General features: G+C 50.2%; 45 protein-coding genes and 1 tRNA gene. 27 read left to right on the top strand and 19 right to left on the bottom strand.

Translation table 11 applies throughout. From position 1 onward, the window contains the following. Positions 1 to 228: 228 nt before the first annotated feature. Complete coding sequence (locus ACUVQO_RS08295; protein ID WP_445925417.1) at positions 229 to 528, bottom strand: ferredoxin; 300 nt, start codon at positions 526 to 528, stop codon at positions 229 to 231. A 340-nt stretch (positions 529 to 868) separates the two neighbouring features. On the opposite strand from ACUVQO_RS08295, the gene ACUVQO_RS08290 reads away from it, so the two are divergent. Next, the gene (locus ACUVQO_RS08290; RefSeq protein ID WP_445925416.1) at positions 869 to 1,867 is read left to right on the top strand and encodes a Gfo/Idh/MocA family protein; all 999 of its coding nucleotides are present in this window, start codon (positions 869 to 871) and stop codon (positions 1,865 to 1,867) included. Positions 1,868 to 1,949: 82 nt separating this feature from the next. Here the strand turns inward: ACUVQO_RS08290 and ACUVQO_RS08285 are convergent, their stop codons facing one another. The 3 genes from ACUVQO_RS08285 to ACUVQO_RS08275 form a co-directional block, all read right to left on the bottom strand. Then, positions 1,950 to 3,041: an N-acetylmuramoyl-L-alanine amidase gene (locus ACUVQO_RS08285; protein ID WP_445925415.1), complete on the bottom strand. Its 1,092-nt coding sequence runs from the start codon at positions 3,039 to 3,041 to the stop codon at positions 1,950 to 1,952. Between the two features lie 215 nt (positions 3,042 to 3,256). Beyond that, complete coding sequence (locus ACUVQO_RS08280; protein ID WP_445925414.1) at positions 3,257 to 3,700, bottom strand: hypothetical protein; 444 nt, start codon at positions 3,698 to 3,700, stop codon at positions 3,257 to 3,259. 90 nt (positions 3,701 to 3,790) lie between these two features. Beyond that, positions 3,791 to 5,266 carry a site-2 protease family protein gene (locus ACUVQO_RS08275; RefSeq protein ID WP_445925413.1) on the bottom strand — a complete coding sequence of 492 codons (1,476 nt, stop codon included), beginning with the start codon at positions 5,264 to 5,266 and terminating at the stop codon, positions 3,791 to 3,793. 355 nt (positions 5,267 to 5,621) lie between these two features. On the opposite strand from ACUVQO_RS08275, the gene ACUVQO_RS08270 reads away from it, so the two are divergent. Beyond that, positions 5,622 to 6,335, top strand: coding sequence for an MBL fold metallo-hydrolase (locus tag ACUVQO_RS08270; protein ID WP_445925412.1), 714 nt, complete (start codon positions 5,622 to 5,624; stop codon positions 6,333 to 6,335). A 15-nt stretch (positions 6,336 to 6,350) separates the two neighbouring features. Here ACUVQO_RS08270 and ACUVQO_RS08265 read toward each other — a convergent pair whose 3' ends face one another. Further along, positions 6,351 to 7,406, bottom strand: coding sequence for a Fe(3+) ABC transporter substrate-binding protein (locus tag ACUVQO_RS08265; protein ID WP_445925411.1), 1,056 nt, complete (start codon positions 7,404 to 7,406; stop codon positions 6,351 to 6,353). Positions 7,407 to 8,000: 594 nt separating this feature from the next. Here ACUVQO_RS08265 and rfbF point away from each other — a divergent pair. The 8 genes from rfbF to ACUVQO_RS08225 all read left to right on the top strand — a co-directional run bounded on the left by rfbF (position 8,001) and on the right by ACUVQO_RS08225 (position 13,839). Next, positions 8,001 to 8,774, top strand: coding sequence for a glucose-1-phosphate cytidylyltransferase (gene rfbF / locus ACUVQO_RS08260; RefSeq protein WP_445925410.1), 774 nt, complete (start codon positions 8,001 to 8,003; stop codon positions 8,772 to 8,774). 194 nt (positions 8,775 to 8,968) lie between these two features. Beyond that, positions 8,969 to 9,598, top strand: coding sequence for an FAD-dependent oxidoreductase (locus ACUVQO_RS08255; RefSeq protein ID WP_445925409.1), 630 nt, complete (start codon positions 8,969 to 8,971; stop codon positions 9,596 to 9,598). Continuing rightward, complete coding sequence (locus ACUVQO_RS08250) at positions 9,595 to 10,038, top strand: hypothetical protein (protein WP_445925408.1); 444 nt, start codon at positions 9,595 to 9,597, stop codon at positions 10,036 to 10,038. The genes ACUVQO_RS08255 and ACUVQO_RS08250 overlap by 4 nt, the downstream gene beginning before the upstream one ends. Positions 10,039 to 10,045: 7 nt before the next feature. After that, positions 10,046 to 11,077, top strand: coding sequence for an NAD-dependent epimerase/dehydratase family protein (locus ACUVQO_RS08245; protein WP_445925407.1), 1,032 nt, complete (start codon positions 10,046 to 10,048; stop codon positions 11,075 to 11,077). A gap of 76 nt (positions 11,078 to 11,153) precedes the next feature. Then, positions 11,154 to 11,693, top strand: coding sequence for a dTDP-4-dehydrorhamnose 3,5-epimerase (rfbC, locus tag ACUVQO_RS08240; protein WP_445925406.1), 540 nt, complete (start codon positions 11,154 to 11,156; stop codon positions 11,691 to 11,693). A gap of 23 nt (positions 11,694 to 11,716) precedes the next feature. Beyond that, positions 11,717 to 12,556 (top strand): glycosyltransferase family 2 protein, encoded by an 840-nt coding sequence (locus ACUVQO_RS08235; RefSeq protein ID WP_445925405.1) that lies wholly within the window; start codon positions 11,717 to 11,719, stop codon positions 12,554 to 12,556. Positions 12,557 to 12,708: 152 nt separating this feature from the next. Then, positions 12,709 to 13,668, top strand: a complete 960-nt coding sequence (locus tag ACUVQO_RS08230) for a glycosyltransferase family 2 protein (protein WP_445925404.1) — start codon at positions 12,709 to 12,711, stop codon at positions 13,666 to 13,668. A 39-nt stretch (positions 13,669 to 13,707) separates the two neighbouring features. Further along, a complete protein-coding gene (locus ACUVQO_RS08225) occupies positions 13,708 to 13,839 on the top strand; it encodes a class II glutamine amidotransferase (protein WP_445925403.1) in 132 nt (43 codons plus the stop codon). Positions 13,840 to 13,887: 48 nt separating this feature from the next. Here ACUVQO_RS08225 and ACUVQO_RS08220 read toward each other — a convergent pair whose 3' ends face one another. After that, entirely contained in the window at positions 13,888 to 14,337 is a 450-nt protein-coding gene (locus ACUVQO_RS08220) for a hypothetical protein (RefSeq protein WP_445925402.1), read from the bottom strand. A 207-nt stretch (positions 14,338 to 14,544) separates the two neighbouring features. On the opposite strand from ACUVQO_RS08220, the gene ACUVQO_RS08215 reads away from it, so the two are divergent. The 3 genes from ACUVQO_RS08215 to ACUVQO_RS08205 all read left to right on the top strand — a co-directional run bounded on the left by ACUVQO_RS08215 (position 14,545) and on the right by ACUVQO_RS08205 (position 18,511). Next, positions 14,545 to 15,855: a M16 family metallopeptidase gene (locus ACUVQO_RS08215; protein ID WP_445925401.1), complete on the top strand. Its 1,311-nt coding sequence runs from the start codon at positions 14,545 to 14,547 to the stop codon at positions 15,853 to 15,855. Between the two features lie 55 nt (positions 15,856 to 15,910). Beyond that, positions 15,911 to 17,218 (top strand): M16 family metallopeptidase, encoded by a 1,308-nt coding sequence (locus ACUVQO_RS08210; protein ID WP_445925400.1) that lies wholly within the window; start codon positions 15,911 to 15,913, stop codon positions 17,216 to 17,218. A 162-nt stretch (positions 17,219 to 17,380) separates the two neighbouring features. Next, entirely contained in the window at positions 17,381 to 18,511 is a 1,131-nt protein-coding gene (locus ACUVQO_RS08205; protein ID WP_445925399.1) for a tetratricopeptide repeat protein, read from the top strand. Here the strand turns inward: ACUVQO_RS08205 and ACUVQO_RS08200 are convergent. From ACUVQO_RS08200 to ACUVQO_RS08190, 3 genes are read right to left on the bottom strand one after another with little or no spacing between them, the layout of a single operon-like run. Then, positions 18,508 to 19,212 carry a lysostaphin resistance A-like protein gene (locus ACUVQO_RS08200; protein WP_445925398.1) on the bottom strand — a complete coding sequence of 235 codons (705 nt, stop codon included), beginning with the start codon at positions 19,210 to 19,212 and terminating at the stop codon, positions 18,508 to 18,510. The genes ACUVQO_RS08205 and ACUVQO_RS08200 overlap by 4 nt on opposite strands. A 19-nt stretch (positions 19,213 to 19,231) precedes the next feature. After that, positions 19,232 to 20,047 (bottom strand): CHAT domain-containing protein, encoded by an 816-nt coding sequence (locus ACUVQO_RS08195; protein ID WP_445925397.1) that lies wholly within the window; start codon positions 20,045 to 20,047, stop codon positions 19,232 to 19,234. Continuing rightward, positions 19,983 to 20,504 carry a hypothetical protein gene (locus tag ACUVQO_RS08190; protein WP_445925396.1) on the bottom strand — a complete coding sequence of 174 codons (522 nt, stop codon included), beginning with the start codon at positions 20,502 to 20,504 and terminating at the stop codon, positions 19,983 to 19,985. The genes ACUVQO_RS08195 and ACUVQO_RS08190 overlap by 65 nt, the downstream gene beginning before the upstream one ends. A gap of 59 nt (positions 20,505 to 20,563) precedes the next feature. Between ACUVQO_RS08190 and ACUVQO_RS08185 the strand changes: the two genes are divergently transcribed. From ACUVQO_RS08185 to ACUVQO_RS08160, 6 genes are all read left to right on the top strand, one after another. Next, on the top strand, positions 20,564 to 22,084 hold the full coding sequence (locus ACUVQO_RS08185; RefSeq protein ID WP_445925395.1) for a beta strand repeat-containing protein: 1,521 nt from the start codon (positions 20,564 to 20,566) through the stop codon (positions 22,082 to 22,084). Then, positions 22,068 to 23,111: a hypothetical protein gene (locus ACUVQO_RS08180; protein WP_445925394.1), complete on the top strand. Its 1,044-nt coding sequence runs from the start codon at positions 22,068 to 22,070 to the stop codon at positions 23,109 to 23,111. The genes ACUVQO_RS08185 and ACUVQO_RS08180 overlap by 17 nt, the downstream gene beginning before the upstream one ends. 118 nt (positions 23,112 to 23,229) lie before the next feature. Beyond that, complete coding sequence (locus ACUVQO_RS08175) at positions 23,230 to 23,778, top strand: SAM-dependent methyltransferase (protein ID WP_445925393.1); 549 nt, start codon at positions 23,230 to 23,232, stop codon at positions 23,776 to 23,778. Between the two features lie 27 nt (positions 23,779 to 23,805). Then, a complete protein-coding gene (locus ACUVQO_RS08170; RefSeq protein WP_445925392.1) occupies positions 23,806 to 24,096 on the top strand; it encodes a YkvA family protein in 291 nt (96 codons plus the stop codon). A gap of 81 nt (positions 24,097 to 24,177) precedes the next feature. Further along, positions 24,178 to 24,828, top strand: a complete 651-nt coding sequence (locus ACUVQO_RS08165; protein ID WP_445925391.1) for a 2OG-Fe(II) oxygenase — start codon at positions 24,178 to 24,180, stop codon at positions 24,826 to 24,828. Positions 24,829 to 24,868: 40 nt separating this feature from the next. Further along, positions 24,869 to 25,717 (top strand): lysophospholipid acyltransferase family protein, encoded by an 849-nt coding sequence (locus ACUVQO_RS08160; protein WP_445925390.1) that lies wholly within the window; start codon positions 24,869 to 24,871, stop codon positions 25,715 to 25,717. Here the strand turns inward: ACUVQO_RS08160 and ACUVQO_RS08155 are convergent. From ACUVQO_RS08155 to ACUVQO_RS08140, 4 genes are all read right to left on the bottom strand, one after another. Next, entirely contained in the window at positions 25,714 to 26,970 is a 1,257-nt protein-coding gene (locus tag ACUVQO_RS08155; RefSeq protein ID WP_445925389.1) for a metallophosphoesterase family protein, read from the bottom strand. The genes ACUVQO_RS08160 and ACUVQO_RS08155 overlap by 4 nt on opposite strands. 59 nt (positions 26,971 to 27,029) lie before the next feature. Next, on the bottom strand, positions 27,030 to 28,580 hold the full coding sequence (locus tag ACUVQO_RS08150; protein ID WP_445925388.1) for an ABC transporter ATP-binding protein: 1,551 nt from the start codon (positions 28,578 to 28,580) through the stop codon (positions 27,030 to 27,032). Positions 28,581 to 28,632: 52 nt separating this feature from the next. After that, a complete protein-coding gene (locus tag ACUVQO_RS08145) occupies positions 28,633 to 29,829 on the bottom strand; it encodes a GNAT family N-acetyltransferase (RefSeq protein WP_445925387.1) in 1,197 nt (398 codons plus the stop codon). Positions 29,830 to 29,996: 167 nt separating this feature from the next. Continuing rightward, positions 29,997 to 30,689, bottom strand: coding sequence for a RibD family protein (locus ACUVQO_RS08140; RefSeq protein WP_445925386.1), 693 nt, complete (start codon positions 30,687 to 30,689; stop codon positions 29,997 to 29,999). Between the two features lie 208 nt (positions 30,690 to 30,897). On the opposite strand from ACUVQO_RS08140, the gene ACUVQO_RS08135 reads away from it, so the two are divergent. Continuing rightward, the gene (locus ACUVQO_RS08135; RefSeq protein ID WP_445925385.1) at positions 30,898 to 32,829 is read left to right on the top strand and encodes an ATP-binding protein; all 1,932 of its coding nucleotides are present in this window, start codon (positions 30,898 to 30,900) and stop codon (positions 32,827 to 32,829) included. Here ACUVQO_RS08135 and ACUVQO_RS08130 read toward each other — a convergent pair. After that, positions 32,810 to 33,769 carry a LysR substrate-binding domain-containing protein gene (locus ACUVQO_RS08130; protein ID WP_445925384.1) on the bottom strand — a complete coding sequence of 320 codons (960 nt, stop codon included), beginning with the start codon at positions 33,767 to 33,769 and terminating at the stop codon, positions 32,810 to 32,812. The genes ACUVQO_RS08135 and ACUVQO_RS08130 overlap by 20 nt on opposite strands. 1,317 nt (positions 33,770 to 35,086) lie before the next feature. Here ACUVQO_RS08130 and ACUVQO_RS08125 point away from each other — a divergent pair. After that, positions 35,087 to 35,160: transfer RNA gene (locus tag ACUVQO_RS08125), tRNA-Arg, on the top strand. A 59-nt stretch (positions 35,161 to 35,219) separates the two neighbouring features. After that, positions 35,220 to 35,789, top strand: a complete 570-nt coding sequence (locus ACUVQO_RS08120; RefSeq protein ID WP_445925383.1) for a methylmalonic aciduria and homocystinuria type D protein — start codon at positions 35,220 to 35,222, stop codon at positions 35,787 to 35,789. A 295-nt stretch (positions 35,790 to 36,084) separates the two neighbouring features. On the opposite strand, the gene ACUVQO_RS08115 is transcribed toward ACUVQO_RS08120, so the two are convergent. Next, positions 36,085 to 37,824: a peptidoglycan D,D-transpeptidase FtsI family protein gene (locus ACUVQO_RS08115; protein WP_445925382.1), complete on the bottom strand. Its 1,740-nt coding sequence runs from the start codon at positions 37,822 to 37,824 to the stop codon at positions 36,085 to 36,087. Positions 37,825 to 37,908: 84 nt separating this feature from the next. After that, the gene (locus tag ACUVQO_RS08110) at positions 37,909 to 38,472 is read right to left on the bottom strand and encodes a hypothetical protein (RefSeq protein WP_445925381.1); all 564 of its coding nucleotides are present in this window, start codon (positions 38,470 to 38,472) and stop codon (positions 37,909 to 37,911) included. Positions 38,473 to 38,768: 296 nt separating this feature from the next. Here ACUVQO_RS08110 and ACUVQO_RS08105 point away from each other — a divergent pair, with 296 nt between their 5' ends. The 3 genes from ACUVQO_RS08105 (at position 38,769) to ACUVQO_RS08095 (ending at position 40,126) form a co-directional block, all read left to right on the top strand. Next, positions 38,769 to 39,062, top strand: a complete 294-nt coding sequence (locus ACUVQO_RS08105) for a DUF3288 family protein (protein WP_445925380.1) — start codon at positions 38,769 to 38,771, stop codon at positions 39,060 to 39,062. Between the two features lie 224 nt (positions 39,063 to 39,286). Continuing rightward, the gene (locus ACUVQO_RS08100) at positions 39,287 to 39,679 is read left to right on the top strand and encodes a hypothetical protein (RefSeq protein WP_445925379.1); all 393 of its coding nucleotides are present in this window, start codon (positions 39,287 to 39,289) and stop codon (positions 39,677 to 39,679) included. A 60-nt stretch (positions 39,680 to 39,739) separates the two neighbouring features. Next, complete coding sequence (locus tag ACUVQO_RS08095; RefSeq protein WP_445925378.1) at positions 39,740 to 40,126, top strand: hypothetical protein; 387 nt, start codon at positions 39,740 to 39,742, stop codon at positions 40,124 to 40,126. Here ACUVQO_RS08095 and ACUVQO_RS08090 read toward each other — a convergent pair. From ACUVQO_RS08090 to ACUVQO_RS08080, 3 genes are all read right to left on the bottom strand, one after another. After that, positions 40,093 to 40,329: a GTP-binding protein gene (locus ACUVQO_RS08090; protein WP_445925419.1), complete on the bottom strand. Its 237-nt coding sequence runs from the start codon at positions 40,327 to 40,329 to the stop codon at positions 40,093 to 40,095. The two genes, ACUVQO_RS08095 and ACUVQO_RS08090, sit on opposite strands and share 34 nt — an antisense overlap. A gap of 9 nt (positions 40,330 to 40,338) precedes the next feature. Beyond that, positions 40,339 to 41,169 (bottom strand): cobalamin biosynthesis protein CobW, encoded by an 831-nt coding sequence (gene cobW, locus ACUVQO_RS08085; protein WP_445925418.1) that lies wholly within the window; start codon positions 41,167 to 41,169, stop codon positions 40,339 to 40,341. A 336-nt stretch (positions 41,170 to 41,505) separates the two neighbouring features. After that, positions 41,506 to 43,284 carry an Rqc2 family fibronectin-binding protein gene (locus ACUVQO_RS08080; protein WP_445925377.1) on the bottom strand — a complete coding sequence of 593 codons (1,779 nt, stop codon included), beginning with the start codon at positions 43,282 to 43,284 and terminating at the stop codon, positions 41,506 to 41,508. A gap of 241 nt (positions 43,285 to 43,525) precedes the next feature. Here ACUVQO_RS08080 and remA point away from each other — a divergent pair, with 241 nt between their 5' ends. Together remA and gmk are read left to right on the top strand one after the other, a co-directional pair. Next, complete coding sequence (remA, locus tag ACUVQO_RS08075; RefSeq protein ID WP_445925376.1) at positions 43,526 to 43,789, top strand: extracellular matrix/biofilm regulator RemA; 264 nt, start codon at positions 43,526 to 43,528, stop codon at positions 43,787 to 43,789. 87 nt (positions 43,790 to 43,876) lie between these two features. After that, the coding region (gene gmk / locus ACUVQO_RS08070) for a guanylate kinase (RefSeq protein ID WP_445925375.1) at positions 43,877 to 44,375 on the top strand (499 nt) is incomplete at its 3' end.

Below are 44,375 nucleotides of genomic sequence, written 5' to 3'. Positions count from 1 at the left end.
CGAAGCGTTAGCGGGATGAGCGTCAATAAATACCGCCTTCCAGAAACGACGCGCCACGCCCACAAACTGGCTTCTTGCCCTGCGTCTTCTTGCCATCTGCCTTCTTGACACAAAAATACACTTCAGACTGGGGGAGCCGTGAAGTGTACTTTGTTAGTTGAATGGTTTGGCAGAACGATTGCGGAGGGCGATCGTGCCAAAACTTGAAGACTTGCTTTCTGGGTTGCCTTAGTACAAGGCTTCTTCTTGGTGGGTTTGAATGGTGCAATCAGAAGTTGGATAGGCCACACAGGTCAGCACATATCCAGCTTGAATTTGATCATCATCCAGGAAGGATTGGTCAGACTGGTCGACGGTGCCAGAAATCAGTTTACCTGCACAGGTTGAACAAGCACCTGCACGGCAGGAAAAGGGCAAATCAATCCCTTGCTCTTCAGCAGCATCCAGGATGTACTCATCATCGGGAACTTCGATGGTGGTGTTTAATCCTTGCTCTTCGTTAATTAGAGTGACCTTATAAGTTGCCATTGAGTGATCCTCTCAATAATGGATACAGCACATTAAGCCTCTGATAGTTGATTCAGCAGTCTATAGTTTGTTAAGACTACTTAACACTCAACTTCATCACTTTCGATACTACGGGATAAAGCCACCTTTAAAGCTGTTGTACTCCCCCTAGGATGAACGGGATTCGTAATGGAAATGAGCAATTTAATCTGCTTATCTTATAGGACGATAGAAAACGACTGGATTCGGTAGCTCAAAAAACCCCTAAAGCTTGGAGGGTACTGTCTGCCCCCCGATTTCATTGATTTTCAGGCCACTAAAAAATGTTTAATATTAACCTTTAAGTCTATGATTTTTTCTTATGAATCAATCACACTCCGTTAATTTGGGAATTGGTTTGGCAGGAACAGGCTATGCAGCGAAATTAAGAGCTGAAGCCTTGATGACAGAAGCACGTGCCAAACTAGTTGCAATCGCTGGCCATGATTTTGAGCGAACTCAACTTTTCAGTCAGACCTATCAGGCGATCGCCTACCCCTCCTGGCAAGACTTATTAAATAGACCTGATATTGATCTGGTCATCATTGCCACGATCAACCAGGATCACGGCAAGATTGCCAGAGCCGCCTTGCAAGCCGGCAAGCACGTTGTTATAGAGTATCCGCTGGCGCTGGATCTAGCCGAAGCGCAGGAGACGATCGCTCTGGCCAAGGCACAAAACAAACTCCTGCATGTCGAACACATTGAGTTATTGGGGGGCGTACATCAAGCTCTCAAAGCATCCCTACCCCTCGTTGGTAAAGTCTTCTACGCCCGCTACGCCACGATCAAACCCGAACGCCCTGCCCCCCAGCGTTGGAGCTATCACTACGACCAGTTTGGTTTTCCCCTGGTTGGTGCCCTTTCCCGTCTGCATCGCCTGATCGACCTGTTCGGTGCCGTTACCCACGTCACCTGCCAAGCCCAATTCTGGACCCCCGATTCCCGATCCCCGATTTCCTACTACACATCCTGTCTCTGTACTGCCCACCTCCACTTCCAAACGGGCCTCCTGGCTGAAGTCACCTACGGTAAAGGAGCCGCTCTCTGGGAAGCCGAACGCAAATTTGCCATGCATGGCGATCAGGGAGCACTTGTGATGGATGCTGATCAGGGCAGGCTGATAACCGCTGCTGGTAGCCAAGCGATCGCGGTCGGCGGAAGACGGGGCTTATTTGCCAGAGACACCGCAATGGTGATCGATCACCTGCTGGCCGGCACTCCGCTATACATTACCCCGGAAGCTAGCCTGTACACTTTGAAAGTGGCTGATGCCACCCGTCGGGCTGCCGAGACAAGGCAGACGATCGCGATTGAATAACGCGATTGTGGATTGAGTCCGGAACTATCAAGGGCCAAAAATTCCCAAGTCTTAATTTCTAATTCAAAATTTTTAATTCACCCTACTCCCCTTGTCCCAGATATCGCAAAATCCCCCGTGCGATCGCGGCGGCCATCCGGCTGCGGTAAGTTGGAGTTCTGAGTTGGGCGGCATCCTCTACCCCTGTGACAAAACCCACTTCTAATAAGACGGCTGGCATGGATGTGCGTCGGATGACATAGAAGCGGGCCTGCCGAACGCGGCGATCGCGGGCACCCGTATCTTCCAAAATGGTCTGGTGGATTACTTGAGCCAGTTGCTTGCCAGTATTGTAATAGTAGGTTTCAACGCCGTTGATGTCTGAGCGATTGGCAGGCATAGCGTTGGCATGAATACTGACAAAAATGGTCGCATTCGCCCGTTCTGCCATTTGCACACGCGGTTCTAACCCCAGGTCGTATTCCCCATTGCGGGTCAGGACAACCGTGATGTCCTGCTGTTCCAATAAACTTGTAACCTGCTGGCTGATATCCAACACAATATCCGTCTCTCGCAATCCACCAATGCCCACTGCCCCTGGATCTGGCCCACCATGTCCGGGATCAATCACCACCACTCTGCGACCATTCGGCACCGTAGACAAAGAGCGGGGCAATCTCAGCCCTTGGTTTACCGGAGTAGGCTGAACTTCGGTAGCCGATACTGGAGGACTAACAGCTACCGGAGCCTGGGGAACTTCAATATCCTGACTAGGGAGAATTTCAGAGGTGGCAAGCAGAGGAGAAAATTTGGCTGGTGGAAGTTCTACAATCCATTGCCGGGCAGAGTTATAGCGCACCCGAATTTGCTTCGGATCGAGGGTATAGCCCCGATCGAGTTCCAGGACAATGCGGGTAGTTTCCCGATCGAACTGGGCCACTCGTAAGGTAGCAAACTTACCGCTGACTGCCTCCGTTTGCTTGGGACGACCCAGTTTCGTTCCGGGCAAGTCAATCACCAGTCGGGTGGGGTTATACAGCAATCGAGCACGGGGCTGTACCCCTTCATCGGTGCTCAGTTCCAGTTGGTTTTGTCGGGAGTCAAAGCGCCAGGATTGGAGAGTTGTGGCACTCGCGATCGACGTGAGTAGCAACCAGGCTCCCACCAATCCAGGAAACAACCAGCGTAATTTCACAGTCCCGTACCTCGTACAATCTTTCGCAGTGTGAGTGTGGCAATGTGCCCACTGTAGCGCTTTGACGGCGTTGTCAGCTCATCATGTTCCCGTATGGATTGAAGGAGATTCAGCAGGCGGTTGCACGTCATTTGTCGTCGGTCATTGGCCATCAGCATTGGCAAAGAAGCAATGACCAGTGACAGTCTCCGCTAAAGTTTATTGCTGCAAACTGCTTATTCGGGGAGGCGGTCTTTGGCCAGGGTGGCGATCGCGTCCCCTAAAGCCGTGGTCAGATTTTTGCGGGTTTGGGCATGGTCGGCCTGCTCCGTTTGTAAGGCTTGAGTCAGGCGATCACATTCCTGGAGGGCTTGAACGAGGCGAGATCGCAGTTCTGCTTCTGTAGTTAAGCTATCGACCAGAGCCTGGGCTGGAGACTCGACAGTTTCTCCAGAGGTGCTGGAAAACCGCCCCTTTAACTGGTTGATTTCCTGCTGCAAGGCCGCGATCGTTTGACGGGCGGTTCTGGCTTCACTTCGTCGTTGCTGAGCTTCTGTTTCATACAGCCGCTGCCAGCTAATCGCACTGGCGTAGGCGGCTTCCCGTTCTTGTTGAGCCTCTGCCAACCGCTGCTTGAGGGCTTTAATCTCATCCAACCATTGCGTTACATCCTGGGTCATGGGTCTGGCTCCTTCGTCTGGCGGCTGAACGCCTCCCGTTACCAAAAATCTGTTGTAAGGAAGTCTAATGGAGTTTCTCTGCTAATGTCATTACATATTTAAGAGACTGCTGACGAAAGCCGGAACAGGCAAAATAATCAGCAGCAACAGGGCCAGGGAGAGAATGCCCAGAAGATCTCGGCGATTGTCCAACTCTGTAACATCGTTGAGGGCAGGTTCGTCGTTGGTGGGAATGAGAAACAGGACGATCGCCCACAACATGAGATACCGCTGGGCAAAGGAGAGGAGGAGCAACAGCAAGCGGGCAAACTGGCCAATCATGGCTCCTGTTCGTTGTCCAAACATGGCATGAACAATGTGGCCTCCATCCAGTTGACCAACGGGCATCAGGTTAAAGGCTGTGACGACCAGACCCAAACTACTGGCAACGGCAACAGGATGCATTTTGACCGCCATTCCACTGGCGAGCGTCCCTCCCAACATCAGCTTAGCCACCAGCGCAAAGAGCAATGAAAATCGGGGATCAAACGCCTGTACGTTAAACAGATTCGGTTGTTGGGGCAGAGACACAACTTCTGAGTGGGCTAATCCCCACATCAGGAGTGGCAGAGCCAGGATAAAGCCCATAATAGGGCCAGAAAATCCCACGTCAAATAAAGCTTTACGGTTGGGAGTTGGCGATCGAATTTGAATGAAAGCGCCAAAGGTACCAAAGGGAAACCAGGGCAGGGGCAACACCGGAATGAAGTAGGGCAGGGTGGCCCGAATGCGATGACGACGAGCCGTGAGGTAATGGGCTAACTCATGAACCCCCAGAATCAGTAGCAGTACCAGTGCATAAGGCAGTCCTTGAGCCAGCACATCGGGAGAGATCTGAATGGATTTACCTCCATCCAACCGGCCAGAAATCTGCAACCAGGCCAGACAGGTTGTGCAAAAAGTAGCCAGTAACAATCCTCCTGCTAGCACAGGACGGGTGAGTACCTCTAGTTCGCCCCGATCGCCATACTGTTTAGAACGAGGATTAGTAACCAGGGCGAAGAAGGGTTTGCCGTTTGGTCCCTCCTGCAAAACAACAAGGAAGCGATCGCCAAATTGACGTTCCACATTCTCCCGAATGGTGCGATAGGCCACCTCTGGATGACTTCTCAAGTGTCCTTTGCAAATTACTGCCTGGGGCCGGTATTCCACATTCTGCAGATAATAAATTGACCAGGGGAAACAGGTCTGCAGGTGCTGTTCCTCCACTTTATCAATAGGACGGACGGCGACAGGTTCCATTTGTGATTCCACAGGGTTGCCGGGTGCGATCGCAGGTTCCTCGGCATTGGTTGGCTCAGACTGCTGCGGCGTAATCCGGCCCCATTGAATCAAAAACCAGTACAAGACCAGACAGGCCAGCAGCGGCACCAGTACAAGATAGGAAGGAGGTGGTCTGCGATTGTTCGCCAAAGCCCAACCACTCCAAATGAAGGCAGGCATCATGGCAACTAGCCACAATAACCAGATCGGCGTTCGGGTCACGGTGGAAACCCGCTGCACGATAAAGTAAGTGATTAGTCCCAATAGAAGTAGTAGAAATAAGGGGTGCATGTGCCTTTTCTAAACTCTGTTAAGAAAGGTTTCCTGAGACGACTTGCGATCGCACAGTCACAGGGAGATATTATCCAGGGAATTGGGTTTTAAACCTTGTCCAAGCCCAGAACCGGAGTTCCTCTTGATCGGAAAACGACCGCTCTCTAGCTGGACTTGGTTTAGATGTCCTAACACCTCACCCATATAACGACTCACCTAGTTTAATTTCCAATGGACGGAAAGGTACAAAAACTTAGGATTTCCCCAAAATCTTTCCTCCCCTCGTACAGCCCTTTCGCTAGAACGTCTCTACCGCTCCTCAACTTCCACTCTCTTACCGTAGCCCGTGATCAACCAACCAACCTCCCCATCCTCCGTCTCCCATCTCCCGCTGAAGAAAGCCCCTAAACTCATCTTGTCCGGAGGCAAAACCAACCCCTCTACTCGGATTTATGCCTTTCCGCCTAATCGAGAGACCCTGGGGGCAACGGCTTACTTCATTGTAGAAGAGGTAAACATTCTGGTCGATTGTCCAGCCTGGAACAGCATAAACCAAAGCTTTTTGCAACAACAGGGAGGGGTGCAATGGCTGGTACTTACCCATCGGGGGGGCATTGGTCAGGCACGGGAACTGCAACAGACTTTCAATTGCCAGATTCTGATTCAGGAGCAAGAAGCCTACTTGCTACCCCAATTAAGGGTGACTTCCTTTTCCCAGACCTTTGCCCTCACATCCCGCAGCCGCACTTTATGGACTCCCGGCCACTCCCCTGGCTCCTCCTGCCTTTATTTCAATGAGTTTGGGGGAGTGTTATTTACCGGGCGGCATATTCTGCCCAATCCGCAACGTCAACTCGTGCCGATTAAAACCGCCAAAACCTTTCACTGGCCAAGACAAGTCAGGAGTGTGCAAAAGTTACTGGCAGAGTTTAGCCCAGCAACGCTGGAAATCATTTGTCCAGGGGCAAATATTGGTTTTCTGCGCGGTCAACTCCCTGTCTATCAGGGCTATCAGCAGTTACAGCGAGGACGAGATTTAAGCCAGTCAGAAAAATCGTAAAATGAATCCCTGTTCTTACGTCCAACCTGCTCGATCCATAATTTTCAGAGCTTCGGCATTCTTCTGGCCATAGATAGCTGCATCCAGGGGATCGGCTTTAAACTCTCCCAGGCTGGCTAACATGGGGTCGATCGCCACCTGAGCCACGACCGGATATTCGTTATTGCCTTTCGCAAAAATGGCCTGTGCCTCTGGAGTAGCAAGAAACTCTAAAAACTGAATTGCGGCTTCCGGATTTTTGGCAGTTTTCACCACTCCGCCACCGCTGATATTGGTATGGGTACCGCGATCGTCCTGATTCGGGAAAAACACGCCCACTTTAGAGGATATCTCCCGTTCCTCTGCTTTCTCGGATTCCATCAACCGCACCACATAGTAGGTATTCACCAATGTCAAATCGGCGACCCCGGCAGCAACTTCTTGAATTTGGGCTGTGTCATTTCCCTTGGGAGGATGAGCAAAATTAGCGACCAATCCCCTTGCCCAGGCTTCTGTTTGTTCAGATCCATTGGCGGCCAGTAATGAACCCGTCAGCGATTGGTTATAGACATTGCTGGAGGAGCGCACAATAAATCGTCCTTTCCAGCAAGGATCTGCCAGATTTTCATAGGTGGATAAATCGGCAGGCTTAACACGGTTTTTGTTATACACAATCACCCTGGCTCGTTTGGAGAAGCCGAACCAATTGCCTGCCGGATCACGCAAGTTGGCAGGAATGGCACTCTGCAGCGCCTGGGATGAGGTGGGCAAAAATAAGCCCGCTTGTTGAGCACGCCAGAGATTTCCCGCATCCACAGTCATCAACACATCGGCAGGACTGTTGGTGCCCTCACTTTTAATCCGCTCAATCAGCTCATCGGCCTTCGCTTCAACCAGATTAATGGCAATGCCGCTTTGCTTAGTAAAGGCTGCATAGAGCGCATTATCACTGTCGTAGTGGCGGGCAGAATACAAATTAATAGCTTGCTTGGCCTGAGAACTGCCTGACTCCTGTTTCTGGCCACAACCACCCATCGCCACAACGGCGATCGCGCTGCCAGAGGCAAGAAAAGCCCGTCTCGTCATTTTCATAAGATGATTTCACTCCCACAGTTGCTACTAGATTATTGAAAATATCTTTCAAAAAGCAGCATAAAATATGAAGAGCGAAAGAGCAAGCTTAATGAGATTCATTCTCAGTTTAATCAGGCCTAAGAACTGTCAGTGCTGAAAGGACTCCGGGTTATCAATGTTAGTAAGGTCAGAGCTAACACTAATATTTCTCATAGAAGATAGATGTTTTTGCCCCTGTTCCATTCCTGTTGAAGAGCAATAGCTGGACTGTGAGAGCTTCTGTTGCTCAGGCTCAATAAATTCAACTGATTAGTGCCGTGTAACACATCAACATTCGATCTCATAGCATTTAATAAGTTTTTATCTTTATCTGGTTGAAGTTAATCCACATTCACTACAACTGCTTTACAAAAGAAAATTATTTAAAATCTATCTTCCACAAGTTTTTGGGGAAGACTGAATAGCGTTCAGTCAAAGATCCGAATTACCATTTTTGATTTTTTACATACCAGGCTACCCTGCTCATCATTGCTTTATAGACATACCTAGGTACTGCTATTAGGATTGGGGGATAGCACAAGGGGTGCCCTAAAGTTTCTAAGGTTGTCACATATGAAAGTAGTCATTTTAGCTGGGGGATTGGGAACTCGTTTGAGTGAAGAAACCACTATTAAACCCAAACCAATGGTTGAAATTGGTGGTCAGCCAATTCTCTGGCATATTATGAAAACCTACTCAGCCCACGGAATTAACGAATTTATTATCTGTTGCGGATACAAAGGGTATGTGATTAAAGAATACTTCGCAAACTACTTTTTGCGAATGTCGGATGTCACTTTTGATATGCGATCGAACCAGATGGATGTGCACAATGGCAATGCAGAACCCTGGCGGGTAACACTGGTCGATACGGGTGAAAGTACCATGACGGGGGGACGTTTACGACGGGTACGGGAGCATATTGGCAATGGCACCTTTTGTTTTACCTACGGTGATGGGGTGAGTGATGTCAACATCACGGACGTGATCCGCTTTCATAAAGAGCAGGGTACGCTAGCCACTTTAACTGCCGTTCAACCACCAGGACGATTTGGGGCGATCGCGCTGGGACAGGGGCAAACCAAGATTCAGTCCTTTCACGAAAAGCCAGAAGGAGATGGAGCCTGGGTCAATGGCGGTTACTTTGTGCTGGAACCAGAAGTGATCGATTACATCGCTGCTGATTCCACCACCTGGGAACGGGAACCACTGCAAAAACTGGCGCAGTCCAATCAGCTTTCTGCCTACCGTCATGCTGGTTTTTGGCAACCTATGGATACCTTAAGGGACAAGAATTACTTAGAAGATTTATGGAAAAACGGTAAAGCTCCCTGGAAAATCTGGTAAATTGCTCCTACTTCCCTTAAAATCCCCCTTCTAGGGAATTTAGGGTGTGGTATGTATGACTTTGCGATTATCGGTGGTGAGATTGTTGGCCTTTCTACAGGCATGGCTATTGGTACGCGCTATCCTACAGCGCGTATTTTGTTATTGGAAAAGAGAGTACCTGGGCGTTTCATCAAACCGGTCATAATAGTGGTGTGATCCATTCCGGAATCTACTACAAACCGGGAAGCCTGAAGGCGCAATTTTGCCGGAATGGTTGCCAGTCGATGGTGGAGTTTTGTCGGCAGTACCAGATTCCCCATGAGGTCTGTGGCAAGATAATTGTGGCGACTCAGGAAAAGGAACTGCCATTGCTGGAAAATCTGTACCAGCGAGGGCTACAGAATGGGATTCCTGTGGCTCGGATCACGGCAGAGGAGGTGCGGACCATTGAACCACATGTTAGTTGTCTGGCCGGAGTTCGCGTCTTTTCAACGGGTATTGTGAATTACCAACAAGTTGGTGCCAAGTATGCTGAACTGATGGCATTACAGGGTGCGGATCTGCGCTTGAATACGAAGGTCATGCACATTCGCGACACGGCTGATGGTCAAGTGATTGAAACCAATCAGGGCAGTTTTGCAGCCCGCTTTTTAATTAACTGTGCGGGATTGTACAGCGATCGCGTCGCCCAGTTGGGAGGAGCCAATTCTCCAGCCAAAATTGTGCCATTTCGGGGCGAATACTATGAATTGGTGCCGGAAAAACGCTATCTGGTAAATACTCTGATTTATCCCGTTCCCAATCCAGCCTTTCCTTTTTGGGGGTACATTTCACCAAAATGATTGATGGCAGTGTTCATGCTGGCCCCAATGCTGTGCTCAGTCTGAAACGGGAGGGCTATCACAAGACCGATTTTGACCTGCGGGATACGCTGGAGGTGATGACCTTCCCCGGTTTCTGGAAACTGGCCGCTAAACATGCCGATGAAGGGATTCAGGAGATTATACGATCGTTCAGCAAGGCCGCGTTTGTTCGCAGTCTGCAACGGTTGATTCCAGAAGTCCAGATGCCAGACATTGTGCCAAATCATGCGGGGGTGAGAGCGCAAGCGTTGATGAACGACGGTAAGCTAGTGGATAACTTTTTGATTGTGAACGGTACTCACTCAATTCACGTCTGCAATGCTCCGTCTCCAGCAGCTACGGCTTCTCTGGAGATTGGCAAAGCGATCGCGGTACAAGTTCCAGCACCTCCCACTTTAACCCTCGCATTCACCTCTTAACCCTCGCATGAAAGTACTGATTACTGGTACAGAAGGCTATCTTGGATGTCTGCTGGCGGCTTTCCTGCTGCGCCAGGGATACGATGTCACCGGAATGGATACGGGCTTTTACAAAGCAGGCTGGCTGTATAACGGCGTTGACTTGGCTCCCAAAACCGTCAATAAAGACATTCGCCATATCACCCTGGACGACTTACAGGGCATGGATGCCGTGGTACACATGGCGGAATTATCCAATGACCCAACCGGGCAACTGGCTCCCCACATCACTCATGAAATTAATTTCAAAGGCAGCGTGCGATTAGCAGAACTGGCAAAACAAGCTGGAGTTAGCCGTTTTGTCTATATGTCGTCCTGCAGTGTGTATGGCTTTTCTACTGAGCCGGAAGGAGCCTCGGAAGCATCGCCGGTGGATCCGCAAACCGCCTATGCCAAGTGCAAAGTGATGGTAGAACGGGCGATCGCACCAATGGCCGACGACGACTTCTCCCCCACCTTCATGCGCAATGCTACTGCCTTTGGAGCCTCTCCCCGAATGCGGTTTGACATTGTGATTAATAATCTGGCGGGATTGGCCTGGACAACAGAAAAAATCAAAATGAACAGTGATGGTACTCCCTGGCGACCTATGGTTCACGCCTTAGACATTGCTAAAGCCACGCTCTGTGTTCTGGAAGCTCCTCGCGATATGATTCACAATCAAATCTTCAATGTTGGCGATACATCGAATAATTATCGAGTCAAAGACATAGCGGAAATCATTGCCGATATCTTCACAGGGTGCAAATTGAGTTTTGGCAGTATCAGTGCCGATCGACGCAATTACCGCGTCTGCTTCGACAAAATCAATACTCAACTGCCTGGATTCAAGTGCGAGTGGGATGCCAGTCGAGGAGCACAACAATTGCATGACCTCTTCACTCGCATTGACCTCACTGAAGAGATGTTTCACTTCCGAGGCTACACCCGCCTGAAACAATTGGAATACCTGATCCGCACTCAACAAATTGACCAGGATTTCTTTTGGAAACCCCTATAAAACGGTGGTCTTTGGTAGAGATGCTCCACCGGAACGCCTTTACCAACAAAACCACTCAGCCCGAAGAAAAAAGCTTATGATTTTCACTGAAACTCAACTCAAAGGCGCGTTCATCATTGATGTAGAACTCTTAGCCGATCAGCGGGGAGCCTTTGCCCGTACCTTCTGTGCTAAAGAGTTTGAGCAGCATGGTCTAAAACCGACCATTGCCCAATGCAATCTCTCCTTTAACTACAAAACAGGCACGATCCGGGGAATGCATTACCAGGTTCCTCCGGCTGCTGAAACCAAATTGGTGCGGTGTACTAAGGGAGCCATTTACGATGTGATCGTTGATCTGCGTCCTGATTCTCCCACCTATCGGCAGCATATCGGTGTGGAACTCACTGCAGACAACCGACGAGCACTATACGTTCCTGAACTGTTTGCCCACGGCTATCAAGCACTTACGGATGGAGCCGAAGTAGTTTATCAAGTTGGCGAGTTTTACACTCCAGGCTATGAACGGGGTCTGCGCTATGATGATCCGGCCTTTGGCATTTCCTGGCCCTTACCCGTCACCGTGATTTCTGAGAAAGATGCCTCCTGGCCCCTGTTTGAAACTGTGTCCGCCTAATTGCAGCTTAATTTCAAGTATGTATGGATCAGGTGCGTATGAAACTGAGTGTGATTCTCCCGTGCTATAACGGTGCTGCTACGATCGCGGTTCAGCTAGAAGCCCTCACTCGCCAGCAATGGCAAGGCGAATGGGAAGTGGTGGTCGTTAATAACAGCTCTACCGGCAATTCTATGGAAATCGTGGAAAGCTATCGCGATCGCCTGCCCCAGTTGCGAATTGTCGAAGCGTATCATGCTCCTGGCCCCCATCAGGGGGTTACCTATTCCTACACTGTGGGGTTTCAGGCCGCAATGGGGGATGCCTTTGTGCTTTGTGAAGCCGATGATGAAGTGGGAGACGGCTGGCTGACCACTATGGGTAAAGCGCTGCAAACCCATGACTTTGTGGCCGCCGCCCTGGAATATCAGCGATTAAATCCAGCCTGGTTGGTGGGAGATGGCTGGCAACAACAGTCCGTGGAAGCAGGTCTGACGACCATTTCCCCACCCCTATTTCTACCCTATGCGAGTGGGTGCAGCTTTGGTTTGCAGCGATCGGTTTATGAAATAATTGGCTTTCCAGACAAAACTTGTGGAGCCAGTTGGGATACGGATTATTGCTGGCGTGCCCATCTTGCAGGTATTCCCCTGCATTTTGTCCCAGAAGCCACAATTCACTATCGGCTGCGTCATCAGTTAGGCGATCGCTACCGTCAGGGAAAATCCTGGAGCAAAGCTCATCTGGCCCTATACCGCAAATATGGCCCTCCCCCAACCCGGTTGAAGGCACTCAAGCATCACCTCCGCAGTACCCTGCAACTCTCCTGCCATTTACTCCAGTTACCCATCAGCATTCGCGATCGCCAGAAACGGACCAATTGAGTTTGGGGTCTGGGCTGGTGCGTCGGCGATTGGCAGGGAGGGGAGCATTTGTGGACGTAACCCAAGCCAACCCTGGTCCAATGTCCCCCCTGATTTGAAAATAGCTGTAATTCTGATACTTTTAACTCTTAACCCTTAACTGTTCCTGTTTCATGCCCACCTACTCTTTGATTGTCCCGATTTACAACGAGGAGGAAACAATCCCCGAACTGTATCGGCGGCTGGTAGCAGTTGTAGATGAGTTAGATGGAGAGGTAGAGTTCATTCTGGTTAATGATGGCAGCCGCGATCGTTCGCTCATGCTGTTGCGCGATTTGCACGAAAAGGATTCACGAGTCTGTTACCTCAGCTTGGCTCGTAACTTTGGCCATCAAGTGGCAGTCACGGCTGGCTTAAACTTTGCTCGTGGCAAGGCAGTAGTGATTCTGGATGCGGACTTGCAAGATCCCCCTGAATTAATTCCCCAACTAATTGAAAAATGGCATCAGGGCTATAGCGTGGTGTATGCCCAGCGCACACAACGCCGTCAGGAAAACTGGTTTAAGCGGGCCACTGCCTTTGCCTTTTACCGTCTGTTAAAGCAACTGGCGGATGTAGACATTCCTTTGGATAGCGGTGACTTTTGCTTACTGGATCGGCAGGTCGTGGATGTATTGAATGCCATGCCAGAACGCAATCGCTACATCCGGGGGCTGCGATCGTGGGCGGGATTTCCTCAAACCGCTGTTTTGTTCGATCGTGATCCCCGCTTTGCTGGCAGCGTCAAATATACGTTTCGGAAATCCCTTGGTCTGGCGATTAATGGGTTGGTTTCTTTTTCCACCGTCCCCTTACGCTTGTCTACGTATCTGGGGTTATTTTCTGCCGCGATCGCCCTGCTCATGGCCTTTCTAGTCATCTACTGGCGCATCTTCTTCCCCCTTTCCCCACTGACAGGGTACGCCATTATTGCCTCCAGCGTCTTCTTCCTGGGAGCTGTGCAACTGTTCAGCATTGGCATTTTGGGAGAGTATATTGGACGCATCTACGACGAAGTGAAAAATCGCCCTCTCTATACCCTCTCAGAAGTCGCTGGCTTTACCTCCCCCCAGCCAACTCGCAATAGGAGTTAAGAGTTATGAGAGCTACTCTTCTCACCCGATTTTGCAAAATTGAGGACTCCCAGCGTTCGCGTCGCCATCATCGCCACTACCCCCCTCACCGATAACGAAGTCTGGATACCGATCCAGGTCGGAGAGTTACTCGTCTTCCAAGATGGCCATCCCCTCCTGGAATTCAAATAACAATCCGTTATCCCCAATCCCCAATCCCTAATTCTTGATCCCCAACCTCTACCATTTCGCATTATGACCGCACCGGGTTAAGGGAGCATTCACAGAAATATAGCCAAACGTGGGATTTGGGTTTCCATAAGGCGATGAAATTCGGTAATAAAATCGACCATCTGATCCTTGATAGGTTTGCCCTCCATCGAGCAGTCGAATGCGATCGCCCCTGTTCAAAATCCCTGTTCCCAATCCTCCGGTACCGGGAAAGTTCGTATAAAACTGCGTGTAATTCTGAACTACTTTGCGACAATCACTCCAATAGTTACTTTGAGCCAACCATCCAGGCCCGTCGGCGGCTAGAAATGAGCGAGTTAGGTTGGCAGAATTCCTGGAAAAAGTCAGTGACCTTGACGCGATAAGTGACGGGGTTGCTGCAAACAGACCAGTCGGTGCCGCAATCGTGACAAGCACGATTGCGGCAATCATGCTGATCGAGTACTTCAGCTTTATCATGGTTGCAGCCTTTCTAACATCCACTCAATACGTTGTTTTACTGCTCATCCTACACGGTTCCCTGGTAAGGACTGCACATTCAGGTGTCTCATTTAAACTTTCGCAACATAATAGTCGAGCGGGTAGGCAGAGATTCATAAGGAGAGTTAACACAGCCTAAAAACATTTCAAAAGGGGCGCTATTATACTTAGATACGCTGCGGGTAAATGAGAGTATTGAACGTTTTAGCAGAATATTCCACGCTATCGGCTAATGTGACCCGGATGAGTAATGGCCTCACTGTTATTCATCAATGCACTCCTGCAACTTCTGTAGCTGCGGTTGATATCTGGGTGAAAGCCGGAGCCGCCCTGGAACCCGATGAATGGTCTGGCATGGCTCACTTTCTGGAACACATGATTTTTAAGGGCAGTTCACGGATTCCTCCAGGAGCTTTTGACCGGGAAGTGGAGCACCGGGGAGGAGTCACCAATGCCGCTACCAGTTATGACTATGCCCACTACTTCATCACTACTGCCTCCCAGTACTTAGAGGAAACTCTGCCCTATCTGGCGGATATCCTTCTCGATGCTGCTATTCCCGATGAGGAATTCGATCGCGAGCGAGATGTAGTCATGGAAGAACTGCGTCAGTCCTACGACAATCCGGACTGTGCTGCCTTTCAACTGCTGACGGAAATGGTCTACCAAAGCCACCCCTATGGTCGTCCGATTCTGGGTTGGGAAGAGACGTTGCTGAATCATTCCCCAACAGCTATGCGAGCCTTTCATCATACCCACTATCAACCGGAGAACATGACGGTGGTGGTGGTAGGAGACATTTCCCAGGATCGGGCCTTGAAACTGGTCGATCGCACCTTTCAGTCCTTCCCCAACCGTGCTTACTGCACCCTCTCCCTGCAGGAAGCAGAACCCCCCATCACCCGCATCCGCCGCCAGGAATTGGCAATGCCCCGGCTAGAGCAGGCCCGCCTGATGATGGCCTGGTTAGGGCCAGGGATGGATTCTCCATTCCAAACACTAGACGAAAAATTGCAGGCCGCTTACGGATTAGATCTACTGTCAGTGTTATTGGCTGAAGGCCGAACTTCCAGATTGGTGTGGGAATTGCGGGAAGACCGGAATTTGGTACAGGCTATTAGTAGTAGCTTTTCATTGCAAAAAGGTTCGGGTCTGTTCACGATCACGGCCTGGTTAGAGGCAGAGCACCTAGAGCGGGTGGAGGCCATTATTTGCGATCGCCTGTCAGAATTAGCCAGTGTCCCTGTTTCGGAGGCTGAGCTAAACCGCTGCAAGCGTCTCCTATGTAATGATTACGCTTTCTCAACCGAAACTCCAGGTCAACTTGCAGGATTATACGGCTACTACAGTGTAATGGCCTGCCCCAGTGTTGTCCCCTCCTATCCCCAACGCATTCAGGCCATTCGCCCGGAAGATATTCAACGGTTGGCATCCCAATATCTCTCGCCCTATCATTACGCCGTAACCATCGTTCGGCCTGCAGAGAATGAGGGGTAGAAGTGAAGAGATATCATGAATTCCGCTCATACTGTTAAAAATTAAGGAATTTTCTGTGCAATTGAGTTCAAAGTCGTCTCAAACTCATCAATTTATTCATCGCATGGTTCTCGATAACGGCATTGTGCTGTTAGTGGCAGAAAATCCAACAGCGGACATTATCGCGGCTCGGATATTTATTCGGGCTGGCAGTCGATGGGATCCCCCTGAGCAAGCTGGACTCTCCCATTTAGTGTCTGCAGTATTGACCAAAGGTACAGAAAAATTATCCTCTCTGGAAATTGCGGAACAGGTGGAATCGCTAGGCGCGAGCTTGAGTACCGATGCCACGACTGATTATTTTCTGATTAGCTTAAAGTCCATCTCGGCAGATTTTCCAGAGATTTTGGAGTTAGCGGCAGACGTGCTGCGATCGCCCTCTTTCCCAACGGCAGAACTGGAGTTGGAACGACGATTGACCCTGCAGGCGATCCGCTCTCAACAGGAACAGCCTTTTACCGTTGCCTTTGATCAACTGCGTTACATGATGTACGGGGAACATCCCTATGCCCTGTCCGGCTTGGGAACGGAAAAAACCGTCGCGCAACTGAGTCAAACCGATTTGCACAACTATCACCGAACCCATTTTCGTCCTGATAATCTGGTCATTAGTTTGTCAGGACGCATCGATCCTGGCGCGGCGATCGCTCTTGTGAACCAAGTGCTGGGAGATTGGCAGGTGCCCCCCACCCCCCTACCCACATTAGCTACTCTTGATGTACAAACCACTCCCTGCCGGCAAGCGATTGCTCAGGATACTCAACAATCGATCGTAATGCTGGGTTATCTTGCTCCTCCAGTACGGGATGGAGCCAGTTCAACGGTGCGAGATTATTCCGTGCTGAAATTACTCAATACTTATTTAGGCAATGGATTGTCCAGTCGTTTGTTTGTGGAATTGCGGGAGAAACGAGGACTGGCCTACGAAGTTTCGGCATTTTATACCACGCGGCTGGATCCAGCCCAATTTGTGGCCTATATAGGAACCGCACCGGAAAATACCGCGATCGCCTTGGAGGGATTGCAGAGTGAAATCGATCGATTACGGGTTACACCCCTCACTGGAGAAGAGCTACAAGCTGCTAAAAATAAACTACTAGGACAGTATGCCCTGGGCAAACAGACGAATGCTCAAATTGCTCAGACATTCGGATGGTATGAGACTTTGGGGATTGGCATTGATTTTGATACTCTCTTTCAAAAACAAGTTGCGGAAACAACTGCAGACGCTGTGCAAGACGTAGCACAGAAGTATCTCACTGTACCGTATGTTTCTCTAGTTGGGCCTGCTGGTGCAGTTGATAAACTGGCCAACTATCCGTAAAACTTCCTAAATTCCCTTGTTTATACTAGCCTCAGCGTGCATACCTACCATACAAAGCTGGAAAATTACTGAATGCTTTCGCAACTTGCAGAGATTACCCTTATTAGATAGAAGGCAGTCTCTACCGGTTGAACCGAGCCGTATGAGATCAGAGGTACGACGATGAATAGCGGTTTTCGCTTCCTAAACCAGGACAATCACCGAGTACAGGATAGTCTTCCTGCTAGTCTAGACCTTCCTGCTCTTTCCCGGGAGACGATTGTTCCCGGTTCTGGTAGCCCCCTTGTAGATCAGTTCGGTGAAGATTTAGAACCTTCTTTCAACCAGAGTGGAGCCTTTTCCCCTGAGCTTGCCGAACAGTTGATTGGTCTGGGATGTGATCACTATCAGTCTGGTCAATATGAAACAGCCCTGAACTTCTTTAAGCAGGCGTATGCAGGCTATCAGGCGTTGAACAATGAAGCAGGTCAAGTAAAGTGTTTGACGAGTATCGGCCTTGCTTTCTACAACTTGAAGCATTACAGTAAGGCCCTGGAGTATTCGCAAATCGCTCTGGTGCTGGCTCACCAAATTCAAGATCAGCGCAATGCCGTTAAGATTTTAAGCACAATGGGCAATGCTTATCGGCACTTGAAAGAACCTGATAAAGCGATCGAATATCAGCTTCAAAGTTTGGCGCTGGCTCAGCAAATTCAAGATCACACCGGAGAAATGGCCGCCCTGAATAACCTGGGACTGGCTTATAAGATGATTGGCAATTACGAGCAATCGATCGCTTATGAGGAGCAGAGTCTTGCGATCGCCCGCGAACTCAAGGATCAACAGGTTGAGGAGCAAATCCTGAAAAATCTGGGTAATGCTTGTTATGCGTTGGGAGCTTATACCAAAGCCATTGACTACTACCGTCAGCGCTTGGAAATTGCTCGTTCCCTGAAAGCGCCCCGTATGGAAGCTCAAATTCTCCGCAATCTAGGAAATGCTTACTATGCAGCCGGAGATTATCAGCACTCGATCGAGTGTGGTCAGCGGCGCTTAGAAGTCTCACGAGAACTCAACGATCGCCGGGGAGAGGAACAAGCGTTAGGCAGCGTGGGGGTATCCTATGATGCGTTAGGTGAGTACGCCAAAGCCATTGATTATTACGAACAACGACTGGCGATCGCTCGCATGATTCAGGATAGCCGGGTAGAAGATCAGGTATTGGGTAGCCTAAAAGTGGCCTACTTTGCAATCGGAGATTACATCAAAGCGGCAGAATATGCCGCCGAGCGACAAAATTTGTCAAGAAATTAGCCCTGCTCCTGGCGTAACTCCCTCCATTTCCACAGTGCGCTTGAAACCAGATTCGTAATCACATGAGCTACCATCGGAACCAATAAATTGTTCGTCATCAGGGCACTGCTACCTAAGACGACCCCAACGATGGTAGCCCATACCATATAGGGCCATTGTTTCAGGCTGCTCAGATGCAAGACACCAAAACACAAACTGGACAGTAAAACCCCCAGCGTATCGAAGCCAAAGCTGGGAAGCATAATCCCCCTAAACAGCAATTCTTCACTCAGACCGGGAAGTAAGCCTAACCAGATTAAATCTGGCCATACGAGAGGTTTCAGGACTAGCTCCAGATAGTAGTCAGCACTGCGGCGATAGGCGGGCCAGAGTGCATAGACGACAGAACTGGCTAGTGTAATTCCCAACCCCAGGGCCACTCCCAGTCCTGTGGTGGCAATTGACCAGCGCATTGATAGGGCAATTCCTGAAGCAAACTGCACCCAAAGTTTGCTCACAAGCAGTAAAACAACCGCTGTAACCCCCATAGCAATTAAAACTTGCGTGCGGGTGAGGGGAGTGAATTCGGGATCTTCTGAAAATGAATCGGGCACAGGACAACCAGTAGCAAACAGTTTCATCCTACCCGATGCAGAGCCAATCCTAACTCCAGTTCTGGCTTTTGCGACGATCGCTGTGGTTATCTCATCATGTTGACTCATCGCAATCGCCATTCAAATATCACAGCCAGTTACCGGCTGAGATTAAGGCCGCCCAGTAACCAGGGTGGCTGTTAGGAAAGGCCTTTAACCAGGATTGTTGGGCTGATTGTAAGGCTTTGGCACGGCTCATGCCCTGATGGAGATTTTGGTAAAACTGGGTAATGAGTTGTGCAGTGGATTGATCATCCACCTGCCAGAGAGATGCTACGGCACTTTTGGCACCTGCCTGGAGCGAAAGTCCGGCAATTCCCAGAGCATCTCGATCGCTGCCAACCGCGGTTTCGCAAGCCGTTAGGGTCGGTAGCTCCAGCGTGTTGCCCCGCTTCAGATGGCGCAGGGTTTGATAAAACTGATTAAGCGTCAATTTCTCGTTGTACACTGGGGGGCGCTTGTCTTCGGCTGGGTGCGATCGCTGCCCTTCCTGCCACCCAGTGACCAGAAAGGTATCGCGGGCATCAATGCCAAACTTTCCGTGCGTGGATAGATGCACAATCGGAAAATTGTTTTGAGCCAGTTCTTGCTGCAGGCGATCGCGGGTAAATTCCTGGTCCAAAATTCCTTCGCTGCCAGGAAACAGCCGTTGAATGGCGGCAATTTCAGATTGCACATAATTCAACGGCTCAAAATAAATTGGGCCTTCCACCACGGCGGGTTCCGTGAGGCCAAAGGCCAGCACTCGTAAAGCTGCTGGGTTCAGTTTGACTGGATCGACTAAGGTGAGACTTAAGGTACTGGCAATCGCGTACCGTTCCACCAAAAACTGCTGACCATCATGCAACGCCGCCATCGGCAGACTGCGTAAGATGCCGTCCTGAATAGAAAACCAGTGTTTCAATGGAGGACTGTTGCAATCTGCTCTGAAACGGACGAATCAGCCAGTTGTAGAGAGTTTGAGCTTCTGTCAGGTAGCGATTGGTCAAATCAGACCGTTTTTCGAGTTGCCGTCGCAGGGTATTAACGGTTTGAACCACAGTTTCTCGGTTGGCCGGAATCCAGTACAGATCCGATTGCAGCCCCTTGCTGGGTTGAGGCCGCGATAAAATGACGGCTACGCGATCGCACAACATCATGGTGCTGAGTATGGCAGTTTTCGCATCAATTAACGTCACAGGTTTTGACACAACTGGCAAAGAACAGCTATCACCCAGGTAGTTCTGCACTTCAGCGAGACGTAAGCTGTCGATGGTTTGGAGAGCAGCCGTGATGGGTGAGGGAGTCGGGAGTGGGGAGTGGGATCTGGGGCGGGCCTGTTCTAAATACAATTCCGTTAACTCGCGATCAACAGGTTCCACGGTGTCACGGAAGTTGAATTGGAATCCTCGGTTCGCGATCGCCAGATCAGCACGGAGAGATGGGATATTTTCTCCGCCTAGGCGGCTCCTTTGTAGCTACTACTGCTGTAGGGCTGCAATTTGGCAATCAGGGGAACTTTACCGCCACTGATCCAAATCCCCCCGGTTTGCTGACCGTGAATCCCTCTGCACTGCTGTTCAACCAGCTTGGGGGAGCGATTCGGAGTCAGGCAAATCTGGCAGTTACTGCCGGTCAAAGTTTAATTCTGGCGGGTCAGCCGATCGCCCTCACGGGCGGTTCTCTACGGGCACCGGGAGGCCGGGTGGAATTAGCGGGCATTGGGGGAGCTGGTGCAGTCGATGTTCAAGCCACTAATGGGCTGAGCCTGACGGTTCCTGAGACGCTACCCCTGGCCGATATATCCCTCAGTAATAACACTGAAGTCAACGTGCAAGCTGGCGACGGCGGCAGTATCTCCGTGAATGCTGAAAATCTTAGCCTGGCCAATGGCAGCATTCTGAGGGCGGGCATTGCAGATCAACAGGGAAGTGTGGGAAGTCAGGCTGGGGATGTCACCATTCGGGCAGCCGGAGCGATTCGCTTGAGTGATACCAGCTTCATTGCCAACTCTGTCTTAGGAACTGGCAATAGTGGCAATGTTACGCTGATGGCAGACTCGGTCTTTCTGCTAAATGGCTCCCAGGTGAATGCCAGTACCTTTGGCAATGGAGATGGTGGAACTGTCTCTATTCTGGCTAGGGGAGCCGTGAATTTTGATGGGGAAGATCTGCAACAAAAGGCCAGTGGTACTTTCAGCCGAGTGAATCCGGGAGCCGTAGGCAACAGTGGCGGAATTGTCATTCAGGCAAAAAATCTTTCTGTTACGAATGGTGCCTTGTTGACGGCCAGCACTCTGGGTCAGGGCAATGCTGGCAGTGTGACGATCGTCACTCAGGAAGCGGTACGTTTTACTGGAGTGGGAGCCAGTTCTGGAATTCCCAGTGGTGCCTATAGCGGGGTGGAAGAGGGGGCGATCGGCAATAGTGGCGGGATCAATATCACAGCCGCTTCATTAACTGCCGAGCAGGGTGCCCAACTGGATGCCAGCACGAATGGAATTGGCAACTCTGGCAAGATTACAATTCAAACATTAGGAGCCATCAAACTAGGGGGTGGAGTACCGGCGGGAATCCCAGATTCGGGGGGAATCTATAGTTTTGTGGGCAAACGGGGGCTTGGGAACAGTGGGGGGATTTCGTTGCAGGCTGGCTCTCTCTCCCTGATCGAAGGGGCGGCGGCGGTTGCCACTACTTTTGGGCGGGGCAATGCGGGCAATGTGCAAATTCAGGTCGCTGGCCCGATCGCTTTAGACGGTCAATATGGCAGATTTTCAACAGGGATTTTTAGTAGCGTTAGCCCGATCGCCGTTGGCAATGGGGGAGATATCGCGCTAACCACTAATTCTCTGACAGTGACGAGAGGGGCTGCGATCGCCGCCAGTACATTAGGCCGAGGAAATGCCGCCAACATCACCGTCGCGGTAGCTGGTACCGTCTTATTCGATGGTAAGTCAGGATAGTAATCCTACTGGCAGCGCCATCTTCAGCCGAGTGGGACCAGAAGCCCTGGGAAACAGCGGCAATATTAGCCTCACGGCGCAATCCCTGGTCCTCACGAATGGCGGTCAGTTACAGGCCAGTACACGTGGCCAAGGCAATGGGGGAGATATTCAAGTCCAGGCCGATCGCATTACGATTGCCGGCATTGAACCAAACACCCAGATTGCCAGTGGCATCTTCAGCACAACAACTACCAATTCCACTGGGGTGGGCGGCGATATTAACGTGCGATCGCACAACCTGATGCTCAACGATGGAGGTGAAATTTCAGCCCAGAGTTTGGGAACCGGACGATCGGGCAGCATTTCCCTGGCCTTAAGAGATCGACTAGAGGGGCGTAACGGTCAAATTTCTACGGCATCTGCCCAGGTTTCCGGTGGCGCGATCGCGATCCAGGCCGGTCAAACTCGCTTATCAGGTAGCAGCCGTATTACCACCAGTGTCTTTAGCGGCGAGGGCGGCGGGGGCGACATTCGCTTGGCGGCAGATGCTATTCTTTTACTGGGTGATACCGATATTCTGGCCTTCTCCAGGGATGGTAGAGGTGGCAACATTACCCTGAAAACCCCTGTTCTCTATGGCTTTCAGTACAAGCCTGCCCCTCCCAGCATCGACCCCACTACTTTACGCAGCAACGGCAAAGTAGATATTAATGCCAGTGGTCGCTTGAGTGCTGGCATCATTGCCTTACCCGATATCAGTAAGCTGCAAAATACAGTCGTGCAGTTACCTGCTGCACCGGTAGACACCGATTCCCTGATCGCCAATAGTTGCATTGTCCAGCGATCGCATCAGGGCAGTTTGGTCACTACCGGAGCAGGCGGCATCCCCACCCAACCGGATGATCTTGCCAGCGTACCCTTCTCAACCTATGAACTGGCCCCCCTTCCTGTCGATCGCTCCTCCACGGTACCCGCGATTGGTGAAGTTGATGGCATTTACCGCTTGAGTACTGGAGAAATCTTTCTGGGACATCGTTGCAATTGATGAGGGCTTACGACCTAATCTGACAACAGAACCAAATAGGGGCTGGCAAACATGGCGGCTGCGTGCGATCGCGCAAACTTAGCTACAATTTCCTTACAGGACTTTGTTTTGATCACCGTTGGGTCAAGTTCCTGATCGTTTGATGCCCGATCGCAAACCAAATCATCCCAGACCGGATATTGGTTACATTCCTACACCACCCCATGTGGTGGATGCCTTGCTGACCCTGGCCCAGATTACTGCCAACGATGTGCTGTATGATCTGGGCTGCGGCGATGGACGGATTTTGGTTACTGCCGCACAACGGTTTGGGGCCAGAGGGGTAGGCATCGATATCGATATCGATCGCGTTCAAGAAAGTATCCACAATGCTGAGGTGGCGAAAGTTTCGCATCTAGTGCAATTTTATTGCCAGGATCTCTACTCTAGTAATTTCCAAAATGCTACCGTGGTGATTCTGTACCTGTTGCCTCACCTGAACTTAAAATTACGCCCCCAACTCTTTGCTCAACTGTGGCCGGGAACCCGAATCATTTCCCACGATTTTGATATGGGTGATTGGCTCCCCGAGAAAATTCTTCAGATTCCTATTGAAGCCGATGAAGTTACCACGCTCTACACCTGGACAGTTCCTAACCACAACGATCGCTCACCCACGCTAAAGTAAGGAAAAAATTCCAAGAGGGAGGGGCAGATGCAAGACTTTTTGAAGATAGCGAAACAATTCGCACGTTGGCTACCGTTTGTGAGAGATGCCGTTGCGATGTATTTCTGTATGTTGGATGAGCAAACCCCAGCCTGGGCCAAAGCCGCGATCGCCGCTGCCCTCGGCTATTTCCTGATGCCTACCGATGCCATCCCGGATTTCGTTGCTGGTCTTGGCTTTACCGATGATGCCGGAGTGATTGCTACCACCCTTTCCATGGTGCTGTCTGTATTGACCGATCGTCACCGCAAACAAGCCGACGAATTCTTAAACTCCTAAGCTAAAGACAGGACAAAATTTGAACACCGTGCTGGCTAGCAGCTACTCTGGGAGATAGTTGAACCATCGCGATCGCCTCTTTTGCCTTACTATCACGACTATCCCGAAGCGTTTTCTCCCCGTTACTTAAGCAAGTTGCAACGGAAGATTCTAGACTGTCCCTATTTTACGGTCAACAATCTCAACCGGGATTTTGTGGGTACGAAGGGGTTTTCGATCGTCTTCCGGCGCTCGCACCAGTCCGTTGTAGAGCGGCAGTTTCCTTACTTCAAGCCTTATCTCGATCGAGCCTTGCAAGCAGGCTGTAATGCCTTTTATTTGAATCCGTTATTGCTGAAAACGGGTTCGCGGATGGATCCGCATATCGATCGCTCCCTGCGCTCCTATTGCAAGACGATCGCGCCGCCTGCGGTGGTAAGTGTGTTGTATATCGAAGTGCCGCCCGATTTAGAAGGGGGTGAACTGATTCTGAACCGATCGGCACCGGGACATAAAGTGGCTCATAAGGGACAGGTGGGAAAACTTCGGCCTCAAACCAATACCCTGCTAATTTTTCAGGGGGATTTAACCCATTCCATTAATCCAATACCTGGAACCGGACACCGCTTGAGTCTGGTGTGTGAGCAATACAGTCTGGAGGAGCGGGAACTGGAGGAGATCCCGGAGTTTGTGGTAGAGTCACGGGCGAACATCACTGGAAAAGCTCAGAAGCTACGATCGGGCGGCGGGTAGAAAATTGCCCTGCGATCGGCAATCTTGGTAATATGCGGCGATGAGCAAAAAAAGTAACATCTGGCAGAATTCAGGCTGGTCATTGCATCACCGCAATCCTCATGTCATCCGTCTTCTAATGCCAATCTGGAGATGGCAGTATCACCATTATTTTCGAGTGCAAAGTAGTGGTTGGCATCACATTGACCCTCAAAAGCAGGTGTTATTTGTGGGTTCCCATAATGGGGGATTGGCCGCTCCTGATATGTTCATGATGATGTATGAGTGGTTTCATCGCTTTGGCGATCAGCATTCCGTTTATGGCCTGATGCATCCCGCTGTGTGGAAGGTATCCCCTCTGCTAGCTTACATTGCGGCCCAGGTGGGAGCCATTCAGGCCCATCCGAAAATGGCGATCGCGGCCCTGCGGCAGGGAGCCAGTGTGCTGGTATATCCCGGTGGAGCCAAAGATGTCTTTCGGCCCCATGCGTTGCGGCACAAAATTTGCTTAGAAGGCAATCGCGCCTTTATCAAACTGGCGTTGCAGGAAAATGTGCCGATCGTGCCCGTAATTTCCTACGGTGCCCACGATACCTTTATTGTGCTGGCCGATCTGTATGAGCCGGTGCGGCAACTCCATCAGTGGGGGATGCCCTGGCTGTTTGATGCCGATCCAGAAACGTTTCCCATCTATCTGGGATTGCCCTGGGGAATTGGCATTGGTCCCTTGCCCCACATTCCCTTGCCAGTACAGGTGCATACCCACATCTGTGAACCGATCGTGTTTAAGCGCTACGGACGGGACGCGGCTCGCGATCGAGATTATGTGAACGCTTGCTATAACCATGTCTATATCCAGATGCAGCAAGCTATGAATGATTTAGTCCACTCCATTGAACGTGCTGGTTAAGCGCCACAGCGGGAAGCTCCCAAGCGGCTTTCACAGCGTGATCGCTCCTCTGCAGTCAACTCATTCCAGTTCACATCTCGGCGCAGTAACAAACCATTAACTCCAGTTAACAGACGGGGCAATTCCTGGTTTTTAATCACCTGCAGGGTTTGCATATCGTAGGTGGTGTAGGTTGTCAGTTCTGGCGCATCAAATTTGACATCAATGACAGTAAGAGTTTTGCGAGGAGGGAGTCCGGTATCGAGTAGCGATCGTGGCCCAGATCCCAAAATTCCTGAGTGCAACATCTGCAAATTGCCCCGATGGGCAGGGTAGTAGGCATGGTGATGACCACTGATGTAAGTATGCACCTGGTACTTCTCCAACATCGCCCGCAATTGATCTGCATCCCGCATCACATCCCCCAGGGTATTGCGTCCTGCAGCCACGGAATACAGCGGTAAGTGACCAAGGAGAATTCGCATTTTGGCGGATTGGGCTGGTTCACTGGCCAGTGCAGTTTCTACCCATTTCAACTTATCTGCAGGAATGGTATTGGAAGACCCATCCCATACCAGAAAGAAGATATCCTGGAACTTAAAGGTGTAATAAAAAGGAAACTCATATTTATCAACAAATTGCACCCCTGGATCATGGTTGGGAGTATTCCAGTAGGCCATAGCCGCCGCACGATCGCGCTGGAACAAAAACTGATTACTTGCTCCCAACGCACTCGATCCATCATGATTACCAATCGTAAAGCCAAAGGGAACATTCATAGTGCGGAGGGGGGCACCAATGTGGCGATCGAACCCATCCCACATCGCCTTAATCTGACCATCGGAGAGTGTATCATCCTGCCCAGCCACCATATCTCCACCACACAGCACCAGATCGGGACTCCAGAAAGGAATTAGCTGGATGCCCAGCTTTACTTCCGGGTCGTAGGTGGTGGAACCATAGGAACTGTTCAAATCACTGATAACGACCATCCGTATATCGCCACGCGGCGGATTGAATAGTCCCCTGGCACCCGCACGAGCCACGATCGCTTTCGTTTCCGGCGGTACGGGCATAGGAGATGGTTTAGTCACTGACTGAGCCACGGAACTGGCTGTCACTTGAGACGATGCAGGTGCTTGGGCAACCTGACCCACTTGACAGCCGTGCAAAGTTAGCGTGAGGTACAACCCAAGCAGGGTAGCCAGCAGGATTTGAGGAAGCGATCGCCAAACGTGCATGGGTGGAACCGGGTAAGAATTTTCACGATTCACAATAGCGCATTCAGAAAGACAGAGGGTAGCAGGGGGAGGCGATGCGGGAGGATAGAAAGTTAAAGTGTTCCCCCAGCCATTAGCAAGCCGATCTGCTCAACGGTAGTAGCTTTAGCATCCAGGATGGCGACAAAATGGCCTGCATACATGACAGCGATGCGATCGCTCATTCTCATTACTTCTTCCAGTTCGGTGGAAATGTAAAGAATGGCGGCTCCCCGTTCGCGTTCAGCCAGTAAAGCTGTTTGCACATATTCCGTTGCGCCCACATCCAAGCCGCGTGTCGGTTGCATGGCGATGATCAAATCTGGTTGGCCAGATAACTCCCGCGCCAGCACCACTTTTTGTTGGTTGCCGCCGGACAGTTGGCCCACTTTCAATAAACCACTGGTAGCCCGGATGTCAAATTGCTGGATGGCATGGTCAGCGTGGGAAATAATGGCTTCCGGTTGCAGAAACCAGCCGCGGCAGAAGGGAAGCCGCCGAAACACCTTCAAGATCAGATTACGGGCGATCGTGAAGGACATGACTAACCCCATTTTTTGGCGGTCTTCGGGGATATAGCCAATTTTCAGATCTTTCACCCGTTGTTGTGGAGTCCACTGGGTAATGTCCTGGTTGTTCAAGGTGAGTGTGCCTTGAGTCGCAGGTCGCAGTCCTGCGATTGCGTCGGCCAATTCCCGCTGACCATTGCCATCCACTCCCGCAACTCCCAGAATTTCTCCCGATCGCAGTTGAAAGGAAACATCTTGAACAGCAGGCAAACCGCGATCGTCATTGACCTGCAATCCTGATACCTCTAACACCACAGCTTCTGGATGGGCGGCGGGTTTATTGACCTGAAACACTACTTCTCGACCCACCATGAGTTGCGCCAGTTCCTGGGCCGATGTGTCCCCAATGGCTTTCGTTGCCACTACCTTTCCCCGTCGTAAAACGGTGACGCGATCGCACAGGCCCATCACCTCTTCAAGTTTGTGGCTGATGAAGATAATTGTGTGCCCTGTAGCCGCCAGGTTGCGTAACACCTGAAAGAACCGTTCAATTTCCGGAGGGGTCAGCACGGCAGTCGGTTCATCTAAAATCAGCAGTTGGGCACGCCGATACAGCGCCTTCAAAATCTCAACTCGTTGTTGGGTGCCCACTGGAAGATCGCCTACTTTCGCCAGGGGATCGACACGCAGGCCATAGGTTTCCGCCATCGTCGCGATCGTCCGTGCAGTTTCTGCCAGATTTAAACGCAGGGAACATTCCGCACCCAGAATGATATTTTCCACTACGGATAACTGGGGTACCAGCATGAAGTGTTGATGGATCATGCCAATCCCATGCTGCAAGGCCACACTTGGGGACGTAATCTGTACCGGCTGCTCGTTGAGATAAATCTGGCCGGCAGTCGGTTGATATAGCCCGCAGAGGATATTCATCAACGTGGTCTTTCCCGCCCCGTTTTCCCCCAGCAGGGCTTGAATTGAGCCTGCCTGCACCGCCATCGAAATGCGATCGTTAGCAACAAAAGAGCCAAACCGTTTGGTAATGTTATCCAGTCGGAGATAGGGAGATCGGGAATCAGGGATCGGAGATCGGAGATCAGGAATAGAGGATTTCACTTTTGTTTGAAGGGCAACTCCGTAAGGGGATTAGGGATTGGGGATTTCACGTTTACTTTTGTTTGAAGGGTAACTCCTGATTAATGGCATCAATCTCGTGCTGCTCCATCTCGTTGACTTCATGAATATAGGAGCGCAGAATTTGCGCTAGTCGGGGATGATAAAAGCGGTGCAGGCTGTGGTTAGGAGTGGCCGGAAAGCCGCGCCGTTTTTTGTGACGACCTCCCGCACCCGGATCAAAGACTTGAATGCCTTGAGAAATGGCCCATTCGATCGGCGTGTAGTAGCAGGCATCAAAGTGAAGACAATCAATTTCCTGGGAAGACCCCCAATAGCGCCCGTATAGGTTCTCCCCTTTAGTCAGACAAAAAGACATCCCCACTGGATGATGTGGTTTGTGTTCTTCATAGGCTGCGACAAATACCACCCGATGAGTGTAGTTGGGAAACAGTTGCTCAAAGAATCGCCGGGTCAAATATTTGCTACCCCACCAGCCAAACTTATCGCAGGTATCGCTGTAGTAGGTATACATCAAAGAAAATAGAGATTTTGGAATATCCTCCCCGGTCAATGTTTTGAGGGATAAACCAGCCTGGGTGACGGCCTTACGTTCCCGCTTAATATTGCGTCGCTGGTTGGCATTAAATTCTGCCAGATAATCGTCAAAGGTCTGATAACCCCGATTCTGCCAGATAAAACTGTGGTGTAACCAGGCACTGAAACCATGTCGCTCCATCACGGCTTTCCACGCTGGATCCACATACAGAAAGTGACAGCCGGAAATCTTATGGCGATCGCAGAAATGGTCGATCTCACTCACCATCATCTCCGTCAATTCATCCTCATCTTCTCCGGGGGCAATCAGAAACCGATATCCCTCAGCCGGAGTGACAGGAGACATCCCCAATAGTTTGGGATAGTACTCAATGCCTAAGCGAGCCGCTAAATCCGCCCATTGATGGTCAAACACAAATTCCCCATAGCTGTGGCCTTTGATATACAGGGGAGCAGCGGCAATCAAACTGCGATCGCGCCATACCGTCAGGTGATTGGGCAACCAGCCGGACTTTGCCGTAGCACTGCCGGAATCCTCCATATTGTGCAGCCACTCCCACTCAAAGAACGGCGTTTTCAGGGGGATTGCCAGGGCATCCCATTCGCTCTGTGGGATTTCAGCAATGCGATTAATCCAGGCAAGGGAATAACGGGGCCGAAGTTGTTCCACCATATCCAGCATCGAAAACTTCATACAGCGTAATACAGAGATTCAGTTTTTGGGGTGGGATATACGACAAACCGGGGTATTGGTCATCGGTCAAGCAAATTAGAAAAACCGTAGGATGGACAAAGGGATCACCGTGCCCATCCTGTTATTCTGGCTGATCCGAATGGGCAGGTGCTGCTTTGCCCATCCTACTAACGAAGAAGTCGATAGTGCAGAAACACCTCCTGGCCGATCGCTTGCGCGGTTAGCAGTTCCAACCGTGGAGCGATCGCTTCGGGAAAGCCCCGTCCTTCGACCGGAGTGGGAGCTTCCCGGCCTCCCAGGATCAGAGGACAGACCGTGATCCACAGATCATCAACTAGTCCCGCAGCAATGAGGGAAGCGACTAACTCGCCCCCCCCTAATACCGCAATGCGCTGAATTTGAGCAGATGCCAATTGCTGGAAAGCGGCTTCCCAATCCAAATCACCAGTCCCCGTTTCGGCAACCAGAATGCGATCGAAACCAGGTTCTGGCTGCCAGCGTTCGGCTCCAACCTGAGTGGTGAGCAACCAGCGGGGCACCGGTTGGTTAAAGAATCGGATCTGGGTGGGAATGTCAGCCGATCGGGAACAGACAACCTGTGCGGGCTGCGGAGGTTTACCCTGCTGCTCTCGTTGCGCTAACAACTCCGGATTGGCCACTCGTAAAGTCGTACCGTAAGCTCTCAACGTTCCTGCGCCAAAGAGGACAGCATCAGCGGCTGCAATCTGGGTTTCCAGATGCTGGCGATCGATTGAGGAGCCAAAGCGGGCAGCACCGCGGTTAACATCAGCAATTTTGCCATCCAGACTCATCGCCAGCACCACGGTCACTGCAGGAGCACTTTTGTTTAAAGAATTCATTCTTTTAAGATAAAATAATTTATTACCCAGACCTGATGGTTTTGAGCATCAATCAGACAGCCTACAGATCTATAAAGCTATGGAGAATGCTCCCTCTTCTCAGAAATTCATTGTCATAATTGGTTTAAACATTAAGTTCAAGGGTGAAAGGTCAATGACTGATGCCCAGTGTATCAACCGTTCCCTTCCCTTCTTTTAAGTTCTGCTCATGGGCAAGCCCGCTCAATCGTCCTTTCGTCGCACCCTGTTTACCAGAATTCTGCTGCTTACCATTCCTGTGCTGCTGGCAGGGGAGTATTTTGTTTATCAGAAAGCCCGCTCTGGTTTTTTGCAGACTGCAAGACAAAGTCTCACTGAGAGCGCCGTTTTAAAAGGGGAAGACATCCAGGCTCTGACAGAAATGTTGCAATCCAATTTGGTGCTTGCAAGTCAGGTTGTGACTCAACGGCTGGGTCAACCGGGATCTCTGCAATCCTCGCTGCGGGAAATTGCTGCTGGATTGCCCGAACGAGTGGAATGCTTGCAGATCACAAGTGTACAGACTGGCAGCATCGAGGGAAGTACTTGTGGTCAACTAGTGTTGCGGCCTTTGGCGCAACCCTCCTGGGAGCAGGTACGGACTCGTGAACTCAAACCTGCTGATGTGTTCGTTTCCCCAGCTCAATTAGTTAGTTCACCAGCGGTGGCAGCGGATCCTCAACAACAACTGCTTCTGGTGTTTCAGGCTCCAGTTTACGACCCACAGGGAGGGTTACAGTATGTTCTCCATGCTCGGGTAAAGCTGCATCGCCGACAACCCGAAATACGGGGTTCGCTCACAGGATACACTGTTGTAATTACTCAGGACGGGCAGATCCTGACTCATCCTCTGGCCGATCACGTGGGTCACAATATTGCTCAGGAACCGAATGCGCCCGTGCTAAAAGCCGTTGTAGAAAGTGCGCTGGCAGGCAAGCAGCAATCTCTTCACTTGTTTGAAGATGCTCAGGGTGAGTGGCTGGCAAGTTACACTGCTGTCAAGATTCCCATGCATGGGAAGACTCAGACTTGGGTGGTGATGGCGATCACGCCGATCGCTAACGCCCTGTATGACTTGCAGGACATTAAAAATGTGCTGGTGTTTTTAACGCTGGGATTAATGGCAGCCAGCCTGCTTGCAACCATTTATATGACCCGTGACTTGGCTGCTCCTCTGGAACAATTGGGACGTTATGCTTTGCAAATTGGCGATCGCGCCTCTACAGATCAGGTACCCAAGAACTTCAAAATTAAGGAGTTAAATCAGTTAGCCGAAGTACTCAATCGCATGGTATATCGCCTGGAAGAACGGGCCGAAGAACTGAAAACAGCTTGGCAGGAAGCCCAGGTAGCCAATCAACTGAAAAGTGAATTTCTAGCCACGACCTCCCATGAATTCAGAACGCCATTAAATGCCATCATTGGCTCCGTGCGGCTGGTGATTGACGGCTGTTGTGACGATCGAGAGGAAGAATTAGAGTTTCTGCAACAAGCGGATGATGCCGCCATCTATCTGCTGAAGATTATTAATGATTTATTAGACATTTCCAAAATTGAGGCCGGGAAAGTAGAGCTTCATCTGCAACCCGTTTCCATTCCCGATCTTTGCCAGCAGTGTTTGCGAATGATTCAACCAGCCGCCGATAGAAAACAGATTGGTTTATCCTTGACTGTTGAATCGAAGCTGGAAAAGGTATCCCTGGATGAACGGCGAGTCCGGCAGATGGTGATTAACTTGCTTTCCAATGCCGTGAAGTTCACTCCTGAGGAGGGTCAGGTCAAACTCAGTGCTTGGCAGGGATATGGTTATCAACTGGAGCAGGAAAATCGTCCTGACCACAGCCCCATCAACTCCGATACTTCCTACCTATGCATTGAAGTGGCAGATTCAGGGATTGGGATTCCCAGGGAACGATGGCATTTGCTGTTTCGCCCTTTCCAACAAATTGATTCCTCCTACACCCACAAGCACGAAGGTACTGGCCTAGGCTTAGCTCTCACCAAACGGTTGGTTGAGCTGCATGGTGGCTCCATATCTTTCACCTCTGTCGTCAATCAAGGCAGCATTTTCCGGCTCTGGTTACCAACTCGTGTCCCAGAGGCTACTCGCTGTCATCTGTAGATTTTCTAGCCTGACTGAAAATCCCTTGCAAGGCGGTTTCTTCAGCCACGGTTTTACCTTCATTTAAAAGATAGTCAAAGAAGGTTTGCGAGATGATCGACAGTTGCTTCCCTGAAGGATAGATGACGTACCACGATCGCTGAATGGGAAACCCTTCTACATCCAGAATCGTCAGAGAGCTATTCACGCCTTCTAAGGCCAACGTATGCACGGACAGAACTGAAATCCCCAATCCGCCTGCGATCGCCTGCTTAATCGCCTCATTGCTGCCCAGGTCGAGCTTCACTTTCAGGGAGATGTCATTCTCATCAAACAACTTCTGCACCGCTTTGCGAGTTCCCGAACCGGGTTCCCGCATGATAAACGGTTCCTCCGCCAGCCGCTTCAGGGGAATGTTCTTTTCATGGGCCAGAGGATGATCTCGCCACGCAATCACGACTAAAGGATTCTCCAGGAAAGGATGGATGCTGACATCTGAATCTTCTGGTGGCTGACTCAGGATGTAGAGGTCGTGCCGATTATTCACCAGACTCTCGATCACATACTCATGGTTCGTCACCATTAAGGAGACATCAATGCCAGGGTAGCGCTGGCAAAAGGGGCCTAACAAACGGGGAATGACGTACTTGGCTGTCGTCACTACCGCCAGCCGTAAAGAGCCTTGTTTCAGACCCTTCATATCGGCGATCGTAATCTCAAACTGGGCGAGGCGATCAAAAATTTCCCGGCAGGTGGTGTAAAGTTCCTTGCCCGCATCGGTCAGATACAGTCGCTTGCCAACCTGCTCGAATAACGGCAGACCAACAGCTTTAGACAACTGCTTAACCTGCATTGAAACCGTGGGTTGAGTCAAAAACAGTTCTTCGGCAGCCCGTGTAAAACTATTGTGGCGAGCGACTGCCTCGAAAACTTTAAGTTGATGGAGCGTTGCTTGCCTCAAGAGTCGATCTCCCAAACGCGAGGATCATAGATGAAGTCCTATTATTTTAATCGGAAACAACGATTTTTATTTATAATTTACAGCGCTATTATCAAAGCTAAGAGTCTATGCTCCCTTCCAGGTGGCGTTGCACAGGTAAGTTTCAATGGCACCTAGCACAAGTTCCCAAGGCAGTAATGCTTTGAACCGGTGATAGGCCATTTCTCTACAATGTGCAACGCCTTTCTCATAAGCTAAATACCCAACTTTAAAGAGGAAAAAACTAAAAGCTAGATTCTACTAAAAGCTGCGAGGATGTTTTAAAGGTCTCTTTATCACCCTGGCGACTGAAGTTGTGGCTATACTGAGGAAATCTGCTAATGCAGGTTACTGAAGACCTTGACTGTATTGAGTCTGCGTCGGCAGACTTGGTGAGCTTAGTCACGGCTTTAACCGCCGGATACTTTTCAAACTCTCTAAGCCCAGCCCAGCGAGACAACGATCTCTTTTCAGAGAAACTATGGTTCTCAACTTGGATAAAGTTTAAATTCATAAAACTAAACTTATCAGGAGATATTCTTTAGTTCCTCTGTGTGTAGATCTTAACCTGTTCTTTCCACTTTAGAACAATTTTTTTAAATAAAAACTCTACCTCATTCTCTTAGTCTCCAGACTCTTTCACCAGATCGGAATATTTAAAATCAATATTTCACAAGGCTCTATATTAAAGCTCAGCATTAAACTGGTGATCTACATCTTTGATGTAGTCGATTAGCGATAGCGGTTCTTAACTGGATAGGGTGTGATAAACTCACTATTGGCAAGGGTTTCAGGGCTAAAAGCGTACTCCACTCAACCGAAAACCACGATAGTTTAAGGATCAGATTATTTGTCTACTAATTCAAATTTGAGAAGCTGGAGAGGTTCATCAACTACCTACAACTTCATTGCCTAGGAGCTTGCTATGTCCAAACACTATATTATCCAGTTGAGCGACGAAGAACGATAGGAACTCCAAGACTTACTATCCTTACTATCTTAGTTGCCATTGCCATCTGCTGGTGAACCTGCGGCAGCAACTGGTTGAGTAGGGTTGAGAGTCTGCCGTGGCATGCAAGCCTAGCAAGACTGCACCCTGGCAATGGGTTCTGTGAATCTGTGATGGGGAGTCAGAGGCAAAACTGATTCTTGCGTTGTAGGGCGCCGCCTGTCGGTCAGGCTCGTTGGATGTTGCGAGTGCTAGCCGCCACAACCGTCTGGTAATACAGGGTAGCCAAGTTCAATAAAAACACGATGTAGACACATAGCTAGTATAGTGTTAGGATTAAAGACTATTGAGGGCGTGTAGCTCAGTGGACTAGAGCACGTGGCTACGGACCACGGTGTCGGGGGTTCGAATCCCTCCTCGCCCGTTTTTGGTGATAGGCTAGTAGAGCTTGTTGGCGAGCAACCTCTACTCTGGTTACCCCTGATGCAGTGTTCGGTTCATCATCCCAGCCCTTTTATTCAAAACCATAGCACTAGATTACTGCCAACCTGGGATAAACCTGTAGCTTCGGTGATGGTGGTATTGCAACCAACAGCATGCAACCTGGCCGATCGCACTCCTGCTACTGAAGCTCGGAAGCAGCAGTTACGACAACAGTTTTTACAGGTGGGACGAGCGATCGTCCGGCATCTTCACGAACAGGGCCATCTGGCCGATCTCTTTGATCCAAAAACTGGGTATCCCGTGTTATCTCAGGCTGGTTCCTTGACGCTGGATGATGTAGCGGTGGTAAAAGCATGTTTGGGCTATCCCAGCAGCACTCTCAAAGAATGTTGTTTGGTGCTCCATCCTCATTGGGGCAGTGCGGTCTATCCCTCGGTCTTAATGTCTTCAGCGGCTCCAGAGTGGATCGAACGGGTGATTAGAGAATGGGATTGGTGGGGAGGATGGATCGACAGCCAGCGATCGGATTTGAGCCGATCAGAGTACCACCATTCCTTCATCGGCTGCGGCAAATTTACCCAATACAGAGTGAGTAGCATCGGCTCCTGATTCATGGCTGAATCAACTGCACGAGCTTGCTCCAGGAATTCCACACTGTAAGTTGGATGTCCGCGAGTGGCCAAATCAACTACAAACCGACGGCCAATACGCCGCCAACTGGGTTCTTTGCCGCGCCACTGCAAGCGACAACAGGGCCAGGGGAGTTGTTCGCGATCGAATAAGCGGCAACAGGGGCCAATCACCCGGTAACCAAAATGACAACCGGGGCTAAAGAAAATCTGTCCGTGCTCTAAAGGGTGCAACATGGCAATGATTCTGCCATAAGTTGGGGATCGAAACCTGGTTATGGTTCCTCATCCTTAGGCTCTGCTTCTGCCGGTTCTACTTTAGAACTAGGTGGAATGTTTTCCAGGTTAACCAGAGTTTTAATCACCTTCTGCGCCACAGGAGCAGCCACTGTTCCACCGTATCCACCTCCGGCGGGTTCATCAATGACGACTAAAACCACATAGCGCGGCTGCTCAGCAGGCACAATGGCGACAAAGCTCGTTACATATAGACCTTTAGCATATCCACCCGTGCTGGCGGCCTTCTCGGAGGTGCCAGTTTTACCCGCGACACGATAACCGGGAACTTGAGCCGCCTTCCCTGTACCCTGCTGAACGACTCCTTCCATCATGGGGATAATGGCCTTTGTAGTGTCTGGCGAAAAGATTTGCCGGGGAGGGCGTAAATTGGGTTGCCAGAAAAGCTGGCCTTTACTGTTGTAAAGCCCCTGAATAATATGGGGAGTGACTAATTTACCCCCATTGGCGATCGCACCATGCAGTTGTACTAATTGAATAGGCGTAAGAGAAAATCCCTGACCAAATGCCGTGACGGCACGTTCAATTCGGGATTCCAGAAAGGTTTTGCGGGCTTTGAATTGGCCTGGTTCTTCGGATGGTAGATCGATCCCAGAAGTTCCTCCCAGCCCCAACCGCTTCAACCAGGCATAGAACATTTCTGGATCCATCTTGTCCATGATATGCACCATACCAACATTGTAGGAGTTAATCACGATGTCAGTTACCGTATCACTGCCTCCACTGCCGCCCTGAATGGGCCAATCATCCACGACAATGGAAGAAGGGTTATCAATCTGGGTTTGGGGCGTTATAGTTTTGGTTTCCAGGGCGATCGCCACGTTGATGGGTTTAAATGTTGAACCTGGCTCATATAAATCGGAAATCGCCCAGGTTTTGAACCGTTCTTGCTGATATTTGTAGTATTCGTTCGGGTCGTAAGTGGGATCGGACACCAAGGCCAGCAGTTCTCCACTGTGAGCATCCATCACAATCACCGCGCCTCGTTTGGCTCCTACCTTCCTGACCTGCCGTTGCAACACGGGTTGTATAGCATGTTGCAGGCGAGCATCGATCGTTAATTTAAGCTGTAGATCATCCTGATTCAAAAATCCAGCAGGGATACCATCTGGCATCAGGGAACCATCTCCCATCCGCTTCAGTTCGATCGGCTGAGCCGTTCGCTCCAGCAGATTTTCCTGGCTTAATTCCAGCCCAGCCTGACCTTTGTGCTCGGCATTCACAAACCCCACAATATCCGCCGCCATCTCTTTGTAGGGGTAGAGCCGCTGCTGGTGCTGAATCAACTCCAGGCCATCCAGGCCCATTCCCATAATGCGGTTGGCGCTATCTTCCACGACCGAGTATTCTACCCGAATCCCTGTTTCCTGCTGATCAAATTGCTTCAGCAGATCTGCCACAGGCCGATTCAGAATGGGAGACAACTTTTCAGCCATCTCTGGTTTAGAGATCTTAAAGAGTTTGGGGTGAGCATAGAGGGTGTAAACAGGCCGATCAAGAGCCAGCACACTTCCATTACGGTCTACGATATCGCGACGCGGAATAAAGGGCCGCAGATTAGTCATCTGGTGACTTTTAGCAATCCCCTTTAAGACCGACCCCTGAACAATCTGGACATAAAACAGATTAATCGCTAACAACCCGGTTGAAGTCACTAAAACGCCCCACACCACAATTGCTCTAAATTTAGGGGAATTGATCCAGTTAGGCCGTTGCACGATTTGGGACAGGGACAATCGCCGGGGCCGAGAGCGAAACGGATAGGGGGGATTCCTCACAACCAAGCCTCCTTACCTGATTCCCTAATAGGCCGTTGGATCTTCATCGGAGACAGAACCAGATTGCACGACAGGATTGGCAGGCAGAGTTACTGGAGGACGATCTGCAGACGGCTCCAGATAGATCGTGTGCTCTGAGCTTTTAGGAACTAGCCCCGCTCCTGGTTGTTTGGCTTGTTGAATAATCTGATTCTTCAAAAACTCACCCGCTGCGATCATCTGCCGTTCACTGCGTTGCATCGTTTTTAGCTTCTGATAGTCCTTAATCCACTGCTGCTGCATAAAAATGGCACTGCTGTAAATAATTAAAGTGGCTACACCCAGGATCAAAACGACAATGGTTGATCCACGCTGGGCTTGAATCAGCAAGCGTAACCATAGGGGTAGAGGAGGCTGGGCAGGAAGGTGTCTGACTGAGGACGATGCGGAGGGAACAACAGACCGCAGAGCAACATTGGAATGACGAGGAACCGAAGCCGATCTGGAAGGGTCAGATAGCGGAACAGGCTGCGTGTGAGAACGGCGACGCGCCGTTCCTCGGCGATCGCGCGTGGGTTTGGGGTTTAAAGATCTCAATGCCGTAGCCATTCGCTCCTCATCATCACTATTACTGCGAGTCTACCTAGCAGTCTACTGCAACAATTCAATTTGGCAATAAAAATACAGCCTTACTCCTGTCTGGGTCGCATGAAGTAAAACTACTTGGTTTGACCATTGCGATGTGGACTGTTCGTAACCGATGGAACTCAGTAAACTGGTTGAACCGAAGTCGGTTGAGTTTAACTCAGCCAACTGGCTCCACTCAGTAAACTGGTCGAACAATATACTCCATCCATCTCTGATCCCCACACAAGTGGACGAATTCACAACAAAACTTTACGCTTATGGCTGATTCATCCAACTTAAAAGACCAGCAACATCCCCAGGCGAAGACCGATCGCCAGATCGTGGATATGCTATTGAATGCTGAACCGAATGACTATAATCTGGCAGAATTGGCTCGCCTGCGCATCCGCTACCATGGCTTTCCCGGTGCGCGTGACATTCAAGCTGATTTGGACAAGGTACTCAAGCAGTGGGGATTAACGGAAGCTGCTTTGTTTGAGGAAACTCGGAAAATTCATGCGATCGGCAAGGTCTATAAAGGCCAGGGCAGCCAGCGTGATGATTGGAGTTAAAACGCCAGGATCATTTTTGTGCCTCTGATTTTCGTGTTTCTGTTTGATTCCTTTTCCGCATTTACATGGAGCGCATCGCTGAAGCAAACGAGTAATTTGACAAAATCAGGTTAAGAATATAAATGATCCAACCGAACTGTCTTCTATCCTTGGGTAGACTAGGGCAGAATATTGAAGACCTACTAAAACAGTAGAAACCATCTAGCTGCCACGATAGAACGCTGATGAACGCTCCCTCGTTTAACACTCACTCCTCTAGCTGTCCGATTTGCCATCGTCCTGGGATTACCCCTCCCCACCAAGTTTTAACCGGATTATTAACCTGCCATCATTGTCGAGCCAGACTGGTTGTGTCCTGGAGTGGTCACTATGTCCGTGATCCGTTTACGCTGAAGCATTTGACAGCCGAACGCACACTCCGGCGGAGTAGCCATCCTTTGTCCCGAATATTACGAGATATTCGGTTTACACGCCTCTCCCTGGTGCTGACTTTGTTTGCAGGCACACTGCTCATGGGGATGTCTGGTCTTTTCTCCAACAAACTCACAAGCCTACCCAATTCTCGGTCTCACCTTTCCCCGTCCCAAAGCAAACCATTTCCCTGGTCTTCTCCTTAACGATCGCAAAGCGTCCCATTCGCCGCATACTGGTTCTATTGAACGAGCAGTATTTGGTTTATGGATTTCAGGTTTGTTCCCGTTGAGGAGTTTTATTTTGCACTGACCCTGGCCGTCAAAACCTTGGAAGAATTTAGTGAACCCGGATTAGCAGAGCGGATTGGTGCCCGGTTGGAACAGGAACTGGGACAACCTTCAACTGTGGCCGCCGCGACTCAAAATACTTACAACTATGTGTTTCAGGTGAAAGATGTGGATAATAGTCCTAATCCCGGCCTGATTGTTTCCTTGTCAGACTGGCAAGGAAAGTTTCGCATTAGCAGTGATTATGGTTGGACGTTGGATGAGGAGCGGAAACCCATGCGTACCGAAAAATTCAGCCAACGGGGTGAGTTTACCGATCAGGTAAGAGCTTACTTGTGGGACTGGTTGAAGATTAAGGTGTAAGGAATGAGGGATCTCCATGCTTCGATCGTGGCTCTAATCTTCTCGGCTTCCAGTGCCCGTCCGATCAACACAAGGCAAGTTTGTCGGAATTCATTCAACTGCCAGGGGCGATCGTAGAAGGAATCAAAGCGGTCTCCCACACCCTGGAGAACCAGCCGCATAGCTTTATTTGGAACATTCACAAAGCCCTTGATGCGGTAAATTTCCTGGCTTTACACCAGGATTTTTAGTTGCTCAATCAAAGTGGTGGGATTAAAGGCGCGATCGAGAACGAGATGCACGGAGTTAATCTCATCGTCATGATCGTGATCTTCCTCGGTATCGTGGTGACTGGGACGATCCTGCAAATTGTCCTCAACGGCAGCATTAAAGCCCAGCAGGATATCCGGATTGATTTCCCCCTGGTGGCAGGGAACCACTTTGACCCCAGGTCGCAATTCTTGTTGGAGCCATTGCTGCACTTTTAGTTGGCTATCTGAATCGGTGCGATCGACTTTAGTAAGCAGCACCAGATCAGCGCAGGCCAGTTGATCTTCAAACAATTCTTCGATCGGCGTTTCATGCTCCAGGCTCTCATCTGCCTGACGCTGAGATTCCAGAGCCTCCAGATCGCCTACCAGTTTCCCGGACGCGAGGGCTTCACAGTCTACTACTGTAATCACCCCATCTACGGTGGCTCCAGTTCGAATTTCCGGCCAGCGAAAGGCTTGCACCAGGGGTTTAGGCAGGGCCAGACCAGAGGTTTCGATCAACATACAGTCAATTTTGTTGAGGCGTTGCAGCAAAACCTGCATGGTCGGCAAGAACTCTTCCTGAACCGTGCAACAGAGACAGCCGTTGGTTAGCTCAACGATGTTGGTAGTCGGTTGCGTTGCCTCCTCTGCCTCACAGACTTGGCACGATCGCAGCAAATCTCCATCAATCCCCATTTCTCCAAATTCATTCACCAGCACGGCAATACGGCGACCTTGGTTATTTTTTAGGAGATGGCGAATGAGGGCAGACTCAATACGGTCAAGGTTTTTAGTAACCTGCGTCGGCAGGTTTTCTCTGGATAGCCGCGACTTCAGTCGCCAGGGTGATTTTAAAACATCCTCTAAAGCGCTATCTGGAAAATTTTGCTAAACTGAACAGTAATTCGATGGTAATCCTCCGTCATGTCAGCTGCAGGATTAAGGGGAAAGTCTGCACAAGCAAAGTCAGAAATAAAAGGTCAGGAATAAAGAAAAAAAGACCAGCAATAAGCTGGTCAAAGGAATATTTGCGTTGTTCTCTCAAACGGAGGAACCCAGACTGCGCGTTCCTAAACTTGCAGCGGGCTTCTATTAGGGTTATTAATCCCCTTTCATATACCATTGTAACAAGATACACAAATTTTTTTATAATTCTTCATCACTCCCTGACATTTTTCTTCCCTGGGTCAGAGGCAAGCTTTGCATAATTCGTTGAGGTTGGCCCCAAATCACCCGCTCATGCTTGTAAACCGTCATTCCGGGCTTGGCTCCTTTCGGTTTGTAAACATTTTTGGGTTCGGTGTAGATGACAGGTACCTGCTCACTCTGTCTGGCGCGGCTGTGAAAAGCGGCCAGATCCGCTGCAAAAGATAAATCAGCCGCTTCTGGGTCAACTCCTGGCTTTAACCGTAACAGCACATGACTGCCAGGAATTTCTTGCGTATGGAACCAGAGGTCATAATCACCTGCCGTGCGGAAGGTGAGTTGATCATTTTGTCGATTATTCCGCCCCACCAGGACATCTAAACCACTGGGGGAGGTGTAATGATAGGGTTGGCTGGCCACATCCCCTTGAGGATTGGCGGCGGATTGATAGTCGGGGCTGGCTAAATAACCTTGTTGAATCAGTTCATCGCGAATTTCTTTCAGGGTATTTAAATCTTCAGCCGTTTGATAGGCCGTGAGTTCCGCGATCGCCGCCTCTACCTGCTCCAGATAGTGAATCTCATCATTGACCTCCGTCAGTAAGGGGACTACGGCACTCTGTGCCCGTTTCAGCTTTTGATGTTGTTTATAAAGAGTCTGAGCATTTTGAACAGCATTTTTTTCTGGGTTCAGGGCGATCGTCACCAATTCGCCGGTATGGAAATCGGGCAAGGCGATCGTGGTCATGCCCGGTTGCCACTGGTGCAAATGCGCCATTAATAGATCTGCCTGCTCCCGATATAGATCGGCTCGCTCGGATTGCTCCATCCGCGTCTGAAAAGTCTGAGCTTTGAGCCGCAATTTTTCCAGGAGGGTTTTCAGTTTCTGGCTGAGTTGGCGATGTAGTTGCCCAAACTCTAACTGGTCTAGCTGAACGCCGTAATACTGGTGAATTAGTTCTTGAACGGTGGTGGCCTGGGCCGTTGCTCCCCATCCCAGAACCGTGTAGCCCTGCTCCGTCCAGGCCGGTTGAAACCTTTCTTGATCTAAAGCCTGGAGCCATTCCTGCCAGCATTGAAAGAGCCGTTGCCAGTCTGCTGCTGCTAACTGGTCGGTGGTCTGATTGGGATGGAGATCGGCCCGCTGCAGCATTGATTGCACCAGGGCAGAACTGAGGCCCCGATAGTTTTTCAACAAATTGCGCTTCAGGGAACCCGGAACCAGGCTAATACGCTCCTGCCAGCGATCGCGGTTCTCTCCCAAAGTAGGAATCGCTTCTGTCAGTACAGGTGGAATTTCGTAGGGTTGTCCCGTTTGAATGGGGCGCACGCTGGACTGCTGACTACTCACCTGATGCGCCGCCGTGACAATGTGATCGTCCTGATTGGTGAGAATCACATTACTGTATTTGCCCATCACTTCGATATACAGATGCCAGAGGGCAGGTTCTCCGAGGCGGCGACCAAACTGCAGGTCAATTACCCGCTCCCAGGGGGCGATCGCGGCGATTTTAATTAACGCCAGGTTGCCAATCTGATGCCGCAGTTGCTGACTGAAGGTGAAGGTATCGGGGATTCGGGGTGGAGGTGTGCTAATGCACAGATGAGCGGCTTGAGGATACCAGGAAATGCGTAGCCAGCCCCAGCTATCCAAAGTGCGGAGGCCCAGGAAGAGGGTATGGCGATCGCGTTGATAAATTTGCTCCAACCGGGCAGGTACCCAGGAAGTTCGCAGTTCAGAGCAAATAGCCGTCAGGGTGGTAAAGTCAACGGGTTGCACAACAATTAGGAGTTATAGGAGTTAGCAGTTAACAGTTAAGAGTGGAGAATTAAGAATTAGGGGTAGTCAGGGAACGGGGAGATTACAGAAAGTTAGTTTGTTAGCCTGTTTATTTCTGGCTACGATTGAATTTAAACCCTGTCCAGGTTCAGACCTGTCCTTCTCTGATCGAGAAACTTCACTGTTCAGCTTGACCTGGTTGAAAGCCCCCAGCCTTCTGTACTTCTCATCTGTTCCTGGTATGGACATTCGGTTAATCAACATTGGCTTTGGTAACATCGTGTCTGCAAACCGGGTGATCGCCATTGTTAGCCCAGAATCTGCCCCCATCAAACGAATTATTACCGATGCCAGGGACAGTAAACAGTTGATTGATGCTACTTATGGCCGTCGGACGCGGGCGGTGATCATTACCGATTCTGGTCATGTTATCCTATCTGCCATTCAACCTGAAACAGTGGCTCACCGTTTCATGACCAGTAAAGATGCCCATTCGGAAGATTAGGCACCTGAATTCTAAAAAGATGGCGGCTGCTGCCGCCTAGTTTAAGAGATTATTAATAGATTAACCCTGAGAGTTGGAAGTGCGTGTATGGGATTGGGCAGATTAATTGTTTTAACAGGCCCCAGTGGAGTGGGCAAGGGAACGTTACTGCGATCGCTGCTAAGACGTCACCCCGATCTATACCTTTCTGTGTCTGCTACAACCCGTGCTCCTCGGCCCGGAGAAGTGGATGGCAAGGATTACTATTTCTTGAGCCGTCCGGAGTTTGAGCGCATGATTGCGAATGGAGAGTTTTTGGAGTGGGCCGAATTCGCGGGTAACTTGTATGGCACTCCCAAGGCCTCGGTAGACAATCAAATTCAACAGGGACACCGGGTGATTTTAGAAATTGAGCTGGAAGGGGCACGGCAAGTCCGCCAATACTTCCCGGACGCACTGAGAATTTTTATCCTGCCTCCTTCGCTGCCAGAATTGGAATCGCGGATTCGCACCCGTGGCAAAGATACGGAAGATGCGATCGTCCGTCGTCTGCAACGGGCTAAGGAAGAAATTAATGCGGCGGATGAGTTTGATATTCAAATCGTAA

The organism is Leptodesmis sp. (assembly GCF_052746595.1).
Note: the sequence above shows the minus strand (reverse complement) of the source record. Positions and strands in the feature narration are given on the sequence as shown.

Excerpts from the sequence above, each read along its gene's own strand:
- ACUVQO_RS08135 (WP_445925385.1), top strand. The coding sequence starts at position 30,898 with ATGGGCAAGCCCGCTCAATCGTCCTTTCGTCGCACCCTGTTTACCAGA.
- rfbC (WP_445925406.1), top strand. The coding sequence starts at position 11,154 with ATGATTTTCACTGAAACTCAACTCAAAGGCGCGTTCATCATTGATGTA.
- ACUVQO_RS08145 (WP_445925387.1), bottom strand. The coding sequence starts at position 29,829 with ATGAAGTTTTCGATGCTGGATATGGTGGAACAACTTCGGCCCCGTTAT.
- ACUVQO_RS08245 (WP_445925407.1), top strand. The coding sequence starts at position 10,046 with ATGAAAGTACTGATTACTGGTACAGAAGGCTATCTTGGATGTCTGCTG.
- ACUVQO_RS08170 (WP_445925392.1), top strand. The coding sequence starts at position 23,806 with ATGCAAGACTTTTTGAAGATAGCGAAACAATTCGCACGTTGGCTACCG.
- ACUVQO_RS08290 (WP_445925416.1), top strand. The coding sequence starts at position 869 with ATGAATCAATCACACTCCGTTAATTTGGGAATTGGTTTGGCAGGAACA.
- ACUVQO_RS08180 (WP_445925394.1), top strand. The coding sequence starts at position 22,068 with ATGGTAAGTCAGGATAGTAATCCTACTGGCAGCGCCATCTTCAGCCGA.
- ACUVQO_RS08120 (WP_445925383.1), top strand. The coding sequence starts at position 35,220 with ATGCAGTGTTCGGTTCATCATCCCAGCCCTTTTATTCAAAACCATAGC.
- ACUVQO_RS08140 (WP_445925386.1), bottom strand. The coding sequence starts at position 30,689 with ATGAATTCTTTAAACAAAAGTGCTCCTGCAGTGACCGTGGTGCTGGCG.
- ACUVQO_RS08250 (WP_445925408.1), top strand. The coding sequence starts at position 9,595 with ATGATTGATGGCAGTGTTCATGCTGGCCCCAATGCTGTGCTCAGTCTG.
- ACUVQO_RS08100 (WP_445925379.1), top strand. The coding sequence starts at position 39,287 with ATGAACGCTCCCTCGTTTAACACTCACTCCTCTAGCTGTCCGATTTGC.
- ACUVQO_RS08105 (WP_445925380.1), top strand. The coding sequence starts at position 38,769 with ATGGCTGATTCATCCAACTTAAAAGACCAGCAACATCCCCAGGCGAAG.
- ACUVQO_RS08295 (WP_445925417.1), bottom strand. The coding sequence starts at position 528 with ATGGCAACTTATAAGGTCACTCTAATTAACGAAGAGCAAGGATTAAAC.
- rfbF (WP_445925410.1), top strand. The coding sequence starts at position 8,001 with ATGAAAGTAGTCATTTTAGCTGGGGGATTGGGAACTCGTTTGAGTGAA.
- ACUVQO_RS08235 (WP_445925405.1), top strand. The coding sequence starts at position 11,717 with ATGGATCAGGTGCGTATGAAACTGAGTGTGATTCTCCCGTGCTATAAC.
- ACUVQO_RS08160 (WP_445925390.1), top strand. The coding sequence starts at position 24,869 with ATGAGCAAAAAAAGTAACATCTGGCAGAATTCAGGCTGGTCATTGCAT.
- ACUVQO_RS08200 (WP_445925398.1), bottom strand. The coding sequence starts at position 19,212 with ATGAGTCAACATGATGAGATAACCACAGCGATCGTCGCAAAAGCCAGA.
- ACUVQO_RS08095 (WP_445925378.1), top strand. The coding sequence starts at position 39,740 with ATGGATTTCAGGTTTGTTCCCGTTGAGGAGTTTTATTTTGCACTGACC.
- ACUVQO_RS08215 (WP_445925401.1), top strand. The coding sequence starts at position 14,545 with ATGAGAGTATTGAACGTTTTAGCAGAATATTCCACGCTATCGGCTAAT.
- ACUVQO_RS08220 (WP_445925402.1), bottom strand. The coding sequence starts at position 14,337 with ATGATAAAGCTGAAGTACTCGATCAGCATGATTGCCGCAATCGTGCTT.
- ACUVQO_RS08265 (WP_445925411.1), bottom strand. The coding sequence starts at position 7,406 with ATGAAAATGACGAGACGGGCTTTTCTTGCCTCTGGCAGCGCGATCGCC.
- ACUVQO_RS08205 (WP_445925399.1), top strand. The coding sequence starts at position 17,381 with ATGAATAGCGGTTTTCGCTTCCTAAACCAGGACAATCACCGAGTACAG.
- ACUVQO_RS08230 (WP_445925404.1), top strand. The coding sequence starts at position 12,709 with ATGCCCACCTACTCTTTGATTGTCCCGATTTACAACGAGGAGGAAACA.
- remA (WP_445925376.1), top strand. The coding sequence starts at position 43,526 with ATGGACATTCGGTTAATCAACATTGGCTTTGGTAACATCGTGTCTGCA.
- ACUVQO_RS08110 (WP_445925381.1), bottom strand. The coding sequence starts at position 38,472 with ATGGCTACGGCATTGAGATCTTTAAACCCCAAACCCACGCGCGATCGC.
- ACUVQO_RS08185 (WP_445925395.1), top strand. The coding sequence starts at position 20,564 with ATGGGATATTTTCTCCGCCTAGGCGGCTCCTTTGTAGCTACTACTGCT.
- ACUVQO_RS08280 (WP_445925414.1), bottom strand. The coding sequence starts at position 3,700 with ATGACCCAGGATGTAACGCAATGGTTGGATGAGATTAAAGCCCTCAAG.